Origin of the sequence: Porphyromonas sp. oral taxon 275, assembly GCF_018127745.1 — a bacterium.
GTDB lineage: Bacteria > Bacteroidota > Bacteroidia > Bacteroidales > Porphyromonadaceae > Porphyromonas.
In genome coordinates, this window is sequence record NZ_CP072333.1 from 288358 (window position 1) to 346028 (window position 57671).

General features: G+C 61.9%; 36 protein-coding genes, 2 tRNA genes and 1 pseudogene (2 of these 39 only partly in view). 17 read left to right on the forward strand and 22 right to left on the reverse strand.

The genetic code is table 11. The features are described from left to right. From J4862_RS01070 to J4862_RS01090, 5 genes are all read right to left on the reverse strand, one after another. Positions 1 to 928, reverse strand: partial view of a M28 family peptidase gene (locus J4862_RS01070; protein ID WP_211788905.1) — the 5' portion only. It extends 62 nt beyond the left edge of the window; 928 of the gene's 990 nt are visible here — the first part of the coding sequence; the start codon lies at positions 926 to 928; its stop codon lies off the left edge, out of view. 11 nt (positions 929 to 939) lie between these two features. Next, positions 940 to 1536 (reverse strand): nitroreductase family protein, encoded by a 597-nt coding sequence (locus J4862_RS01075; protein ID WP_211788906.1) that lies wholly within the window; start codon positions 1534 to 1536, stop codon positions 940 to 942. Positions 1537 to 1557: 21 nt separating this feature from the next. Next, a complete protein-coding gene (locus J4862_RS01080) occupies positions 1558 to 2331 on the reverse strand; it encodes a TatD family hydrolase (protein ID WP_211788907.1) in 774 nt (257 codons plus the stop codon). Positions 2332 to 2341: 10 nt separating this feature from the next. Further along, complete coding sequence (locus J4862_RS01085) at positions 2342 to 3358, reverse strand: polyprenyl synthetase family protein (protein ID WP_211788908.1); 1017 nt, start codon at positions 3356 to 3358, stop codon at positions 2342 to 2344. 185 nt (positions 3359 to 3543) lie between these two features. After that, positions 3544 to 3620 (reverse strand) — tRNA-Asp (locus J4862_RS01090). A gap of 749 nt (positions 3621 to 4369) precedes the next feature. Between J4862_RS01090 and J4862_RS01095 the strand changes: the two genes are divergently transcribed. Then, positions 4370 to 4443: transfer RNA gene (locus tag J4862_RS01095), tRNA-Asn, on the forward strand. Between the two features lie 220 nt (positions 4444 to 4663). On the opposite strand, the gene J4862_RS01100 is transcribed toward J4862_RS01095, so the two are convergent. The 6 genes from J4862_RS01100 to clpB form a co-directional block, all read right to left on the reverse strand. After that, a complete protein-coding gene (locus tag J4862_RS01100) occupies positions 4664 to 5725 on the reverse strand; it encodes a BACON domain-containing protein (protein WP_211788909.1) in 1062 nt (353 codons plus the stop codon). Positions 5726 to 5767: 42 nt separating this feature from the next. Then, a complete protein-coding gene (locus J4862_RS01105) occupies positions 5768 to 7057 on the reverse strand; it encodes a DUF4302 domain-containing protein (protein WP_211788910.1) in 1290 nt (429 codons plus the stop codon). Between the two features lie 2 nt (positions 7058 to 7059). Then, entirely contained in the window at positions 7060 to 7941 is an 882-nt protein-coding gene (locus J4862_RS01110; protein WP_211788911.1) for a putative zinc-binding metallopeptidase, read from the reverse strand. Positions 7942 to 7952: 11 nt separating this feature from the next. Then, a complete protein-coding gene (locus J4862_RS01115; protein ID WP_211788912.1) occupies positions 7953 to 9536 on the reverse strand; it encodes a RagB/SusD family nutrient uptake outer membrane protein in 1584 nt (527 codons plus the stop codon). A 14-nt stretch (positions 9537 to 9550) separates the two neighbouring features. Beyond that, entirely contained in the window at positions 9551 to 12862 is a 3312-nt protein-coding gene (locus tag J4862_RS01120) for a SusC/RagA family TonB-linked outer membrane protein (RefSeq protein ID WP_211788913.1), read from the reverse strand. Between the two features lie 794 nt (positions 12863 to 13656). Next, entirely contained in the window at positions 13657 to 16245 is a 2589-nt protein-coding gene (gene clpB / locus J4862_RS01125) for an ATP-dependent chaperone ClpB (RefSeq protein ID WP_211788914.1), read from the reverse strand. Between the two features lie 838 nt (positions 16246 to 17083). Between clpB and J4862_RS01130 the strand changes: the two are divergent. From J4862_RS01130 to J4862_RS01150, 5 genes and pseudogenes are all read left to right on the forward strand, one after another. Beyond that, positions 17084 to 20065: pseudogene (locus tag J4862_RS01130) on the forward strand (SusC/RagA family TonB-linked outer membrane protein). Positions 20066 to 20088: 23 nt separating this feature from the next. Continuing rightward, entirely contained in the window at positions 20089 to 21624 is a 1536-nt protein-coding gene (locus J4862_RS01135; RefSeq protein ID WP_211788915.1) for a SusD/RagB family nutrient-binding outer membrane lipoprotein, read from the forward strand. Positions 21625 to 21652: 28 nt separating this feature from the next. After that, entirely contained in the window at positions 21653 to 22807 is a 1155-nt protein-coding gene (locus tag J4862_RS01140; protein WP_211788916.1) for a glycoside hydrolase family 18, read from the forward strand. 15 nt (positions 22808 to 22822) lie between these two features. After that, complete coding sequence (locus J4862_RS01145; protein WP_211788917.1) at positions 22823 to 24016, forward strand: DUF1735 and LamG domain-containing protein; 1194 nt, start codon at positions 22823 to 22825, stop codon at positions 24014 to 24016. Between the two features lie 80 nt (positions 24017 to 24096). After that, complete coding sequence (locus J4862_RS01150; RefSeq protein ID WP_211788918.1) at positions 24097 to 25125, forward strand: discoidin domain-containing protein; 1029 nt, start codon at positions 24097 to 24099, stop codon at positions 25123 to 25125. Positions 25126 to 25469: 344 nt separating this feature from the next. Here the strand turns inward: J4862_RS01150 and J4862_RS01155 are convergent, their stop codons facing one another. The 4 genes from J4862_RS01155 to J4862_RS01170 all read right to left on the reverse strand — a co-directional run bounded on the left by J4862_RS01155 (position 25470) and on the right by J4862_RS01170 (position 29804). Continuing rightward, positions 25470 to 25946, reverse strand: a complete 477-nt coding sequence (locus J4862_RS01155) for a phosphohydrolase (protein ID WP_211788919.1) — start codon at positions 25944 to 25946, stop codon at positions 25470 to 25472. Positions 25947 to 26846: 900 nt separating this feature from the next. After that, positions 26847 to 27215, reverse strand: coding sequence for a DUF6122 family protein (locus tag J4862_RS01160; RefSeq protein WP_211788920.1), 369 nt, complete (start codon positions 27213 to 27215; stop codon positions 26847 to 26849). 628 nt (positions 27216 to 27843) lie between these two features. Beyond that, positions 27844 to 29481 carry a chaperonin GroEL gene (gene groL, locus J4862_RS01165; protein ID WP_211788921.1) on the reverse strand — a complete coding sequence of 546 codons (1638 nt, stop codon included), beginning with the start codon at positions 29479 to 29481 and terminating at the stop codon, positions 27844 to 27846. 53 nt (positions 29482 to 29534) lie between these two features. Next, positions 29535 to 29804 (reverse strand): co-chaperone GroES, encoded by a 270-nt coding sequence (locus tag J4862_RS01170; RefSeq protein WP_211788922.1) that lies wholly within the window; start codon positions 29802 to 29804, stop codon positions 29535 to 29537. Between the two features lie 585 nt (positions 29805 to 30389). Here J4862_RS01170 and J4862_RS01175 point away from each other — a divergent pair. The 11 genes from J4862_RS01175 to J4862_RS01225 all read left to right on the forward strand — a co-directional run bounded on the left by J4862_RS01175 (position 30390) and on the right by J4862_RS01225 (position 48606). Beyond that, complete coding sequence (locus J4862_RS01175; protein ID WP_211788923.1) at positions 30390 to 33011, forward strand: valine--tRNA ligase; 2622 nt, start codon at positions 30390 to 30392, stop codon at positions 33009 to 33011. Beyond that, positions 33011 to 33883 carry a 1-acyl-sn-glycerol-3-phosphate acyltransferase gene (locus J4862_RS01180; RefSeq protein ID WP_211788924.1) on the forward strand — a complete coding sequence of 291 codons (873 nt, stop codon included), beginning with the start codon at positions 33011 to 33013 and terminating at the stop codon, positions 33881 to 33883. Before J4862_RS01175 ends, J4862_RS01180 begins: the two co-directional genes overlap by 1 nt. Before the next feature lie 9 nt (positions 33884 to 33892). Continuing rightward, on the forward strand, positions 33893 to 34891 hold the full coding sequence (locus J4862_RS01185; RefSeq protein ID WP_211788925.1) for a GNAT family N-acetyltransferase: 999 nt from the start codon (positions 33893 to 33895) through the stop codon (positions 34889 to 34891). Further along, positions 34849 to 35259: a YraN family protein gene (locus tag J4862_RS01190; RefSeq protein ID WP_211788926.1), complete on the forward strand. Its 411-nt coding sequence runs from the start codon at positions 34849 to 34851 to the stop codon at positions 35257 to 35259. Before J4862_RS01185 ends, J4862_RS01190 begins: the two co-directional genes overlap by 43 nt. Continuing rightward, positions 35260 to 36228: a GSCFA domain-containing protein gene (locus J4862_RS01195; protein WP_211788927.1), complete on the forward strand. Its 969-nt coding sequence runs from the start codon at positions 35260 to 35262 to the stop codon at positions 36226 to 36228. Further along, a complete protein-coding gene (locus J4862_RS01200; protein WP_211788928.1) occupies positions 36225 to 38726 on the forward strand; it encodes a bifunctional UDP-N-acetylmuramoyl-tripeptide:D-alanyl-D-alanine ligase/alanine racemase in 2502 nt (833 codons plus the stop codon). The genes J4862_RS01195 and J4862_RS01200 overlap by 4 nt, the downstream gene beginning before the upstream one ends. Positions 38727 to 38814: 88 nt before the next feature. Next, on the forward strand, positions 38815 to 41052 hold the full coding sequence (locus J4862_RS01205) for a GH92 family glycosyl hydrolase (RefSeq protein ID WP_211788929.1): 2238 nt from the start codon (positions 38815 to 38817) through the stop codon (positions 41050 to 41052). A 483-nt stretch (positions 41053 to 41535) separates the two neighbouring features. After that, positions 41536 to 44436, forward strand: coding sequence for an excinuclease ABC subunit UvrA (gene uvrA, locus J4862_RS01210; protein WP_211788930.1), 2901 nt, complete (start codon positions 41536 to 41538; stop codon positions 44434 to 44436). Positions 44437 to 45140: 704 nt separating this feature from the next. After that, entirely contained in the window at positions 45141 to 45845 is a 705-nt protein-coding gene (locus tag J4862_RS01215; RefSeq protein ID WP_211788931.1) for a succinate dehydrogenase/fumarate reductase cytochrome b subunit, read from the forward strand. A 38-nt stretch (positions 45846 to 45883) separates the two neighbouring features. Continuing rightward, positions 45884 to 47827, forward strand: coding sequence for a fumarate reductase/succinate dehydrogenase flavoprotein subunit (locus J4862_RS01220; protein ID WP_211788932.1), 1944 nt, complete (start codon positions 45884 to 45886; stop codon positions 47825 to 47827). A gap of 23 nt (positions 47828 to 47850) precedes the next feature. Then, entirely contained in the window at positions 47851 to 48606 is a 756-nt protein-coding gene (locus tag J4862_RS01225; protein WP_211788933.1) for a succinate dehydrogenase/fumarate reductase iron-sulfur subunit, read from the forward strand. A 504-nt stretch (positions 48607 to 49110) separates the two neighbouring features. Here the strand turns inward: J4862_RS01225 and J4862_RS01230 are convergent. The 7 genes from J4862_RS01230 to yidC all read right to left on the reverse strand — a co-directional run. Then, a complete protein-coding gene (locus J4862_RS01230) occupies positions 49111 to 49995 on the reverse strand; it encodes a lamin tail domain-containing protein (RefSeq protein ID WP_211788934.1) in 885 nt (294 codons plus the stop codon). Between the two features lie 324 nt (positions 49996 to 50319). Then, a complete protein-coding gene (locus tag J4862_RS01235) occupies positions 50320 to 51267 on the reverse strand; it encodes a tyrosine-type recombinase/integrase (protein ID WP_211788935.1) in 948 nt (315 codons plus the stop codon). 83 nt (positions 51268 to 51350) lie between these two features. Then, positions 51351 to 52001, reverse strand: a complete 651-nt coding sequence (pdxH, locus tag J4862_RS01240) for a pyridoxamine 5'-phosphate oxidase (protein ID WP_211788936.1) — start codon at positions 51999 to 52001, stop codon at positions 51351 to 51353. Positions 52002 to 52087: 86 nt separating this feature from the next. After that, positions 52088 to 52720, reverse strand: a complete 633-nt coding sequence (locus tag J4862_RS01245) for an NAD(P)H-dependent oxidoreductase (protein WP_211788937.1) — start codon at positions 52718 to 52720, stop codon at positions 52088 to 52090. A gap of 28 nt (positions 52721 to 52748) precedes the next feature. Then, complete coding sequence (locus J4862_RS01250; RefSeq protein WP_211788938.1) at positions 52749 to 53927, reverse strand: glycosyltransferase family 4 protein; 1179 nt, start codon at positions 53925 to 53927, stop codon at positions 52749 to 52751. A gap of 77 nt (positions 53928 to 54004) precedes the next feature. Then, positions 54005 to 55894, reverse strand: coding sequence for an amidophosphoribosyltransferase (locus tag J4862_RS01255; RefSeq protein ID WP_211788939.1), 1890 nt, complete (start codon positions 55892 to 55894; stop codon positions 54005 to 54007). 146 nt (positions 55895 to 56040) lie between these two features. Then, a protein-coding gene (gene yidC, locus J4862_RS01260) for a membrane protein insertase YidC (RefSeq protein ID WP_211788940.1) crosses the window boundary here: on the reverse strand, positions 56041 to 57671 show its 3' portion. Its footprint extends 223 nt past the window's final position; 1631 of the gene's 1854 nt are visible here — the last part of the coding sequence; the start codon falls outside the window, past its right edge; its stop codon occupies positions 56041 to 56043.

A 57671-nucleotide genomic window follows, 5' to 3' on the forward strand; every position in this document is an offset into this window, starting at 1 on the left:
AGATGATGTTGAGGTCATCCTGCTGGGTGTGCCAGTGGCTGCCGAAGCCCGTGGGGCGCGTAGGGTCGTAGTTGATGATGTCCACCGATGGGATGCCGAGCTCGCGGATCACGGGGATGTGGTCGTCCGTCATCGCTGAGCCCTCGGCCTGGACGAAGTAGCTGCCCCAGCCGAGCTGTGCCGCCGTCTGCCAGAGGGCCGAGAGGAGCGGACGGGCGAACTGCTTGGAGGCCGTCTCCCAGTAGAAGCGCGCCCCCTGGGCCCCGACCATGTCGAGGAGGATGCCGTAGCGTGCCGTGTAGCCCGCGTGGTGGGGCTGCTTCGCCCAGTGCTGCGCGCCGAGGCACCAGCTGTCGTCATCCCCGCCGCGGCCGCCATCCTCGAGGTCGAAGAAGACGAAGTCCAGCGCCTTGCCCGAGGGCTGTAGCGCCTCCTGACGCGCGAGCTCCAGCAGCACAGCTACCCCGCTGGCGCCGTCGTCGGCACCGAGGATGGGCTGGCTCTGGGCGCTGCTGCTGGCGTCCTGATCGGCTACCTGGCGGGTATCCCAGTGCGCCATTAGCAGGAGGCGATCCTTAGCCTCGGGCTGCAGGGTGGCGATGATGTTGGTTCCCTCAGCGACCTTGCCGTAGTAGTCCTTTCCCTCGAAGCGCTGCAGAGTCACCGTGTAGCCCCAGCTGCGTAGCTTATCCTCGATCCAGCGGGCGCAGCGTGTGTGGGCCTCGCTCCCAGGGGTGCGGGGGCCCATCTGTACCTGCGCCACGACGTAGCTGTAGGCCGAGTCGGCCGAGAAGGGAGCGGCCTTGCGCTCGGGGCTAGGCTGGCTCTCGGTCTGCTCCTGGCTCTGTGCGCGGGAGCCGCCGCAGGCCCCGAGGCCGAGCAGGATGAGGGCGAGGCTGGAGCAGAGGAATGGCTTGAGTAGCTTCATAGTCAGGGGGGCTAGAATACGGAGGCCTTGTTGGGCTCGATGATGAGCTCCTCGAGGCCGCGCTTGGGTACGTGGTGGCGCCCCTCGGCGTCCCGCCAGTAGCGAGGCTCTTCGCCAGGACGTAGCTCCTCGAGGATGGGCTCCTCGGCGGGCTTGCCTAGGGCTACGATCGCGTTGATCGAGAGGTGCTGCGGCAGGTCGTACATGCGGGCGATGTCCCCACGACCATGCGGGGAGAAGATGCACATACCGTAGCCAGCCTCGGTAGCCAGCAGGCCGAGCGCCTCGAGCTGTATGCCCTCGTCGAAGCGCGCGGCGGGTGCTAGATGCGTGTCCACCAGCTGGATGAGGTAGGCCGTAGGGCGCTCGCCCACGGCGGGACCCTCCCAGTCGGGGAGCATGGCAGCCCAGCGCATCAGGCCTGTGAGCCAGTGGCACTGCTCGGGATCGGTGACGACGATGTACTTGAGGGGCTGGATGTTGCGCCCTGAGGCCGTATGACGGATGACGTTGATCCAGCGGATGAGCTGGAGGCGCTCGATGGGCTGCTGCTCGTCGAAGCGGCGGCAGGTGCGGTTGCGTCGGATGAGTGTCTCGATAGGGGACATAGCTATAGGGGTGTAGTGTGATTAGTGCTGAGGGAGGGCGAAGAGGCGGCGAGCATTGGCCGTCGTTGCCTCGACGAGGCGCTCCTCGGGGATGCCGTAGCAGTCTGCCAGGTAGCTGGCCGTGTAGGGGAGGTAGCTGGGCTCGTTGCGCCGTCCGCGCTTGGGCACGGGCGCCAGATAGGGGGCGTCGGTCTCGATGAGGAGGCGCTCCAGCGGGATGCGGGTGATGTAGTCGCGTAGGTCGCTATTCTTGAAGGTCACCACGCCATTGATCCCGACGTAGAAGCCCTCGAAGCTCAGCGCCTCCACGAGCTCCTCCTCCGTGCCCGTGAAGCTGTGGAAGACCCCGCGCAGCCCGGGTAGGGCGAGCTCGCGCAGTAGGGCGAAGGCGTCGGCGAAGGCCTCACGGATATGTAGGATCACGGGCAGTCCGCGCTGGTGCGCCCAGCGGAGCTGTGTGGCGAAGGCCTCCAGCTGCTGCTCCCTGTAGCTCGTGTCCCAGTGGTAGTCTAGCCCAATCTCCCCGAGGGCTACGATGGGGTAGCCGTCGAGGCGCTCCTCGACGTAGGCTAGCTCACGCAGGTAGTCCTCCCCCACAGAGGTGGGGTGCAGGCCTGCCGTAGGGTAGAGGAAGTCGGGGTAGCGCTGAGCGAGCGCCCAGAGACGCTCCCAGCTGGAGGAGTCCACGGCGGGCAGCACCATCTGCTCGATGCCAGCGGTGCGGGCACGCTCCAGCATGGCCTCTAGATCCTCGGCGAAGTCCTCCGAATAGACATGGGTATGGCTGTCGATCATAGGGGGTTGGCTAGTGCGTACGTCCCGAGAGGCTGTCGAAGAGCAAGCGTAGGGGACCGAAGTGCTCGGCCTCTAGCGTGGGGACGCTCGTGCTGAGCGCCTCGAGCTCGCTGTAGGCCGACTGGCTCAGACGCGCCACCTCGCCCTCGGCATAGGCGCGTACCCCTACGGCGTCGTAGAGGGCACGTACCTCGGCGATGCGTCCCTTGCGCTCCTCGGGGCTGAGGTCGAGCAGGCGCTGGAGCTCCTCGCGCTGGGCGCCCTGGAGTTGCTCCTGGGTGTAGAGCAGCAGGAGTGTCTTCTTGGCGTTGACGATGTCGCCGCCTATGGGCTTGCCGAAGGTCGCCTCATCGCCGTAGACGTCCAGTAGGTCATCCTGTATCTGGAAGGCCAGACCCAGCTCGACGCCGATGCGGTAGAGGCGCTCGGCGGCCTCGGTGCTGGCGCCGCCTAGGAGGGCGCCGATCTGGAGCGAGGCGCCCAGCAGGACGGAGGTTTTCAGACGGATCATCTCGAGGTACTCCGCCACGGTGACATCGCTACGGTGCTCGAAGTCCATGTCCAGCTGCTGCCCCACGCACACCTCGAGCGCCATGCGGCTGAAGAGGCCGAAGAGCTCGGGCTGCAGGGCCTTCGCCTCGAGCTCGCCGAGTGCGGCGTAGGCCTCGATGCACATCGCGTCGCCCGAGAGGATAGCGGTATTGTCATCCCACTTGCGGTAGACGGTCTCCTGACCGCGGCGCAGGGGCGAGCGGTCCATCAGGTCGTCGTGTAGGAGCGTGAAGTTGTGGAAGATCTCCAGCGCCGCCGCTGCAGGGAGCGCCTCGTGCCAGCGCTCGGGGGCGAAGGCATAGGCTGCTGCGAGGCAGAGCATGGGGCGGATGCGCTTGCCGCCGAGCTGGAGCGTGTATTCGATGGGGGCAAAGAGGCCCTGGGGCTGGCGCTCCGCGAAGCCTCGTGCCTTGAGGCTGGTGCGCACGGCTGCCTGGAGCTCCTGTAGTATCTTCTTGTCTTGGGCTGTAGCCATCGTGTGGGATGCTTAGGGGGCGTAGCCTCGGCAGCGCCTTCCTAAAGAAAAGGGGGGCGGAAGGGACTGCCTACGGCTACATCATATATAGTATAGACAAAGATACGATATCTAGGCAAGACGGCAGGGGGAGGAGCAAAGCAAGGAGCGCATCGTAGTGGGACTATGATGCGCTCCTCTAGGCTTGGCGGTATGGACGGGACTCGAACCCGCGACCCCCTGCGTGACAGGCAGGTATTCTAACCAGCTGAACTACCACACCAGCTCTGTTTGCTCTGCAAAGGTAGATAAAATAATGATACGCTCCAAATTCGCCCGAGGCCGCCGCTGTTAAGCGCTTCGCCCTCAGCCTTCGGGAGGCTGGACGGGCTGCTGAGGCTAGAGTGTGCATGCGGCTCCGTGCTTGGTCTCGCAGCGCTTTGCCTAGGCCTCAGACGAAGCGCTCTGTAGGCTGATAGGCGACGCGGCAGCGCTACCTCCGAGCTAGGATCGAAGGAGGACAGCGCTGCGTTCCAAGGGAGACGAGGAGCTCGACCCAAGGGGGACGACGCGCTCCCCTAAGGGGCGCCGAGTAAAGTAATATAAGAATGCGCGCTGACTGACGCCAGTCAGCGCGCTGAGGGATAAGGGGGAGGACGAAAAGTAATATAAGAAAACCCGCTACCCCCTGGCTCGGCCTCGGCTGCGAGCCTGCTCGGGTGCCCGGGAGGGGTCGCTTGGAGGCTTGGGCGGCTTCGCTCGGGGCTCCGTGGGGAGTGCCTTGGGACGCTCGCTTGATCTAGGGTGGGGCGTGCTGCGTCCTCGGGGAGCGAAGGTCGCGGCGCTGCGGGGCAGGGCGTGCGCCCTGGTCGCGGAGTGGGCTCTGTGGCGTGGGTGTGTGGTGGTTTATCTCCCTTGAGGAGAGGTGGCTAGCTGATGGGGAAGGCCGTCTAACTACGGCAATGCGCGCGGGGATTTGCGCATTTCGCAAGTTTGTATTACCTTTGCAGTGCAAACGAAAGGATGCAACACTCTTCCTTAGCTCAGTTGGTTAGAGCATCTGACTGTTAATCAGAGGGTCCTTGGTTCAAGCCCAAGAGGAAGAGCAAAGCCAGGCGCTCCGCAATCACCAGTGATTGCGGAGCGCTTCCTTTATATCCCTAGCCTAAGAGCCCGAGGCCTCTCCAGACGGCCTCCCCGCGGGCTAGGGAAAAAGCGATCGCCCCACAGCGAGCAGCCCAAGCTGGGTGCTGCGCTGTGGGGCGATCTTGCTAGGAAGGCTCTGGCGGGTAAGGCTAGCGAGCTCTGTCCCGCGAGGGATAGGGGCTAGGACTTCTTGCTGAGCTTGGGCTGGATGTACATCTGCTCGATGCCGAGGTAGGTACCCTGCGTCAGGCGGTTGGAGCTGGAGCGGACGAAGCCATAGGAGGCCCAGGTCTGCTCACTGGCGATCTTGAACTTCTCGGCGAAGACGAGCTTACCCTCACGCGTGATGGAGATGAGGACGGGCTCGCGGGTACCGAGTATCATGTTCTTGTGCTCGTTGGTGAAGTCATCAGCCGCGAGGACGGTGACGATGTACACGGGCTTGGCGCCTGTGGTGACCGTCTTGACGACCTTACCGTTCAGCAGCTCCAGTGCTCTGCCTGGGGTGAAGCTAGCCTCCCAGGTGTAGATGCCGTCGACGATGACGCTGGCCTGGGTCTTCGTCACCTCCTTGATCACGAGGGTAGAGGTGAAGGGTACCATAGCGCCAGACGCATCGAGGGTGAGCGCCGTCTGGGTGTAGGTACCGGTGATGTCGGCCAGCGAGGCCTGTGTGACCTCCAGCGAGTCGACGTGCCCTGCCCCCTTGGCGATGACCCAGCCCGTGCGGGGGGTCTTCGTCGTATTGGCCGCAGCCTCGATGTGCAGCTGCTTGCCGCTCGTCGAGACCTTGATCCAGTCGGCAGAGGCGGTATAGGAGACCTGGACGTTGGAGGCGACCTTGATGGTCTTGTCGATCGCTTCGTCACCGCCTACCATGGCCTGCTCCTTGGGCAGCCCGAAGATGATGCCCTCCTGCATGATGTTCAGGGCGATGGAGTCCCCCTTGCTATCCTTGACGACGAGCTGCGTATTGCGCGACTCGAGCTGATCATTGCTCGTGGTGCTGAGGGTGATGGTCGAGCCCTGTACGGCGACCTTGAGCCAGGAGTCACGGCTGTAGACCGTGGCGGGAGCCTGATCCAGGCGCACCGTCGAGCTACCTGCCTCCACGGGGAGGTAGGTCTTAGCCTCGAGGATGCTGAAGGGGGCCTCGGTCGTGGAGGGAGCAGGCTCGTCGCTCTTGCAGGCCGCTAGCAGTGCGGCCAGCCCGAGGAAGGGGATGAGGCGTGTCTTATTCATATACTTCTTAGTTCTAACCATGAGATGAATGTAGGGCAGCCTTTAGTTGCTCTTCTTGAGGAACTGGATATTCTCCATCGCGATGGGGAAGACGTAGTGACCATTCTTGTCCACCACGGGCTTGAGGTCCTCACCGTAGGCGACGCCGAAGAAGGAGTCTACCTTGCCATCGGCCATCTCACTGCCCTCGGCGATGGCCTGCTGCTGGTCTTCGTCCCAGGTGAAGGTGATGCTGTGGTCGGTGGAGAGGAGCTTGCGCCCATCGGCTAGCGAGATGGGGATGAGGACGACACCACCAGCGTACTTATTCGTCGGGTCGTGTAGCGGCTGACCGACGAAGGTGATCGTACCCGTAGCGGGATCGTAGGGGAGGATGAGCTTGTAGTCGACGCCACGGAAGTTGAGCGTACCCTTGAGCGTATTGGCCTTGTCGCCCGCCTCGAGGGTGAGGGTGGTGGGCTTACGCCAGCCGCGGATCGGATTGTGACGCATCGTCCAGGTACCGTACCAGAAGTCGATCGGCTTGTGGCTCTTGGGGATAAAGAGCTGGATCGTCAGTCCGCCCGAGGTGAAGCGCTTCTTCTCGCTGTCCCAGGCGAAGCTCTGGTAGCTCTTGCCCCCGAGGACGAGGGGACGCTGGAGCGTGATGCCCTTCTCGTGGAAGGTGTAGGCGATGTCATGGTTCTTACCCTCCAGCGTCGCCGTGAGGTGACGGCTGGTGGTATTGATCTCGCCCTTTGCTAGAGGCTTACCGTCGAGGATGAAGTCATAGGTATTGGCTGTCATCTCCTCACGGACGGAGAGCATCCCGAGGAGGAGCTCCTCGAAGCTGCTCTTCTCCGGCAGGCGCGTCAGCAGCATCTCATTGCCCCACTTCTTCCCCACCAGGCGTATGCTGTCGGTGGAGGTAGAGAGGATGGCGAACTCATAGTCGCCCTGTATCCCCTCGGGGTGCCCGAGCGAGGCCGAGGCCAGCGGATGGAGCACGGCGTTGAAGGTGGGGAAGGTGAGCACAGGGCCCTGGTCCTTGACGATGGCGTACTCCGTCGTGGAGGCCAGCTCGGGGTCGCCATTGTCACCCATGATGGTCACGTGCCCGCCAGCGAACTTCATCAGGAGCGTGAAGCCCGGTCCCGAGTAGTCGCGCCCAGCATAGTACTGCAGGCGCCAGCCCCCAGGGGCGGACTCCAGTAGCTCGCGGTCCTTGGCGACGAGCTCGTCAATGCGGGCGGCAGCAGAGCGGTCGAAGATCTCCTTGCTGTCCTTGAGACAGGAGGGCAGCAGCAGGAGTGCCAGCAGCCCGAGGAGCGTATAGAGAGATTTCTTGTGCATAGCTAGTTCAGTTTGTTGAGCTCAAGGGAGGAGATTTGGCTACCTCGGCGCAGGACGACATCGCGCAGCTCGTCGAGGTCGAGGCCCCAGCTGCTGAGGGTGTAGTCCTTCACCAGGGCGAGCTTCTGCGTGATGAGTGCTGCCCCGTGCGTCCCTGCATCCGAGAGAGCCTTGGCCCAGCGCTGCGGTGTGTAGGTGACGTAGTTGGAGAGCATCTCGGCGAAGTCCTCAGCCGGATCCTGCATGGCGTAGGGGGTGATGAAGCCCGCACGCAGGGCGTTGCGGTCCGTCGTGTTGATCCAGTCGCCACTGACGTAGCCGGACTTGGTGACCTGCTCGAAGGAGGTGTTGTAGGGCTTCTTCTGATTGAGGATGTGGGTGAACTCGTGGTGCATCGTGTGGAAGTAGTAGAGTGTCATCTCCTCATAGTCGCTGAGCGTCTCATTGCTCAGGGAGTTGACCTTCCCCAGGATGACCTTGTAGCCCCCGTCGGCGCTCCCGATGATCTCGGTGCGCTGGCGCGTGTAGCCCGGCGTACCGATGGCCACCAGCAGGCGAGGCGCATTGCGCTGCATGAACTCAGGGCCGAGGACCTCGGCGTAGGCATCGAACCACAGGTACTTGGTGATGATGGCGAGCTTCGCCGTCTTGGCCGAGTCTGCGGGGATGAAGTGGTAGCTGAGGTCGGTCTCAGCATCCTCTAGCTTGTACTTGAAGCGTATGTTGTAGGGGACACGATAGTTCTTCTCCAGCCACTGCTCGAAGGCGTTCTTGGCCTCGGGCTGTATGGGGAAGATCGTAGGATCGTTGGGCTTGTCCTCCGAGCAGGCAGCTACACCGAGCAGCAGACCTAGAGCGAGGAGTCCTTGATATAGATACTTCATAGGGCAGTAGCTTAATTGGTTTTAGCGCCGTTGCGTGGGTTGGGCTCGAGCTGAGCCGAGATCACATCCTGCGGGATCTGGATCGCCAGACGTGGGTCGCGTGCCTCCATCTTGTCCGTCACGGCCTCGACGGCATTGCTGACGTTGACGCGGCGGCGGTAGATGGTGATGCCGTAGCGCTTGATGTCCTGCATGCGCAGCCCCTCGTGGATGGTGAGGATGCGGCGCAGCTGAAGGATGGCCTGCAGCAGAGGCTCCTGCGTGGTGGCCTCGAGGGCGGGCGTCACGTGCAGCTCCTTGCGGGGCGTGGGATGCTCGGGGGTGTAGTACTTCACGCCCTTGTAGAAGTCCTGGATGCCCTGTAGGGTGAGCTTGACGCCCTTCTTGGAGAAGACGCTGAGCTCGAGGTTGAGGTCAGCCAGTGCCTCCTCGTAGCGACCCAACAGCGCCTTGGCCTCGGCACGTACCATGAGGGTCTCGTCCGTGGTGAAGATCGTGTAGGTCGAGTAGGGGATCCCGATACCGGCTACACGGTCGACGTACTTGGCGGTGTAGGGCTGCTTGCGGATGGCGTACTTGGACACGCCGTTGTTGTTCACGACGGTGTAGTTCAGCACGTCGCCGCTTGCCCCCCAGGGGCCGTCGGTCTGCAGGGTCTCCGTGGTGGAGATGAGGGCACCGTGGGCGTACTTGCTCCCGCGGAGGATGGGGATGCTGAGGCCGCCCCACTCGGTAGCCACTGCCTGCAGGAGAATGTTGGCCTTGACGGAGGACTGTACGAAGGCATTGGGCTGCACGTTGCCCGAGAGCCCAGTCTTACTCCACGCAGCCCAGTCACGTAGGTTGGTCGCGGGGTTGGAGCCGAGGGTGGCATCGGCGTGCTCGATGGCCTTGGCGTACTGACGCGCATAGAGGTAGAAGCGTGCCGCGAAGGCATGCGCCGCCTGTGCCGTGAAGTGGTACTTAGGCTGGCTGTACTGGGCATTGGCTAGTCCAGCGAGGCCCTCGGTGAGGTCCTGCTCGATGCGCTTGTAGAGCTGCTCCAGCGTGCCGCGCTTGTAGAGGACACGGCCTGGGTGTACCTCGGGCTCCTCGGGATAGGGGAGGCCGAGGTCCTTGGCAGCCGTCTTGGGGGAGTAGGCCTGGCAGAAGACATTAGCCAGCTGGAACATGGCGTAGGCGCGGCAGAGCTTAGCCTCTGCTACCTGCGCGCTGTACTCATCTTTGTTCTTGGCCTCGCTGATGTGCTTGAGCACCTCGTTGCAGACGGTGACGGCCGTGTAGTGGGCGTCCCAGAGCTGCTGGGGCGTCTCCTGCTCACGGATCTCGGTGATGTCCGCCCAGCGGTAGGCCTGCTCCTGGAAGGGGCTATTGGCACTCCAGTTTGTGTAGTCCTGCTCGTCCGTGTTGTCCGAGTACATCTCCAGCAGATAGGCGGGGTGCCCCTCGGGGTAGGCCGAGATGAGGAACTTGGCCGCGTCGCTAGGGCTATGCAGCTCCATGCGGTTGTCGGGGTACTTGTCGAGGTACTGGCCGCAGCTGGCCAGCCCGAGCCCTAGGGCGAGCGAAGCTATGATGATGCTACTTCTATTCATTGTAGGGTATGTCATTAGAGTCCGACCTTGAGCGTGAGGGTGAACTGGCGTGGCGTAGGCGAGGCCACCCCACCGGTGTTGAAGAACTCAGGATCCTGTCCGTTGAGCTTCTTGTCGGCGTAGAGCAGGAGCAGGTTCGTCGCCTGCAGCTTGACCGAGGCGCTACGCAGGGGCGTGGTCTTGAGCATGCGGCTGGGCAGATCGTAGCTGAGCGAGATCTCCTTCAGACGGATGAAGTCACCCTTAGCGATGCGCGCCGTGGAGTAGTTGTAGCCGTTGTAGGCGTAGCGCAGGTTGTTGTTGCTGGCGTACTGACGGCGGCTCAGGATGGCGGGGACGTCGGTCTTCTGCTCATTGCCCGCAGCCTGCCAGCGGTTGACGAAGTCATGCGTCATCGAGGCCATGTCGCCGTAGTAGGCACGGAACTTGGGGTCGAGGCGCACGACGTTGCCGAAGGCATAGGTGAGGAAGATGTTTAGGTTGAAGCCCTTGTAGGAGAAGACATTGCCCAGAGATCCCGTGTGCGTGGGGTCGGTCGGGCCTTCGTACTTGAGGAAGTCGGTCTTGTTGCGCTCCTGGAAGTTGATGTTGTCTGTGGTGACCTGACCCTTCTCATTGATCAGCTGAGGGATCCCCTTGTTGTTGAGCCCAGCGAAGGGGATGGAGAAAAGGGCACGTGCGGGGTAGCCCTTCTTGGCGAAGCCATTCCCGCTGACGAGCTCGATGACCTGACCCTGGTTGTAGAGCTTGGTGATCTCGGAGTGGGTGTAGGAGTAGATGAAGCTGGTCGTCCAGTTGAAGTCCTTCGTCTTGATGTTGCTCGAGGTGATGCTCAGCTCAAGACCGCTGGAGTTCATCTCCGCGACGTTGGCAGGACGGATGACCGTACCGCCGATACCCTGCGTGATCATAGGGCCCATCTCGTCGAAGTTGCGGCGTGTGTAGGCGTCGAAGGAGAGGCTGAGGCGATCCTGCCAGAGCCCAGCATCGAAGCCCACGTTCAGCTCGTTCTTCTTCTCGTAGGTCAGGTCAGCGTTCCCCAGCTGCTCGATGCCGATCCCTGGCTCCTGGTCTTCGGCGAAGAGGCGGAAGGGGGTGTAGGACTTGAGGATGGTTGTAGAGCTGCTGTAGCTGGGGTCGGGAGGCGTCCCCGTGAGGCTATAGGAGAGGCGCAGCGTCAGGTGCGACAGCGGGTCGAGGTGACGGAAGAAGGACTCCTCGTGCACGTTCCACGCTCCGGAGACGTTCCATGTGGACATCCAGCGCGCGTTGCTGCTACGTCCCAGCTGGTTGGATCCCTCGTAGCGGTAGGTACCGTTGAGGACGTAGCGACCGCGCCAGGAGTAGGTAGCGTTGCTGTAGAAGGCTACTGTGCGGTAGTTGGTGTTGGTGAGGCTGTAGTAGTTGTTGCCATCCTCTACCTGCTTCTTGAAGTACTGGTAGGGGTAGAAGGGCGTCTCCCCTGCGGAGTACTGGAGCCCCCAGCCAGTGAAGGCCGTGCGGTGACGCTGGATGTTGGTCGTCTCCATCCCGCCGAAGAGGTTCAGCGTGTGGGCGTCGAAGGTGCGGTTGTAGTTGGCCGTAGCGCGGAAGTCGTAGTTGCTCATGCGGTTCTCGCCCTTGTGCATGAAGCCACCGTTGGGCAGTACCGTGCTGGGCAGGTCGTAGGGGCGGTCTGGATCGCGGTAGAGGTACTTATTGCCCTCGCGGATCACGCTATTGGGCATGGCGCGGTAGGCCATGGCCTGATTGGACTTGTCGCGGACGTTGTGCTGCTGCGAGGCGGCCGTGTGCTTGAAGGCACCGAGCAGCGTGAGCTCGAGGCCGCGCAGGGGCTTGAAGCGGAGCTCGGCCTGGAACTTGGCATCCAGCACGTCCAGGTCGATGTAGTTATTCTCCAACTCGTTGAAGATGTTGAAGGGAGCGTAGTTCGCGGTGTAGTATTCGCGGGGGTCAAGGACACGCGAGGTATTGGTGGCGTAGGAGTAGGGGTTGATGTCGAAGTCGCGCTTGACCTCACCGCCTACAACGTCTACATCCTGCCCGAGGGTCCCTGGGGCACGCTGATTACGATAGGAGGCACCGCCGATGATGTTCAGCGAAAGGCTCTTCAGCAGGTGCTGCGTGACGTTGACGTTCGCCGTGTAGCGCTTGACCTGGCTCTGCTTGTACCACCCTGGATCGATGAGGGCGGAGGCGGAGGCGTAGTAGTTACTCTTGGCCGTACCGCCGCTCATGCTCACCGAGTGGGTCTGCATGATGGCTGGGGTGAAGAGCTCCTGGAACCAGTTGGTATTGCGGCGCTCGGCACGCTGCAGGTAGGCGTTCTCCGCCTCCGTGGTGTTGTCAAGCATGAAGCTGCGGGTCTTGGGATTGTAGGTGTTGATCAGCTCATACATCTTCCCGTAGACGCCGTAGTCGCTGCCGTTGAGGACCTCGGCGAAGTTCAGCCAGCCCTTCTCACGCAGCTCGCGGTAGATACCCATCTGCTGCTGCGAGTTGAGGATGTCGAAGTTGCGGTAGCTGGGGATGAGGCGGCTGGTGTACTCACCCGTGTAGTTGAAGTGGGCCTGGCCCTGCTTCCCCTTCTTGGTGGTCACGACGATGACGCCGGCCATGGCGCGTGCCCCGTAGATGGAGGTCGCGGAGCCGTCCTTCAGTACCTGGAAGCTCTCGATGTCATCGGCGTTGAGCCCAGCGATGGCGGAGCTGATCAGCGTCTCGGGATTCCCTGACGCCAGGTCATCGGCACCGACGTTGGAGACGTCCTCCATGATGACGCCGTCGACGACCCAGAGGGGCTTGGAGCTCCCGTAGATCGAGGTGGCACCACGGACGCGGATCTTGGGCGCTGTCCCGAAGGTCCCTGAGACGTTCTGCACGGAGACCCCTGCGGCACGCCCTTCGAGGGCGCGGGCGGCGTCGGGTACCCCGTCGAGCTTCGCCTGGTCGCCGCCGAGCTTGGCGGAGGCTCCGGTGAAGAGGCGCTTATCGACCTTCGTCAGCCCGGTGACGACGACCTTGTCGAGGGTTTTGTCGGCGGGCTCGAGGACGATCTTCATCTTGTCCTTGATGTGTACCTCCTGGGTGAGGTAGCCGATGTAGGAGATGCGCAGGGTCTTGGAGCCTGCGGGGACGGTGAGCTTGAAGCTCCCGTCGAGTCCTACGGTGATCCCTACCTTGCTGTGCTCCTTGACGACGACGGAGGCGCCGACGGCAGCCTCGTTGTCGGGCGCGGTCACGACAGTCCCAGTCACGGTCTGCTGTGCCAGTGCAGGCAGCAGCCCGAGGAGCAAGGTGAGAAAGAAGAGGGTAAGTTTCTTCATTCGTGCGTTGGTCTGAGATTAATGTATACTGCTAATTAAAGGTGATGAGCGACCGCCCCCTCTCTCGAGTGGTGATCGCTCATCGCTATATCTATGCTTAGGGCTAGGTCTCAGTGTGTCTAGGGCGCTCCCGAGGGGGCGTGTCAAGACCTATCCGGGAGGGTGCAGGGATAATGGGGAGGAGCTATCACCCGAGTCGGGCAATAGCCTACGCATTCGTCCATGCAGGTGTGTGCTTAGTTCCTTCAACATTGCTTGATTCTGTGCCCCTAATCGGGCAGGTGGTGGCCCTTTATTTGGGCTTCACGCTACAAAACTACACAAAACTACCGAATAATAGGTACACCCAAGTCTTCACGCCGCGCTTAGCTCAATTGCTCTAAGTGGCCCGCTTGCCTAGGGCTTAGCCTCCGCCTTATGCCTCTAGGGCGGAGGCCTTTTTTGCTCCCCCCGCGAGCCCCTATGGGATCGGGTTGAGGAAGCTGCCGAGCGGCGAGCTGCTAAGGCTAAGAATGCTGCGGCTAGATCTCCTCGCTCCCACGCAAAGCGTGCTCGCTCCCTTCTGGGCTCCTGCGCCTACTCCTTCGCAAAGCTCTAGGGGAGCAGGGCGAAGTGCTCCAGGAGACTGCTCGAAGGGGGATGCCCGCCTTGCTCAGAGGCTGCCCCCCTGCGCTGGTCAGCGTGGGGGAGCAAACAAGGAACCCCGCTCTGCTAGCCTCGAGGCTAGACGGAGCGGGGTTCCCCACAACAACTAACTAACTATATAAATAGGATTCCCGCGCGCGGGAGCGGCCTTAGCGGAAGACCAGCTTGCCCTCGGCTGCGTCCAGTGTGATGACGCTGGCGCGGTCGACAGCCCCCGAGAGGATGCTCTTGGAGAGCTCGTTGAGCACCGTGTGCTGGATGACACGGCGTACGGGGCGCGCACCGAATTCAGGGTCGTAGCCCTCGGTAGCGATCCACTCGACGGCTGCGGGCGTGTAGTGCAGCTCGATGCCGTTGGTGGCCAGCAGGCGTGCCGTGCTGTCGAGCTGCAGGCGTACGATCTGGTCGATCTCGCGACGGCGCAGCGGGGTGAAGACGATGGTCTCGTCGATACGGTTGAGGAACTCAGGGCGTATCGTGCGCTTGAGCATGTCGAGGACGAGGTCACGTGTCTGGTCGATGGCCTCCTGCTCCTTGCCCTCCTCGAGGTGGCTGAGGCGCTCGCGGATGAGGTCGGAGCCCATATTGCTGGTCATGATGATGATGGTGTTCTTGAAGTTCACCAAGCGACCCTTATTGTCGGTCAGTCGACCATCATCGAGGACCTGCAGCAGGACGTTGAAGACATCGGGGTGCGCCTTCTCGATCTCGTCGAAGAGGACGACGGAGTAAGGCTTGCGGCGTATGGCCTCGGTCAGCTGACCGCCTTCGTCATAGCCTACATAGCCCGGAGGTGCACCGATGAGGCGGGTGGCGGAGAACTTCTCCTGGTACTCGCTCATGTCAATACGCGTCAGCATCGTCTCGTCATCGAAGAGTACCTCCGCCAGAGCCTTCGCCAGCTCCGTCTTACCGACCCCCGTCGTGCCGAGGAAGATAAAGGAGCCGATCGGGCGCTTGGGGTCCTGCAGCCCTGCACGGCTGCGGCGTACGGCGTCGGCTACGGCGGCGATGGCCTGCTCCTGCCCGATGACGCGCTTGTGCAGCTCGTCCTCTAGGTGCAGCAGCTTCTCACGCTCGCTCTGCAGCATCTTCCCTACGGGGATCCCCGTCCAGCGGGAGACGATGTCGGCGATGTCCTCGGCGCCTACCTCCTCGCGGATGAGGGCGCCCTCGCCCTGTGCCTGGCGCAGCTCGTCCTGCACCTGGGCGATCTCACGCTCCTTGTCCTTGAGTAGGCCGTAGCGGATCTCGGCTACGCGGCCGTAGTCGCCGGACTGCTCGGCCTTGTCGGCCTCGTAGCGCAGCTGCTCGATGTCGATCTTGGCCTGCTGGATGCGGTTGATGAGCTCCTGCTCGTGCATCCACTTAGCCTTGTCGCCTGCCTCCTGCTCCTTGAGCTCGGCGATCTCCTTGTTGAGCTGACTGAGCTTCTCCTCGTCCTGCTCGCGGCGTATGGCCTCGCGCTCGATCTCGAGCTGGGTGATGCGTCGCCCGATCTCGTCGAGCCCCTCGGGGAGGGAGTCGATCTGCATACGTAGGCGGGCGGCAGCCTCGTCCATGAGGTCAATGGCCTTGTCGGGCAGGAAGCGGTCGGTGATGTAGCGGTCGGAGAGGCGGACGGCAGCGATGATCGCATCGTCCTTGATACGCACCTTGTGGTGGTTCTCATACTTCTCCTTCAGCCCACGGAGGATGGAGATGGAGCTGGCCTCGTCGGGCTCATTGACCATGACCATCTGGAAGCGGCGCTCCAGGGCCTTGTCCTTCTCGAAGTACTTCTGGTACTCATCGAGGGTCGTGGCCCCGATGCTGCGGAGCTCGCCACGGGCTAGGGCAGGCTTGAGGATATTGGCGGCGTCCATAGCCCCCTCACCCTTACCAGCCCCCACGAGGGTGTGGATCTCGTCGATGAAGAGGATGATCTCGCCCTCGCTCTTGGTGACCTCGGTGACGACGGCCTTGAGACGCTCCTCGAACTCACCCTTGTACTTCGCCCCAGCGATCAGCGCGCCCATGTCGAGCGAGTAGACCTGCTTGCTGCGGAGGTTCTCGGGGACGTCGCCACGTACGATACGATAGGCGAGGCCTTCGGCGATGGCGGTCTTACCGACACCAGGTTCCCCGATGAGGATAGGATTGTTCTTGGTGCGGCGCGAGAGGATCTGCAGCACGCGGCGTATCTCGTCGTCGCGGCCGATGACGGGGTCTAGCTTGCCCTCACGTGCCCGCTGGCAGAGGTTGATGGCGTACTTGCTGAGGGAGTTGTACTGCTCCTCGGCGTGCTGGCTGGTGACGCGTCCGCCCTTGCGGAGCTCCTCGATTGCTAGGCGCAGCTCCTTGGTCTGTACACCGAGGTCGCTCTTGAGGAGGCGGGCCACGGGGCTATCCACCTCGACGAGTGCGAGGAAGAGGTGCTCGAGGGCGACGTACTCGTCCTTCATCTGGGAGGCGATATCCTCGGCCTTGTCCAGTACCTTGTTGGTCTCGCTGGAGAGGTAGGGGTCGCCCCCCGATACCTTGGGCAGGGCGGCGATGAGCTTGTCGGTAGCCTCCTCGAGGCGAGGACGGCTGACGCTGAGCTTAGCCAGGAGGAAGTCCACGAGGCTATCGCCTAGCTCAAGCAGGCTCTTCAGAAGGTGGGCAGGCTCGAGAGCCTGCTGGCCCTGGCGGCGAGCCAGCTCGAGGGCTGACTGCAGGGCTTCTTGGCTCTTGATCGTATACTTGTTGATATTCATATTCGCTGTCTGTTTGCTTGTTTTATGCTCTTGTTCGTACTGCTCGTACACCAGGACTAGGGCAAGCTGTGTGCCGTATCTTGATGTGGTGACATAATGGCTTGTTTTGGCGGATATTCTGCTGGTTCAGGCTTTTGTTTATGACATAATGGCTGTTTTGTGTCGCTTGGGAGGCTTTGTGCACCTCATCGCAGCGCTGCTGAGGGGACGAAGTGAGGGCGGTGACTGCGTTGTGGGGCAAGCGCTTGGTGCGGAAGGCGGTCGGGGCTTGGGCTAAGGGGCGTGCGGGGTGAGGCTCTAGCGGGAGAGGCTGAGGGAGGGGACTGATGCTGGCGCTAGTTGGCTGGGCCTGCGGTGAGGGATATCCCTCGGCGGGCTGACTGATGTCCCTCAGTCGCCTGATGGGCGTCCCTCAGAGGACTGATGGATATCCCTCAGCTGGGGCGTCCCTTCGCTCTTGACCAGGGCCTACGCTTGTCTGCCTAGGGTGGGCTCTGTGGATGGAGGAAGGGTGGGGGAGGAAGGGCCTCGGATGAGGCGCGTCGTGTAGTGCATCGCCCAGAAGAGGCTGGCTGTGCTGCCCCTCTGGGCGGCAAGAAGTGCTGTGTATGCTGCTGTAAAGATATACATAAATAGGTTACGCGCGCGAGGGTGGTGCGCTGGGAGGCTCGGAGTAAGGGGTGGGGAGATTTGTCAAACTATGTAAAGGTTTGGTCACGAACCTTATTCCTCGTATCTTTGGGCTCGGCGTCTCCTCCCTACACTAGGGGGCGTCCCTAAGGTGGAGTCAGCTTACGTATCTCAGTTTTATCATATGAAGAAAGTATTACTATTCCTCATGAGCCTCCTGCTCTGCGTGGCCTCGGCTACGGCACAGGGTAGGGCGGTGAGCGGTATCGTCAAGGATGCTGCCGATCATGAGCCCCTGATCGGAGCCTCGGTGAAGGTCAAGGGAGCAACAGGACAGGGTGCTGTGACCGATATCAATGGTCGCTTTGCCCTCAAGGGCGTCCGCTCGGGCGCTACGCTCGTAGTGACCTACATCGGCTATACCACCAAGGAAGTCGTCGTGGGCAACCAGGCTGAGCTCGTCATCGAGCTGAGCAGTGCGGACAAGATGACGGAGGCCGTCGTCGTGACCGCCCTCGGGATCAAGCGCTCGCAGAAGGCGCTTAGCTACAACGTCCAGGAGGTCAAGAGCGACGCTCTGACGACCGTCAAGGACGCTAACTTCATGAACAGCCTCAACGGTAAGGTGGCTGGGGTCAGCATCAACGCCTCCTCCTCGGGGCTCGGTGGTGCTACGCGTGTCGTCATGCGTGGGCCTAAGTCCATCTTCTCCGGCAATAGCGCCCTCTATGTGGTAGACGGTATCCCCATCATCAACACCAACGGTGGTGCTACCGAAGGCCGCTTCGGCGCACAGCCCAAGGGGGAAGGCATCTCGGACATCAACCCTGATGACATCGAGTCCATCAGCGTCCTCTCCGGTCCTGCCGCTGCTGCCCTCTACGGTGCGAGCGCTGCCCAGGGGGTCATCATGGTGACCACCAAGAAGGGTAAGGATGGCCGCGTGTCGGTGATGCTGTCCAATAGCAGCAGCTTCTCCCGCCCCTTCGTGATGCCTCGCTTCCAGAATCAGTACATCAACTCTCCAGGCGATAACAAGAGCTGGGGCGATGAGGCTGCTTCTCCCTATGGCACCTTCAACCCCGCTGACTTCTTCAATACCGGGTCCAACATTCAGAACACTGCTTCGCTGACCATCGGTAATGCCAAGAACTAGACCTATCTCTCCCTTGGGACGACCAATGCCGCTGGGATCATCCCCAACAATAAGTACGATCGCTACAACTTCAGCTTCCGCAATACGACCAAGTTCCTGGACGATAAGCTGACGCTTGACTTTGGCTTCAACTACATCAAGCAGGGCGACCAGAACCTCACGGCTCAGGGTGAGTATGACAACCCCATCGTACCCCTCTACCTCTTCCCTCGCGGGGAGAACTTCGACGGCGTACGCACCTTCGAGGTCTATGACCCCACGCGTAAGATCTACGTCCAGAACTGGAACTACGGGGATGCCTACTCCATGCAGAACCCCTACTGGATGACGCGCCGCATGCTGACGACCAATAGCAAGAACCGCTACATGGTCAACGCCTCGGCCAAGTGGCAGATCGCCGACTGGATCGACCTGACGGGTCGTGCCCGCGCCGACGTCGCCAACAGCTTCGACCAGGTCAAGCGCTACGCCTCGACCTCTACGCTGCGCGCAGTATCGCCCTACGGCTTCTACTCCTATAATAAGAACAACAACACGGCGCTCTACGGAGACCTGATGGCCAACATCAACAAGAAGTTCGATGACATCAGCCTCTCGGCCAACGTCGGTATCTCTACCAACCGCAGCTACTACGATGCCCACGGCTTCCAGGGTGGTCTGCGCTCCATCTCCAACGTCTTCGACCCCAACCAGATCGCCTATGAGCAGGGCGGGAAGCAGGCGCCTATCTACGGCGAGACCTCGCACGTGACCAACTCGGCCTTCGCAAGTGTCGAGACGGGCTGGCGCAACATGCTCTTCCTCACCCTCACGGGTCGTAGCGACTGGGACTCCGCCCTCGCGTTCACGACGGGGAACCCCTTCTTCTACCCCTCGGTAGGTCTCTCGGGCGTCATCTCGCAGATGGTCAAGCTGCCCGACTGGGTCAACTACCTCAAGACGCGCGTATCGTGGGCTAAGGTGGGTTCGCCTATCCCCGCACAGCTCTCCTCGCCTTTCCGCTACGAGTTCGACTCCTCGACGCAGAGCTACAAGACGGTGACCTATAAGTTCCCCGAGGACTTCAAGCCTGAGCTGACCTACTCCTGGGAAGCTGGGGTGACGGGTAAGTTCTTCCACAACAAGCTGAGCGTAGAGGCTACGGTCTACCAGTCCAACACGAAGAACCAGACCTTCCTGCGTCCGCTCTCTGCTGCTGGTGCTGGCTACGATAGCGAGTACATCCAGGCCGGGGACGTCCGCAACCGCGGGATCGAGCTCTCCATCGGCTGGACGAGCCAGCTTGGCAAGGTCGAGTGGTCTACCACGGGTACCTTCAGCGCGAACCAGAACCGCATCGTCTCCCTCCTGCCCGATCCTAAGGCTACCATCGAGAAGGGTGGTCTCTCGGGTGCTGGCATCTACCTCCGTCAGGGTGGTACGATGGGTGACGTCTACACCAATACCGACATCCTGCGTACCCCCGAGGGGCTGCCTGATGTCAGCTCGGGCAACATCAAGCCTACGACGCTCTCCACGCCCGTCTACAAGGGCTCAGTACTGCCTGATGCCAACCTCGGCTGGGTCAACGACTTCACCTGGCGCGGCCTCAACGTCGGCTTCATGATCACGGCACGTCTGGGCGGTATCGTCCTCTCGCAGACGCAGGCCATCCTCGACGAGTACGGCGTATCCGAGCACTCTGCTAAGGTGCGTCAGGCTGGTGGGGTAGCCGTCGGCAACGGTAAGATCTCGGCGCGCGACTACTTCTCCGTAGTCGGTGGCTCCTCGCCTCTGTGGTCGGAGTACATCTACGACGCGACCAACGTACGCCTGCAGGAGGCTCATCTCGGCTATACGATGCCCAAGAAGCTCCTCGGCGATAAGGTCCGCCTGACGCTGGGTCTGACGGCGCGCAACCTGCTGATGATCTACAACAAGGCTCCCTTCGACCCCGAGCTCACGGCCTCGACGGGTACCTACTACCAGGGCTTCGACTACTTCATGCTGCCTAGCCTGCGTAACCTCGGCTTCAGCGTTAAGCTCCAGTTCTAAGCTCCTCTAACAACATGTATCTTATGAAGATCAATCATATCAAGGGGCTCGCCTGCATGAGCCTGGCGCTCGCCCTGGCCTCCTGTACGTCAGGCTTCGAGGACATCAACCGTCCTGGGGGGAAGCTCGACAAGGAGTCGCTTGGCCGCGAGAACTACAATATCTCCTCCTTCCTCATCCAGCTGGAGAACGTCTCCTTCCCTGAGCAGGAGAATGACTACCAGATGAACTTCGACCTCATCGGGAACTACCTCGGCCGCTTCTTCACCTACGCCAACGACGGCTTCACCTCGAAGAACTACGCGCGCCTCAATGCTAAGGCGGGGTGGATCAGTGCTGCCTTTGGCCCTCTGACGAAGGCCAAGAGTGCCTTCGCTGAGATCGAGGGCCTAGCCAAGCCCGAGGAGCTCAACTATAACTGGGCGCTTATCCTGCGTGCGCATGCCTTCCTGATGCTGACGGATAAGTTCGGCCCGATGCCCTTCGGGCTCGACCCAAAGAATCCCTCGGCCTACAACAGCCAGGAGCAGATCTACAAGCAGCTCATCGCTGACCTCACGGTCGCTGCTCGCAACCTCAAGGCCTTCGCCCTGGCGAATCCCTCGGCGCGCGTCAATGAGGCGGCTGATAAGATCTACGGTGGGGACTTCTCCAAGTGGTATCGTCTGGCCAATTCGCTCAAGCTGCGTATGGCCGTGCGTATGCGCTACGCTGCTCCTACGCTGGCTAAGCAGTACGCCGAGGAGGCTGTCGCTGATGGTGTCATCGAGAGCGCTGCCGACAACCTCTACATGAGCTACACCCCTCGTGGGCTGTACAAGACCTCTGTAGAGTGGGGCGATAGCCGTGCTGCTGCCGACATCGACTCCTACATGAATGGCTACAACGATCCTCGTATCAGCAAGTACTTCGCGGCTCCTGCCGAGGGGGCTAAGCGCACCCTTCAGGGCTGTCTCGCAGCTGCTGAGATCACGTCCAAGAATAAAGCGGATGCGATCTACTCCGCAGCCGTCGCTTCGCCCAACTCCCGTGACCCCTGGCTCACGGCTGCCGAGATGTGGTTCTGCCGTGCAGAGGGTGCTCTGGCTGGCTGGACGGGCATGGGCGCTACGGTACAGGAGGCCTATGAACGCGGCGTCAAGGAGTCCTTCGCTCAGTGGGGTGTGGATGGCGCAGTCTCCTACCTGCAGAGCGAGCGACAGCCTGCTGCCTACACGGATGCTGTCGGTGGCTTCGGTCGCGACATGTCCGCAGTGAGCACCATCACGCCCAAGTGGGACAGCAGTGCCAGCACTGAGGAGCAGCTCGAGCGTATCATCACGCAGAAGTGGATCGCCCTCTACCCCAACGGGCAGGAGGCTTGGTCTGAGATCCGCCGCACGGGCTATCCCAAGGTCTTCGACCTGCCCGTCGATACGGGTACGGGCCTGCAGGTGCCGAACCGCATCCCTTACGATCCCAACGAGCAGACGCGTAATGCCGCTGCCTACCGTGCAGGGGTAGCCCTCCTCGGTGGTCCCGACGACTACACGACGCGCCTCTGGTGGCAGAAGAAGTAACCTCTCCCAAGCACAACGATTAAGAATAATGAAGACTAAGAATATCCTAACGCTTGCGCTTGGGCTGCTCTCGCTGGCCTCTTGCAGCAAGTGGACCGACATGGAGATTCAGCACCCGACGAACCTCACCGAGTCCAACCACTCGGAGGAGTACTATCAGCAGCTGCGCAAGTACAAGGAGAGCGATCACCAGATCGCCTTCTCCTACTACAGCGCCTGGACTGGTGTCGGGGTGAACATGCAGAGCTCCCTTATGGGGCTCCCCGACTCCGTCGACCTCGTCTCCCTCTGGGGAGGCTGGCGCAATCCAACTGAGGCGCAGCTGGCTGACCTCCGCGCCGCACAGTCCAAGAAGGGCCTCAAGGCCATGATCTGCTTCCTCGTCCTCGATATGGGTGCTGGCATCACGCCCGACCCCACCGCCGAGGAGAAGAAGGCGCTGGCGAAGGATGAGTCCTGGACGCATAAGTACTGGGGCTGGTCCACGGCCTCGACCGACGCAGGCAAGGCGGCTCGCCGTGCTGCTGTCGTCAAGTACGCCAATGCGATCTGCGACCTCATCGAGAAGTACGGCTACGATGGCTTCGACATCGACGCCGAGCCCAACTATTCGCACCCCTTCGGCACGAACTACGAGCTCTGGCGTACCGACGTAGAGAAGGGCGTACCTACGCTGATGACGCTCTTCGTCGAGACCCTCGGGAAGCGTATGGGCCCTCTGGCGGAGACCGAGGCTGGACGTAAGCGCATCCTCGCCATCGACGGTGAGCCCGACGCGCTGCCCGCCACGCACGCCAAGTACTTCAACTACTTCATCATCCAGGCCTACAACAACTACCAGTCCACGAGTAACCCGCACTTCCGCAACGCCCTCACCAAGTTCAAGGACGTCATGAGTGCCGAGGAGATCTGCAAGAAGAGCATCTTCGTCGTGAACTTCGAGTCGGGTGCTACCAAGGGTGGTGAAGTCGGCGAAGGGCAGATCCTAGCCTTCGCCCTGCAGAACCCCGTCGTCGATGGCGTCACCTATCGCAAGGGCGGTGTCGGTGCCTTCCGCGTCGACCTCGAGTACGGCATCAAGACCCCCGACGTCGTCAATGGTATCGACATGTCGCCCGTCAAGGGGCTTTCCTACCCCTGGTGGCGTCGTGCTATCCAGCTGATGAACCCTATTATTAAGTAGCCAAGCACAGCAAGTATGAAGATCAAGTATACGCTGCTGGCCCTTGCAGCTAGCACGGCGCTCCTCGCCTCCTGTCAGGATGCGAAGCTGAGCAGTCAGTCCGATAGAGCCTACATCGCCCAGACGGCGACGCAGGCGGGACGCATCGGCTCGATCACCCTCGGTGAGGATGGCGCGAGCATCGACCTCAACGTACGTCTCTCCGACGTGCAGACGGGCGACCAGAGCTACACGCTCGAGCTGAGCCAGGAGGCCCTGGATCAGTACAACAAGCGCAATAAGACCAGCTACACGCTGCTGCCCGCAGCACAGGTGACGATCCCCGGCTCGGAGGTCGTCATCAAGGCGGGCTCCGTCTTCTCGGATCCTCTGACGGTCAAGCTCAAGCCTCTGACCACGGAGCAGAGCAAGAGCGGGAAGAAGTACGCTGTAGCCTTCCGCCTCACGCCTAAGGGGGGCTCGCTCCCCGTCGTCGAGGGTGCTGATACCTATGTCTATGGGCTCAAGACGGTGACCGTCACCACGGCTCCTATCCTCGGTACCTACAAGGGTCAGTATTACAAGGCTAAGGCTGTGGGCCTGCCTGTCGTCGAGCTCCCTCGCTTCACCATCGAGATGCGCGTCAATATGAATGGCTTCAGACGCAACAACCAGGCGCTCTTCGGCTCCTTCCACTCCGGCAGCGAGATCTATATGCGCTTCGGGGATGCCAACCCGCCCTACAACTACCTCAACATCAAGTTCGGGGCAGGGGGACAGATCGACCGGACCTTCGATGGCGCACAGCCCAACACCTGGTACCACATCGCCCTCGTCTACGATGGTGCTCAGGCTAGACTCTACGTCAACGGTGCTCTGATCACCACGACGGATAAGCCCGCAGGTCGTGTCTTCACCCTGGCTGAGACGCTGCACATCGCTGGCTCGGGTATGACCTGGTTCGTCAATAGCTGTATGTTCAGCGAGCTGCGCATCTGGAACGTCGTCCGTACGCCCGAGCAGCTCAAGGACAATGAGTACGTCGTCGATCCTTCGACCCCAGGCCTGCTCCACTACTGGCGCATGGACGAAGGTCAGGGCCGCGAGTTCGCCAACTCGGTTAAGGGCATGCCTTCCCTCAAGGTCATGGACGGCTACGACAAGGATCAGACGCCCGTCTGGGTCAGCAACGTCCGCTCCGACGGTCAGGGCACGACGCGTGTCCCCTAGTTTTTTCTTCGCCTAGAGTCCCTCGGCTGGGCTCGATGAGTTCCCAGCCGAGGCTCTAGACGCTATTAGGTATTGTTACAATGAAGCAAAGCATCATCTATACGCTGGCGCTGATCACCCTCGGGCTGGGTAGCTGCCAGAAGCCCTTCGAGCTGGACTCGCCACTGACGCCCAGCACCGAGCAGTCGAGCTCTAGCTCTTCGCTCGCCTACCTCAAGGCTGCGGACCTGGACTATAGCTCTAAGCGCGAGGTGATCTCCGTAGCACAGCACGGCGATGACCTCTCCGTCTTCGGGGATCAGCAGGTCTATGTCTATCTCTCCAAGCCCGCTACCGAGGACGTCCGCGTCTCGCTGGCTCTGGACCGCTCGGAGGCTGCACTCGAGGCCTTCACCAAGGGCCTCACTGAGAACCCCGGCTACAAGATCGCCGAGGAAGGCTACGCCAAGCTCGAGAACGCCGAGGTCGTCATCCCTAAGGGGCAGCTCAAGAGCTCCAAGCCCGTCCTCGTCAAGGCGGGGGCTAAGTACGCCGAGCTCTCCAAGGCTACGGCTGGCTCTGAGTACCGCCTCATCGCCCTGCGCCTGGATAAGGTCGCCGAGGGTGTGGCTGCCCCCAGCAAGGAGCGCGCCCGCCTCTTCCTCCCCGTCGAGAAGGAATACACCAATATCCTGATGGACCAGGAGGCTCCTAAGGGCTCGAAGGTAGATGTCAATCTCCTCGACTACGAAGTCTCTAGTGCCTACACGGGCTACGGCAAGGAAGCGCTCTACGATGGTACGGGTGACTTCTGGTACGCTGCCTTTGGCGACCAGGCTCCTTGGTTCTCCGCTACGCTGCAGAGCGGCACGCGCAAGTTCACTGGCGTACGAGTTAGCGTACTCGTGAGCTACTTCGCCATCGCTCGCGAATGGACGATCTACACGACTACCGACGGTGAGACGTGGAATGCTCAGGGCGTAGTCCAGGGCTACGAGATCAACCAGAAGGGCGATGTCACCATCCACTTCGTATCGCCCATCGTGGCTAAGGGCATCAAGCTCGCAGCTACGCGCCGCGGTCTGAGTGGTTGTGCCGTCAAGGAATTCGAGCTCTACGCCCAGGACTAATCCTCCTGCCTAAGAGCTAAGCAATAAGGAGCGCCCCCTCGCTGCACTACCGCAGTGAGGGGGCGCTTCCCTTTTTCCCTTTCCTCCTTCTCTATTTCTCCCTTCCCTCTCCACTCACCCTTCGTTCTCCTCGCTACAGCGAGCTCTCCTCTCGCTATCTAAGTCCTTACCCCTTGGCTCTCCCTTACGAGGTGCAGTACTCCTTGTTCGCCCTTCGCCTTCCCATCAGTGTGCTCGGCGGAGGCACGGGCGGCGAGATCAGCAGCGTCGTCGTCCTCCACCACATCTTCGCCCATTGCTGCATCGGTAAGTTTAGGGCAGCCGTTCAGCGGCGACGAGACGTGCTAGCGAGAGGAGTGAGAGGATAGATAATCGTACTCACGCTCATAACGCTCGCGTCTGGTGAGGTCCTTTGGTGAGGGGGAGGACAAGCGCGAAAGGTCCATGTTGTGACGGAGGTCATGCAGCTTAACCGCTCTCGCTAGAGGATGCTCCCCTATGGCCCGAATATACGAGCCCCTATCGGGGGAATTGTGATGATTGAGTAGCTGTAGTGCTGTGGCCAATTCCTCCCTGTCTTCTTTTCCTAAGCTTTGTTGTGCCTCTTTTTCCAGTAAAGCAAGGGTCTCCTCTACTGTGTGAGGAGTATCCTCACTGGCGTCATGGAGATAACCCACGACTTGCTCTTGCCACCTTCGCCCCATAGCGGCAACCGTAGAGAGATGCCCCTCGAAGTAGTCCAGCCCAGCCTTATCGACCTGCCCCTTATGCAAGCGCCTAGCTAGCGCTGCTGCTGATGTTATCCAAATGTTCTTCTCCATAGATCAACTTTTCTTAGGAAGCACTGCGATGAATGATGAGCGTAAGGCCTTAGGGACGACACCCAAGGCCATTGTTTTTATAGCGACAAAGGGTATCCCACTCGTGTTGCAGGGCACCGAGTGCTTCCGAGTAAAGCCCAGTATCTCCTGCTCGAGCTCGCTCAGAGGGCACTATTGGGATCAGTTCCCTATTCCGTGGGAATGTCCTAAGCCTAATGTGTGATGCTTATTCGTGGAGTCGCAGGGGAATTAACTCATCCGCTTGTCAGTGCTAGCAAATATAGGAATAGAAATCTATTACCTCCCCCGAGAAGGGATGTAGCTCCCAATCTACACCAGCGTTACACCCGAATAGACAAACTTCTGGTCTTTACCTTGTATTATGCTCATCGACCAGTAGGAGCCAGCTAACAAGTAGCAGCGAAAAGGGGAAGACGCTCACCGCGACCACCTTCCCCTTTTCTTGGAGCCTTCTTCCTTAGCTGCATAAATGCCACCTATCCTAAGGGCTAGGCTCGTTAATACTGCATCTCTACTACCCCTCTGAATACCTACACACCAAAACTAGGATACGTACACGTCGAAGCGAAGCTAGCAAGGCAGCGCGAGATAAGTCCTGCGCCAATGAGCCCCGCACAGCAAGAGAAGGCCTCCGAGGGGTATCAGTCAGCGCGCTGAGGTACGTCAGTCAGAGGGCTGAGCGATAGCAGTCAGCTCCGTGAGGGATATCCCTCGCGGAGCTGGAGCAAGGCAGTCAGTTTGCGGCAGCAGGCTTGTCGCCTTGGGGTAGGGCTGCCTGTCATTGGCTGTAGGCCTGTTCGTCTTTTGTAGAGGGGCTGGGGGAGCTTGGGGAGAGGCTGGAGGGGCAGGCCATCGAGGCGGGCTGGCGGGGTGGGGCGGCTAGAGGGAGAGGCGGCCGTCGAGGAGGCGCCAGAGGACGAAGTCCTGCCAGTCGGTCAAGATATGGAAGCAGAGGCCTACGCCCAGCACCCGCAGCCACCACGGCCATCCGAGGCGCTCGTAGGGCAGCACACAGAGCAGCGCGTATAGCAGCACAAAGGGCCAGGAGTGCAGCAGGTGGAAGCCCACACTACAGCGCTCAGGGTCGAAGATTGGCCGCACCAGCAGATGATCGAGGTCGATCGCCATCGTCGCGAGCAGCAGCAGATATACACGGAGGCGTGAGCGCTGGGGCCACAGCGCGGCTAGGAAGTAAGGCGCGACGAGGTGCAGCCCGTAGTGGGCGAGGAGCTTGAGTAGTGGGAGCATAGAGTGTGGCTATTGCTTAGGCTTCATGCCAAAGATACGTAAGATGCACCATAGCGCTGAGCGGGCGACGCTCTTTGCCTAATGCTTAGGACTCGGAGGACGGTGCGTAAGATCTGCCACAGCGCCGAGTCGGGAGCACTGAGGGAGCTTGAGAGACACGCCTTCTCACCCTTTTTCGTACGCTACTAAGCCCCTTGCGCGTCCTAGAGAAGTAAGCCGTCTAGCGCCTCGGGATAGGGCGGGCTGTAGGGGGCTTGCCTCGGAGTATGGCGCTGGGAGGTGAAAAGGAAGAGCTTAGCTAGCTTGTGGAAGCGTGCCTCGGGATAGGGCGGGCTGCAGGGGCCGGCCTTGGAGTGTAGCGCTGGGAGGTGAAGAGGGAGAGCTTAGCTAGCTTGTGGAAGCGCGTCTTGGGATAGGGTAGGCTGCAGGGGGGCTTGCCTCGGGGGGAGGGACTTGGGGTAGATGCGGGAGGGGCTTGCTCTGTCTGTTGGCTTCCTTTATCAGCCGTGTAGCAGCCCTTACCTTATTATAGGGATAGGAAGAAAGCAGCGCCGCGGGCGCTCGCAGAGGCCTCGGGAGAGGACTAGGCGAGCGCCCGCGGCGCTTAACAGTTAGGGGTGGGGAGGGACTACATCATGCCGCCCATACCCCCCATAGCGGGGTTCATGGCTGGCATAGCAGGGCCTTCCTCCTTCTTGTCGGCGATGACGCACTCGGTCGTGAGGAACATGCCCGCGATGGAGGCGGCGTTCTCCAGAGCGACGCGCGTGACCTTAGCAGGGTCGATGACACCTGAGGTGTAGAGGTTCTCGAACTTGTCCTGACGCGCGTTGTAGCCGAAGTCACCTTCGCCATCCTTGACGCGCTGTACGATGACAGCCCCTTCCTTACCCGCGTTGGCCACGATCTGGCGCAGGGGCTCCTCGATGGCGCGGCGGATGATCTCGATACCCGTCGTCTCGTCGTCGTTCTCTCCGACGAGGCCTTCGAGGGCACGGACAGCGCGCAGGTAGGCCGTACCGCCCCCAGGGACGGTGCCCTCCTCGACGGCAGCACGCGTAGCGCTGAGCGCGTCATCGACACGGTCCTTCTTCTCCTTCATCTCGACTTCGCTGGGCGCACCTACGTAGAGGACAGCTACGCCACCAGAGAGCTTCGCGAGGCGCTCCTGGAGCTTCTCGCGGTCGTAGTCGGAGCTGGTGTTAGCAATCTGAGCCTTGATCTGAGCTGCGCGCTCGCGGATAGCCTCCTTGTCACCTGCGCCGTTGACGATGGTCGTATTGTCCTTGTCCACGCTGACCTTCTCGGCCTTGCCAAGCATCTCGAGGGTCACAGCGTCGATCTTCAGGCCCGTCTCCTCGCTGATGACTACGCCGCCCGTGAGGATGGCGATGTCCTGAAGCATGGCCTTGCGGCGGTCGCCGAAGCCAGGAGCCTTGACGGCGCAGACCTTGAGGCCGCCACGCAGGCGGTTCACGACGAGCGTAGCCAGCGCCTCGCTATCGATGTCCTCGGCGATGATCAGTAGGGGACGACCCGTCTGGACGGTCTGCTCGAGGATGGGAAGGATCTCCTTGAGCGTAGAGATCTTCTTGTCGTAGATGAGCAGGTAGGGGTTCTCCAGCTGCGCCTCCATCTTCTCGGAGTTCGTCACGAAGTAAGGGGAGATGTAGCCGCGATCGAACTGCATGCCCTCGACTACCTCTACGGTCGTCTCGATGCCCTTAGCCTCCTCGACGGTGATGACGCCCTCCTTGCTGACCTTGCGCATCGCCTCGGCGATGAGCTGGCCGATCTGTTCGTCACCGTTGGCCGAGATCTTAGCCACGTGCTCGATCTTCTCGAAGTCGTCGCCGACCTCCTGTGCCATGGAGCGGATCTCGCTGACGATCTTGGCCACGGCCTTGTCGATACCGCGCTTGAGGTCCATGGGGTTGGCCCCTGCGGTGACGTTCTTGAGCCCGACGCCGATGATGCTCTGGGCGAGGATGGTGGCGGTCGTCGTGCCGTCACCTGCATCGTCGTTGGTCTTCGAGGCTACTTCCTTGACGAGCTGAGCACCCATGTTCTCGAAGGGATCCTCTAGCTCTACCTCCTTGGCCACGGACACGCCGTCCTTGGTGATGTGGGGTGCGCCGTAGGTCTTAGAGAGGATGACGTTGCGCCCCTTGGGGCCGAGGGTTACCTTGACGGCGTTAGCCAGGGCGTCTACGCCACGCTTGAGGCTCTCGCGAGCCTCTATGTCGAATTTAATTTCCTTTGCCATGATCTTGTATGCTTGGATAGCTGTGTACTTCTATGTGTCTGCTGTGCTGGGGGCTAGAGCGTAGCGAGGACGTCGGACTGACGCATGATGAGATACTTCTCACCCTCGTGCTCGATCTCGGTGCCCGCGTACTTGCCGTAGAGGACGGTGTCGCCTGCCTTGAGGACCATTTCCTCGTCCTTGGTGCCGCCGCCGACGGCTACGACTTCGCCCTTGAGGGGCTTTTCCTTGGCGGAGTCGGGGATGATGATCCCGCTGGTGGTCTTCTCTTCCTGTGCAGCAGGGCGTACGAGGACGCGATCTGCCAGTGGCTTGATGCTCATAGTCTGTATTCTATTAGATGTTATTTGTCACTTGTGTCGGTGGGCGCGGCCTTGGGGGCGGGCGCTCGACCATGGAGGGCGTGGGCAAAGGCTATGCCAAAGGAGCGAAGCTCCGCTGTGGGCTGCCAAGATGGCAGAGTATCTGCAAAGCACTTGTCTTCCCTGGGTCAGCAGGGCGGTACGGACTGCCTTCGCCGCTGAGGAGCCTTGTACTCTAGGCGTGCTCTGAGCGAGGTCTGCCGCGGCTCGGGCTTAGGGAGGGGCACCCTTTAAGGATATCCCTCAGGGTGCTGAGGGGTATCAGTGGGCGCCCTGAGGGACGTCCGTCAGGAGGCTGAGGGATATCAGTCAGCGAGGGGAGGTAAGGGGTGGGGGAGAAGCGCTGCCGTGAGGGGAGTGGGGCGAAGGAAGGGACGGAGCTGCCCCAGGAGGCGGAGCGGCCGCGCGCGTGACGCGTCCCTGCTCTACGTAGAAATGCGTAAATTTGTACCCTCTAGCGTGCTGGGGCTAGGGCCTCCCGCCCTGACCCTAGCGCGTCTGACATGCGTATACATATATAATATAGATAGACCTCACGAAGCCATTATGGACTTAGCTACGAAGTACAGCCCCGAGGCTGTGGAGAGCCGCTGGTATCAATACTGGATGGAGCACAAGCTCTTCCACTCGAGCCCCGATGCTCGTCCTGCCTATACCATCGTCATCCCTCCGCCCAATGTGACGGGGGTGCTGCACATGGGGCACATGCTCAATAACAGCATCCAGGACATCCTGGTACGCCGTGCGCGTATGCGTGGCTTCAACGCCTGCTGGGTCCCCGGCACCGACCACGCCTCCATCGCTACGGAGGCCAAGGTCGTCGGGCGTCTGGCCGCTCAGGGCATACAGAAGACCGACCTGACGCGTGAGGCCTTCCTCGAGCACGCCTGGGACTGGACGCGTGAGCATGGGGGCATCATCCTCGAGCAGCTCAAGCGCCTCGGTGCCTCCTGCGACTGGGAGCGCACGGCCTTCACCATGGACGAGGAGCGCTCGCAGAGCGTCATCGACGTCTTCGTAGACCTCTACCGCAAGGGACTCATCTACCGCGGCGTTCGCGTCGTCAACTGGGACCCCAAGGCGCAGACGGCACTCAGCGACGAGGAGGTCATCTATCAGGAGCAGCAGGGCAAGCTCTACTACCTCCGCTACTTCGTCGAGGGCGAGGATCGCTACGTGGTCGTAGCTACGACCCGCCCCGAGACGATCATGGGCGACACCGCGGTGTGTATCAACCCCAATGATGAGCGCTACCGCGACCTCAAGGGCAAGCGCCTCATCGTACCCCTCGTAGGTCGCTCGGTGCCCATCATCGAGGACGAATATGTAGACATAGAGTTCGGTACGGGTTGCCTCAAGGTGACGCCGGCCCACGACATCAATGACTACGTGCTCGGGCAGAAGCATCAGCTCGAGACGATCGATATCTTCAATAATGACGGGAGTCTCAATCAGCACGGCGGCGCCTATGCTGGGATGGATCGCTTCGATGTGCGCAAGCAGATCGAGCTCGACCTCCAGGCAGCTGGCCTGATGGAGAAGGTCGAGGCCTATACGAATAAGGTAGGGCACTCCGAGCGTACCTTCGTCCCCATCGAGCCCAAGCTGTCGATGCAGTGGTTCCTCAAGATGGAGACCCTCGCCAAGCCTGCTCTCGATGCGGTGATGCAGGACGAGGTCAAGCTCCATCCTGCGAAGTTCAAGAACACCTACCGCTACTGGATGGAGAACATCAAGGACTGGTGCATCAGCCGCCAGCTCTGGTGGGGGCATCGCATCCCAGCCTATTACCTCCCCAGTGGGGGCTTCGTCGTCGCTGCCAGCGATGAGGAGGCGCTGCGTCTGGCACAGGAGCAGGATCCCAGCCTCACGGCGGCAGACCTTGTCCGCGAGAGTGACTGCCTGGATACCTGGTTCTCCTCTTGGCTGTGGCCGATCACGGTCTTCGCCCCTGCGCTGAGCGAGGGGAACAAGGAGCTCGACTACTACTACCCGACCTCCGACCTCGTGACGGGTCCCGATATCCTCTTCTTCTGGGTGGCACGTATGATCATGGCGGGCTACGAGTTCCAGGGCAAGAAGCCCTTCGAGAACGTCTATCTGACGGGGATCGTGCGCGACAATCAGGGCCGCAAGATGTCCAAGACATTGGGCAACTCCCCCGACCCGCTCGACCTGATCGACAAGTACGGCGCCGACGGCGTGCGTATGGGGCTCATCATGAGCGCGCCAGCGGGGAATGATATCCTCTTCGACGAGAGCCTCTGCGAGCAGGGGCGCAACTTCTGCAACAAGCTCTGGAACGCCTTCCGCCTCGTCAAGGGCTGGACGGCAGACGCCGTCGTAGCTCCGCAGCCCGAGGCCTCGCGCCTGGCGAGCTACTGGATGCGCCAGGTGCTCAACGAGGCGGCCACCGAGCTGGAAGACCTCTTCGCCAAGTACCGCATCAGCGAGGCGCTGACGCTCGTCTACAAGCTCATCCGTGACGACTTCAGCTCCTACTACCTCGAGCTGATCAAGCCCGCCTACGGCACGCCCATCGACCAGCAGACCTGCCAGGAGGCGCTGGACTTTTTCGACGAGGTACTGCGCATCCTGCATCCCTTCATGCCCTTCATCACCGAGGAGCTATGGCAGAGCCTCAGCCCCCGTGCCGAGGGCGAGAGCATCATGTACGCCCAGCAGCGTGCCGCCGAGGCTGTCGACACGGCCTTCCTCAGCCGCTTCGCTGCCGTACAGGAGGTCATCACCGCCGTGCGTAGCCTGCGCACCAGCAAGAACCTCTCCCCCCGCGAGGAGCTGACCCTCGAGGTCTCCCCCAGCTACAGCACGGAGCTGGACGAGGTGCTGACCAAGATGGCAGGCCTAGCGACCATCGACCGCTCGGGGCAGCGTAGCGAGGGCGCAGTGAGCTTCATGGTCGGGACGGACGAATTCGCCGTACCCATGGCTGCCTACATCAATGTAGAGGAGGAGCTGGCCAAGCTGCGTGCCGACCTCGAGTACCAGCAGAAGTTCCTCGCTGGGGTGACGAAGAAGCTGAGCAACGAGAGCTTCGTGGCGAAGGCGCCCGAGGCCGTCATCGCCCTCGAGCGTAAGAAGCAGGCCGACTGCGAGAGCCGTATCGCCACCATCGAGCAGAGCATCCGCCAGCTGGAGGGCAAGTAATGCAGACCCCACTCACCGAGCATCCCGACTACACGTCCCAGCACCACCCCTTGGCTATCCATATAGGGGAGGTGCTGGAGGCGAAGGTCGGCAAGCGCCTGCCACGCCCTATCCTCCGCACGCTGGAGCGTATCATCCACCAGCGGGAGATCAATGATGTCCTCTACCGCTACGGGCATCTCGAGGGTCGGGACTTCCTGGCGGGGCTGATGCAGGAGTTCCGCCTGACGACCGAGTGGGTACACCCCGAGCGCCTGCCCGAGAATGGGCGCTGCATCTTCGTCTGCAATCATCCCCTCGGTGGCATGGACGGCATCACCCTCTGCCACATGCTCGGGGAGCGCTACGGCGCCGTGCGCTACATGGTCTCGGATCTCCTCTACTACCTCAAGCCCCTACAGCCTGTCTTCCTCCCCGTCAATAATCGGCAGGGCGCGCAGGCTCGCGGCGCTATCCAGCTGATGCAGGAGGCGCTGGAGGGCGATGCGCCTATCGGCAGCTTCCCCGCAGGCTCCTGCTCTCGTATCTTCGATGGGCAGCTGCAGGACAGACCTTGGCACAAGACTTTCGTCAGCCAGGCGATCAACTACCAGCGCGACGTCGTGCCGCTGCACTTCGTCGGGCGCAACTCCCGCCACTTCTACTGGGTGTGGCACCTCAAGAACGCCTTGCGCATGAAGTTCGACCCAGGACAGGCCTTGCTGCCTGATGAGCTCTTCCGCGCTCGGGGCAGCCACTACACCGTCCTCGTCGGGGAGCCCATCTCCTGGCAGAGCCTCAGAGACAGCACGCTGACGCCGCTCGAGGAGGCGCAGCGCATCCGCGCCCTGAGCTACCAGCTCCGCGAGGAATACGACCGCACGCACCGCTAAGTGCATACTATGTACACCACACCGATCATCGCACCCATAGATAAGGCGCTGATACGTGCCGAGCTGACGCCCGACAAGCTCCTGCGCCAGACCAACAAAGGGGGCAACGAGCTCTACGTCTTCCACGCCCTGAGCGCTCCGCATACCATGCGTGAGATCGGGCGCCTACGTGAGGAGGCCTTCCGCTACTACGGCGGCGGCACGGGTAAGGATTGTGATATTGATAGCTTTGACTTAGATCCCGAGGGCTATCGACAGCTCATCGTATGGGATCCCGCAGAGGAGGCCATCCTCGGCGGTTACCGCTTCGTCTTCGGCGACGAAGTGGGCTATGATGCCGCCACGGGCAAGCCACGGCTCGCGACGGCAGAGATGTTCGACTTCAGTCCGCGCTTCCTCAGCGACTACCTACCTTATACTATAGAGCTGGGCCGCTCCTTTGTCTCGCTGCCCTACCAGTCTACGCGTATGGGGGCCAAGAGCCTCTTCGCCCTCGACAACCTCTGGGACGGGCTGGGCGCACTGACGGTGCTCAACCCCGAGATGCGCTACTTCTACGGCAAGGTGACGATGTATAAGGACTACGATCGGCACGTGCGCAACCTCATCCTCTACTTCCTCTCGCAGCACTTCCCCGACCCTGAGCAGCTCGTCACGCCGACTGAGCCGCTGCCGATAGAGGTCGATGAGGCGGAGGTGCGGGAGCTCTTCCAGCTCGAGGACTTCGCCTCGGACTACCGCTCCCTCAACCGTGCGGTGCGTGCCCTAGGGCTCAACATCCCGCCGCTCGTCAGTGCCTACATGGCGCTCTCCCCCGAGATGCGCGTCTTCGGCACGGCGATCAACCATGAGTTCGGCCTTGTCGAGGAGACGGGTATACTCATAGCCATCGACACCATCATCCCCTCCAAGCGGAGCCGACACATAGAGACCTTCGAGCCCGCGGAGGCACAGAGTGACCTGCTATGGACGAACATCTCAAGACGGGTGCGCTTGGTGAAGAGCTAGCCTGCCGCTACCTCGAGGCCAAGGGCTACAGCATCCTGGAGCGCAACTGGCGCTCGGGGCATCGCGAGCTGGACCTCATCGCTCAGCGTGGCCCGACGCTGGCCATCGTCGAGGTCAAGACCCGCAGCGCGGGCAGCCTCCTCAGGGCTCGCGACAGCGTCAGTCAGCGTAAGCAGTCCCTCCTCATCCAGGCTGCCGACCACTACGTACGTACCCGAGGCCTCGAGCTGGACGTACGCTACGACATCATCGCCATAGATATCGCCAGCGACCGCAGCTACACGCTGGAGCACATCGAGGCTGCCTTCTACCCGCGTCTAGGCAGTCACCGCCGCTCACGCCGCTCCGCGACTAAGCCCCACAAGTAGATGATCGCGCTCTCGACTCCCGTCGGCCTCCCGCCCGCGCCGCCTAGACTCAGCTATGGTCAGGCTGTGATGAGCCTCGGCTCCTGCTTCAGCCAGAGCATCGCCACACGCCTCAGAGCTGGCGCGCTGGACGTCCTGGTCAATCCCTTCGGCATTCAGTACAACCCACTCTCCATCGCCGCTGCGCTGGAGCGTATCCTTGAAGACCGTCCCTTCGAGGCGGACGAACTCGTGAAGACCAGCGGCGGCTACGCCTCGCTCCTGCATCACGGCAGCTTCACCCGCCGCCGACGGGAGGATGCGCTGGAGCTGATGAACTCCCGCCTCGAGCGTGCCGCGGCTCAGCTCCAGCGCCTGGACTTCCTCCTCCTTACCTGGGGCACGAGCTACGTCTACCGCTGGGGCGAGACGGGCCGTGTGGTGAGCAATTGCCACAAGCTCCCCGAGCGGCTCTTCCACCGCCAGCGCGTGAGCCTCGACGAGCTCGCGGCGTGCTGGCTGCCGCTGCTGGAGTGCCTCTTCGCCCTACGTCCCGAGCTCCAGATCATCACCACGGTCAGCCCTGTGCGCCACCTGCGCGATGGAGCGGTGGGCAATGCGCGAAGCAAGGCCACGCTCCTGCTGCTCTCCGAGCTCCTCGCGGAGCGCTACCCCGAGCAGCTGCACTACTTCCCCTCCTATGAGCTGATGATGGATGAGCTGCGGGACTACCGCTACTACGCCGAGGACATGACGCACCCCTCAGAGCTGGGCGAGCGCCTTATCGCCGAGCGCCTCACCCAGTGGTGGCTCAGCCCCGAGGCGCAGCGAGGCATCACTGAGGCGGAGCGCCTCCTCAGTGAGCTGCGCCACCGTCCTCTCTCCAGCGAGCCCGAGGCGCACCGTGAGCGGCTGGAGCGCCTGGAGGCTAAGCTCGCCGCCTTCTACCGCAAATATCCCTCCGCCCTAGACCTAGCAGCACTCGTATGAACTCCTCCCTAGCTCCCAGCCTTAGCCCCCAGCAGATTGTCCAGCTCCTCGGCGCCAGGACCGAAGCCCTGCCCTACGCACGTCCTGTGCAGTGGCTGCTCACCGATAGCCGCTCGCTGACCTCGCCCCGCGATAGCCTCTTCGTCGCGCTGCGTACGGAGTCGGGCGACGGGCAGCGCTATGTCGCGGAGCTCTATGAGGCGGGCGTCCGCCACTTCCTCCTGCATGAAGGGAGCCTCCAGGCAAGTGCCTATCCCGAGGCCAACTGCTACTTCGTCCCCGACACGCTGGCGGCGCTGCAGCTTTTGGCGGCCGCGCATCGTGCCTCCCTCCCCGCGCTGCAGCTCGTGGCTATCACGGGCAGCTACGGCAAGACCATCGTCAAGGAGCTCCTCTATCAGCTCCTCTCGCCGCGCTACAGCTGCTACCGCAGTCCACGCAGCTACAATTCACAGCTCGGCGTGGCACTCTCGCTGCTGGGGCTGAGAGCCGAGCACGAGCTGGCCTTCATCGAGGCGGGCATCTCGCAGCCTGGGGAGATGGCAGCGCTTGCGGCGATGATCCAGCCCGAGGTCGGTGTCTTCACAGGGCTGGGCAGTGCCCATCAGGAGCACTTCGCCTCCATGGAGCAGAAGCTCGAGGAGAAGCTCCAGCTCTTCGCCTCCGCGCGCTGCATCATCTACCCCAAGGATAAGGGCTGGATCAGCGCGCGTATCGAGGAGCGCTACCCCGCGGAGCGCCTCCGCAGCTGGAGCTACCAGGATCCCAAGGCCACACTCTATATCCCCCATAGCCTCACCCATGCCGATCGCTGCGAGCTGACCTGCATCTACAGGCAGCAGGCCTACGAGCTGGTGCTGCCCTTCACGGACGCTGCCTATATCGAGGACGCGCTGACGGCGCTCTGTCTCGTGGCGGAGCTTGCCCCTGAGCTCCTCGGCGAAGCGAGCCTCTGCAGTAGGCTGCGCCCCGTGAGCATGCGCCTCGAGGTCAAGGAGGGCGCGCGGGGCTGCACGCTGATCAATGACTACTACAGCTGCGACCTGCAGAGCCTGCCGATAGCGCTGGATTTCCTGCGTCGCCGTGCCGATAGCTCGGGGATGCGCCGCGTGCTCGTCCTCTCCGATATAGAGGGCAGTGGGCTGAGCGATGAGGAGCTCTATGGCGAGGTCGCCCGCTACCTCAGGGACTACGAGGTCCAGGAGCTCTATCTCGTCGGGCCGCGTAGTAGCGGGGAGGCGAAGCGCTTCGACTTTATCCCCTGCTCCTGCTATCCCGATACGGAGACGCTCCTGGGCTCGCGCGTGCTGGAGCAGCTCTCGGGCGTCTGCCTGCTACTCAAGGGGGCGCGGCGCTTTGCCTTCGAGCGCCTCTACCGCAGCCTCTCGGCGCACGTGCACCAGACGGTGCTGGATGTCGACCTCAGCGCCGTCGTCTCCAACCTCAATCACTACCGCAGCCTCCTGCCCCCAGGACATCCCCTGATCTGCATGATCAAGGCCGATGGCTATGGCGTCGGGGCGGTCGAGCTGGCGCGTACGCTGCAGGAGCACCGCGTGGACTACCTCGCTGTGGCCGTAGCTGATGAGGGGCGCGAGCTCCGCGAGGGGGGCATCAGCACGCATATCATGGTGATGAACCCCGAGCTCAGCACGGCCGATACGCTCTTCGAGCAGCGCCTCGAGCCCGAGGTCTATAGCTTCGCCCTTCTGGAGGGGCTGGCGCGCGCTGCCGAGGCGCACGGGCTCAGCGACTACCCGATACATATCAAGGTGGATAGCGGCATGCACCGCCTCGGCTTCTCGGCCGAAGATATCCCCGAGCTGGCCGCGCAGCTGGCGCAGCTCCCTGCGCTGAGAGTCAGCAGCATCTTCTCCCACTTCGCTGCCTCCGACGAGGGCGAGGCGAAGCGCTCCTTCACCGAGGGGCAGTACCGCTACCTGCTGGGGGCGGCCGAGGAGCTTAGCCAGCGGCTGGGCTACCGCCCGCGCTACCATATCCTCAATACGGCGGGCATAGAGCGCTACCCCGAGTACGCGCTGGATATGGCGCGCCTCGGCCTCGGCCTCTACGGCATCAGCCCCACGCAGCTGCCCGGCACGACGCCTATAGCGCGCCTCTCGACCGTCATCCTGCAGCTGCGCGAGCTCCCTGCGGGCGAATGTGTCGGCTACGGCTGCCGTGGGCTGACGCAGCGCCCCGCACGCATCGCCGTCATCCCGATAGGCTATGCCGATGGTTTCAGCCGTAGGCTCAGCAATGGCGCCTATGCGGTCTCCGTGCACGGCGTCCTCTGCCCGACCATAGGCAACGTGTGTATGGATGCCTGTATGATCGACGTCACCGAGGTGCCCGAGGTCGCCGAGGGGGACGAAGTGCTCATCTTCGGCGAAGAGCCTCGCCCCATTCAAGCCCTCAGCGCGGCCCTCGACACCATCCCCTACGAGGTGCTGACGACACTCTCCCCCCGCATCCAGCGCCGCTACTGGCGTGAGTAGGCTAGGGCTCTGACGCTGCTCCTCGGCACGGCGCTGCCCCTCGTCCTCCCTTCCTCCCGCTTTGCTCACTACATATATATACTATACGATGCAGCTCCCGAGTCTCCTTCGCCGCCTAGGCCTCGCCCTTGCTGTCCTAGGTCTCGCCCTCGAGGTGCAGGCTCAGACGCCCGCAGCAGTGCGCCCCTCCTATGCCGAGCTCGTGGATCCCCTTACGGGGACGCTGAGCAGCTACGAGCTCAGTGCGGGCAATACCTACCCCGTCATCTCCCGCCCCTGGGGGATGAATAGCTGGACGCCCCAGACGGGGAAGATGGGCGACGGCTGGCAGTACACCTACACGGCTCAGAAGCTCTGCGGCATCAAGCAGACGCACCAGCCCAGCCCCTGGATCGGGGACTACGGACAGTTCGCCTTCCTCCCTATGGTCGGTGCCTCCCCGCGCTTCGGCGATGAGGAGCGCGCCTCGCACTTCAGCCACAGGGCCGAGCGGGCACACCCCTACAGCTATGAGGTCTATCTGGCGGACTACGATACCCAGCTGCGCCTAGCGCCTACCGAGCGCGCTGCCGTCTGCGAGATCACCTACCCGAGCTATAGCAAGCCCGAGGAGCGCTGGCTCGTCATCGACGCCTACGATGGGGGCAGCGAGCTGAGGCAGACCTCACCGCGGACGCTCGTGGGCGTCAGTCGGCGCAATAGCGGGGGCGTGCCCGCGGGCTTCGGCTGCTACTTCATCTTCACCTTCGAGGAGCCCATCAGCCTTGTCCAGTTCAAGGAGATCAAGGGTGAGGGGGGCACGCGGGCGCTCGCTGCCGTACGGCTCTCCTCCACCAAGCCCCAGCAGCGCCTCTGGGTCGCCTCCTCCTTCATCAGCCCCGAGCAGGCGGAGCTCAACCTCCAGGAGACCGCGGGGCGCGACTTCGCCACCATCGCCCGTGAGGGCAAGGCCGTGTGGAATGAGCTGCTGGGACGCCTCGCCGTAGAGGACGAGCACCCCGAGCGGATGCGCACCTTCTACAGCATGCTCTACCGCTGCCTGCTCTTCCCGCGCCGCTTTTGGGAGCGCAACGCGGCGGGCGAGATCATCCACTACAGCCCCTACAATGGTCAGGTACTGCCCGGCTACATGTACACCGATACGGGCTACTGGGATACCTTCCGCGCGCTGATGCCCCTGATCAATCTCGTCTACCCCGACGAGGCAGGGCCTATGGCCGAGGGGCTGATGAACGCCTATCGCGAGAGTGGCTTCCTGCCCGAGTGGGCGAGCCCAGGGCACAGAGACTGCATGGTGGGGAATAACTCCGCCTCCGTCCTCGCTGACGCCTATCTCAAGGGGCTGGGGCGCCTTGAGGCCAAGGAAGTCGTCGCGGCGCTACTGCATGGGGCGAGTGCCGAGCATCCCACGATCGGCTCCACGGGGCGCAAGGGCTATCAGTACTACAATAAGCTCGGCTACATCCCCAGCGATGTCGGAATCAAGGAGCACGCTGCCCGCAGCCTCGAGTATGCCTACGCCGACTGGTGCATCGCCGAGGTGCTGCGACGCACGGGGGCGCCGAAGAAGCTGGAGGCCCTCTACCGCGCACGCAGCCAGAACTATCGCAAGCTCTACAACCCAGCCCTGGGGTGGATGCAGGGACGCAAGGCCGACGGCAGCTGGCAGCAGCCCTTCTCGGTCTACAAGTGGGGCGATGCCTTCACCGAGGGCAACGCGCTACACTACACCTGGTCGGTCTTCCACGACGTCCCAGGGCTCATGCGGCTGATGGGCGGTGCTGCGGGCTTCACGGCGCGCCTGGATAGTATCTTCTCCCTGCCGCCCCTCTTCGACGAGAGCTACTACGGCTTCGTCATCCACGAGATCCGTGAGATGCAGCTGATGAATATGGGCAACTACGCCCACGGTAATCAGCCCATACAGCACATGATCTACCTCTACGACTATGCGGGCAGGCCGCAGCGCACGCAGTGGTGGGTGCGTGAGGTCATGGAGCGCCTCTATAGCGCACGTCCCGATGGCTACTGCGGCGATGAGGACAACGGCCAGACCTCGGCCTGGTACGTCTTCTCGGCCCTGGGCTTCTACCCCGTCAATCCCGTCTCGGGCGAATATGCGCTGGGGATACCCTACTTCCGCCGCGTACGTCTGCAGCGCCCTGGGGCTAAGTCCTTCGTCATCACGGCCGACCGCCCCGAGGGGCGCTACGTGCGGCGGACGCTCCTCGGGGAGCAGCCGCTAGCGAAGCCCTTCCTCAGCTATCAGAGCATCCTCGAGGGTGGGCACCTGCACTTCGAACTCACGCCCCAGGCCGAGCCTTAGCAGGCCTCCCGCCTCGCGCAGCTCGTCCCGATCTTGAAGGGTACGGCCTTATCCCTCTAGCTCCCGAAGCCCGCGACTGGACGCCTCCAGCCGCGGGCTTCCTTCGTTTACGCGCGGGCTAGCCTTGAGGGGAGCAAGCCCGCTGCCCGTGCCCGTGGCGGACTGCGGCTAGCGGGGGAGGCCTCGTGAGGGATATCCGTCAGTCCTTTGAGGGACGCCAGTCGCGGGCGTGGGGGATATCCATCAGTGAGCTGAGGGATATCCCTCATGGGCGCTGGGGCTGGGGGGCACCTCGCGTGGAAGCCTTTGGCGCGGGTGCAGCCCCTTGGTGAGGCCTGTGGGAGCGGCCTTGGCGGCCAAGCTGGGGGGCGGGATGAGGCTCGAGAGTCAGCCGAGGGAAGGTGCAGTGGGGGACTTTTCGTATTTTTGCCCCATGCGCCAGATTGCTTGAATCCTCCCTAGCGCAGCACGATAGACGACCCAATGGCAAAGACTACCCCCAGCAGCAAGCAGGCTGCCCTGAGCGGCGACCGCCAGGATACGAGCACCAGCATCCTCCTTCACCACGTACGTGTCAATAACCTCAAGAACATAGACCTCGAGATCCCCCGCGGCAAGCTCGTCGTCGTCACCGGGGTCAGCGGCTCGGGCAAGAGTTCGCTGGCCTTCGACACGCTCTATGCCGAGGGGCAGCGCCGCTATGTGGAGAGCCTCTCGAGCTACGCCCGCCAGTTCGTCGGCCGCATGGCCAAGCCCGAGGCCGACTGGATCCGTGGGCTGCCGCCCGCCATCGCCATCGAGCAGCGCGTCGTCAGCCGCAATCCCCGCTCCACCGTAGCGACCTCGACCGAGATCTACGAGTATATGCGCCTCCTATGGGCGCGTGTCGGGAAGACCATCTCCCCCAGCTCGGGACAGGAGGTGCGCAAGCATACCGTCCCCGACGTGCTGGGCTATATCCGTCAGCTGCCCGTGGGGAGCCGTGTCTACCTCATCACGCCGCTCATCCTCCCGAAGGGGCGCAAGCTCGCCGCGCACCTAGAGATCCAGCTGCAGCAGGGCTACAGCCGTCTGTGGCGCAGCGATCAGGGCGTCGTGCCCATCGACGAGGCGCTCGTATGGCCCGACAAGGAGGCCAAGCACTGCTGGCTGCTCATTGACCGTCTGGCCGTGGGGGATGACCTCAGCGCGGTGGATCGCCTCGGGGAGTCGGTAGAGACGGCCTTCTTCGAGGGACGCGGCAGCTGCAGCCTCGCCGTCGAGCGCATGGAGGGTGGCGAGCGCCAGGAGGCGGTGCTGGTGCCCTTTAGCAATGTCTTCGAGGCCGACGGACGCGTCTTCCAGGAGCCGAGCCCTGAGATGTTCAGCTTCAATAATCCCATAGGTGCCTGCCCCGAGTGTGAGGGCTTCGGTATGGTCGTCGGCATCGATGAGCGCCTAGTGATCCCCGACCCCACGCTCTCGGTCTACGAGGATGCTGTAGCCTGCTGGCGGGGCATGGTCTCCTCGGAGTGGAAGAACTTCTTCATCGGTCTCTCGGATCAGGAGGGCTTCCCCATCCACAAGCCCTACAAGGACCTCACGGCTCGGCAGCGCGAGCAGCTGTGGGAGGGACTGCCGAGCAAGCAGTACGGCCCCGTAGGGATCAACCCTTACTTCGCCTCGCTGCGTAGCCAGCTGCACAAGATCCAGAACCGCGTCCGCATCGCCCACTTCACGGGCAAGACGGTATGCCCGAGCTGCCATGGCGGACGCCTCAAGCCCGATGCCCTCTGCGTGCAGGTGGGCGGGAAGAACATCGCCGAGGTCGTCAGCCTGACCCTCTGGGAGGCACGGCGCTTCTTCGATGAGCTTGAGCTAAGTCCCGCAGATCAGCTCATCGCCAAGCGCCTCCTACACGAGATACGCTCCCGCCTCGGCTTCCTTGACGAGGTAGGCCTAGGCTACCTCACCCTAGACCGCCTCTCCAATAGCCTCTCGGGCGGGGAGAGCCAGCGTGTGACGCTCGCCACTCAGCTCGGCAGTAGCCTCGTCGGCTCGCTCTACGTGCTCGACGAGCCCAGCATAGGCCTGCACCAGCGCGACACCGAGCGGTTGATACGCGTCGTCAAGCGTCTGCGTGACCTGGGGAATACGGTGGTCGTCGTCGAGCACGATGAGGAGATGATGCGCGCCGCCGACTACATCGTGGACATAGGCCCCGATGCAGGTATCCACGGCGGCCAGGTCGTCTACGCAGGTGATGCCTCGGCCATCACGTGCGAGACGCCCGGCTACACGGCCGCCTACCTCACGGGACGTGAGCAGATCCCCCTGCCCAGCGTGCGCCGCGGCTGGACGAGCTTCCTCGAGGTCAAGGGCGCCCGTCGGCACAACCTCAAGGAGGTGGATGTGCGCTTCCCCCTGCACACGCTCACCGTCGTCAGTGGCGTCAGCGGCTCGGGCAAGAGTACGCTGGTGCGTGACCTCTTCTACGAGGGTGTCAGCCGCAAGCTAGGGCGCGAACCCATGACGGAGCTCGAGCTCACGTCCATCACGGGCGACTGGCGCGAGATCGAGCAGGTGGAGTATGTAGACCAGAACAACATCGGCCGCAGCTCCCGCTCCAATCCTGTGACCTACGTCGGTGCCTTCGATACCATCCGTGACCTCTACGCAGGCCTCCCCCTGTCGAAGCAGATGGGCTACAAGCCCTATTACTTCAGCTTCAATAAGGAGGGCGGACGCTGCGAGACCTGTCAGGGCGCTGGTGAGATCACCATCGAGATGCAGTTCATGGCCGATATCCACCTCACCTGCGAGGCCTGCGGCGGCAAGCGCTTCCGCAAGGAGCTCCTCGAGGTCGAGTACTGCGGAACGAATATCTCCCAGCTGCTGGAGCTGAGCGTGGACGAGGCCGTGGACTTCTTCGCCGAGCACCGCGAGCAGTCCCCCCTCTCGGATCGCATTATCAATCAGCTCCGTCCGCTGCAGCGCGTAGGCCTCGGGTACATCAAGCTCGGACAGTCGGGCTCGACGCTCTCGGGCGGGGAGAACCAGCGTGTCAAGCTCGCCTACTACCTAGGTAAGGGAAGGAAGCTGCCGACGCTCTTCATCTTCGACGAGCCGACCACGGGCCTGCACTTCCACGATATACGCACGCTGCTGGGCTCTCTGGAGGCGCTGGTCGACCAGGGGCACTCGGTGATCGTGGTTGAGCATAACCTTGAGGTCATCAAGGCCGCGGACTGGGTCATTGACCTCGGCCCCGAGGGGGGTAAGGGTGGTGGCTACATCGTGGCCGAGGGGACGCCCGAGGAGCTGGCCGCGCATCCCGACTCGGCTACGGGGCGCTACCTGCGTCCGCTGCTGGAGGCGGCAGGCAGAGCGCCGAAGCCCCGATAAGGCTGCTCCGCCTCGTCCTCGGGCGAGGCCCACAAGACACTAAGCCCTATAGGGGCGTTCCGAGCTGAGGCTTAGCCTGTGGGACGCCCCTATAGGGCTTAGCTGTCTTCTAGCGATAGGCCGGGGGAGTATTCTTATAATATATTCCCCCGAATCTTATATTAGTTTTCGCTAGATCTTATATCATTTTCCGTGACTTCTTATATCACTTTCTCCCACTTCTTATATCACTTGGCTCCCGCTCCCTAGGCTCGGAGCGCGCCGCGCCTTAGCTCGGGGCAGCCTCCCCCTTGTCCCTCGGTCGCCTCCCTCCGCACGCTTGGCAGCCTTCCTCCCTTATCCCTCGGTAGGCTCCGCGAGGCAGGTGCCCTTGCTCCGCCTTATCCTTGCTCGGCCCGCCGAGCCTCCCCGGAGCGCGCTGCTACACCTATGTAGCTAGCTATATATAGGTAGGCAGAAGGGTCCTTTTCCTTTGACTTGACTATTCTGTACCTATTTGTGGGGAGAGGTGTTGGGACGATTACGCCTTTTTTTCGCCAATAATGGTGCTTCATATACCTAATTGAGTTATCTTTGTGGAGGCAAGGCACGGCCTGGCGCCTAGGCTCTGCTTCGGGGATACCACGGAGCCTACTGCACCTCGGCTCTATAGCGCCTGCCGACAAGGGCATAAACTAAGTAGAATCAAACTAATAATAAACTCTATGTCGTGGTTAATCAAATCCTCGATCGGCCGTAAGCTCGTGATGAGTATCTCAGGACTTGCGCTGATCCTGTTCCTGACCTTCCACATGTCGATGAACCTCGTAGCTCTCTTCAGCGAGGAGGGCTATAACGCGGTATGTGAATTCCTCGGAGCTAACTGGTACGCGCTGGTAGCCTCAATGGGGCTGGCCGTACTCTTCGTCGTGCACATCGTCTATGCCTTCATCCTGACGCTGCAGAACCTCAAGGCACGCGGCAACGACCGCTACGCCGTCATCGACAAGCCTAAGGGCGTCGAGTGGGCCTCGCAGAACATGATGGTACTGGGTGTCGTCGTCGTCCTCGGGCTCCTGCTGCACCTCTTCAACTTCTGGGCGAAGATGCAGCTGGCAGAGCTCCTCGGGCAGCATGACCTCGGGATCGCGGGTGTGAGCGGGCCTACCGACGGTGCTGGTCTCATCCGCTATACCTTCTCCAACCCCATCTTCGTAGTCCTCTACCTCGTATGGCTGGGTGCTCTGTGGTTCCACCTCTCGCATGGCTTCTGGAGCTCGCTGCACACCATCGGCTTCGATAACAAGATCTGGTTCGAGCGCCTGCGTTGCATCTCCAATGTCTACACGACGATCATCGTCCTCGGCTTCGCAGTCGTGGTCGTATGGTACTACCTGCAGAGTCTCTGCGGTGGGGTCTGCCCCTTCTAATGCCTGTAGTTATCCACTCCAGTACCTATATATAGCATATGTCTAAGATAGATTCCAAGATCCCTGCCGGCCCATTAGCTGACAAGTGGACTAATTATAAAGACCATCAGAAGCTCGTCAACCCCGCCAACAAGCGCCGCCTCGACATCATCGTCGTCGGTACCGGGCTCGCTGGGGCATCGGCTGCCGCATCGCTGGCAGAGATGGGCTTCAACGTGCTGAACTTCTGCATCCAGGACTCGCCCCGTCGTGCGCACTCCATCGCTGCCCAGGGGGGGATCAACGCTGCTAAGAACTATCAGAATGACGGGGACTCGGTCTACCGCCTCTTCTACGATACGATCAAGGGGGGGGACTACCGTGCTCGTGAGGCCAACGTCTACCGCCTGGCAGAGGTCGCCAACAGTATCATAGACCAGTGCGTAGCACAGGGTGTACCCTTCGCTCGTGAGTACAGCGGTCTTCTGGACAACCGTTCCTTCGGGGGCGCTCAGGTATCACGTACCTTCTATGCTCGTGGTCAGACGGGGCAGCAGCTGCTGCTTGGCGCTTACTCCGCCCTGAGTCGCCAGGTCGGTAAGGGCTCGGTCAAGCTCTACACGCGCCACGAGATGCTCGACGTCGTCATCATTGACGGACGTGCCCGAGGGATCATCGCCCGCAACCTCGTGACGGGTAAGATCGAGCGCTTCGCTGCTCACGCTGTCGTCATCGGTACGGGCGGCTACGGCAATGCCTTCTTCCTCTCCACGAACGCTATGGCCTCCAACGGCTCGGCTGCCTGGCAGTGCTACAAGAAGGGCGCCTACTTCGCGAACCCCTGTATGGCGCAGATCCACCCGACCTGTATCCCCGTACATGGCGAGTTCCAGTCCAAGCTGACGCTGATGTCCGAGTCGCTGCGTAACGACGGTCGCATCTGGGTACCCAAGAACATCGAGGATGCCAAGAAGCTGCAGGCTGGTACGCTCCGCCCCACTCAGATCAAGGAAGAGGATCGTGACTACTACCTCGAGCGCCGCTACCCCGCCTTCGGGAACCTCGTGCCTCGTGACGTAGCGAGCCGCGCAGCCAAGGAGCGCTGCGACGCTGGCTATGGGGTGAACAACACCGGCCTAGCCGTCTTCCTCGACTTCTCCTCCGCCATCCAGCGTCTGGGTAAGGACGTCGTAGAGGCCCGCTATGGTAACCTCTTCCAGATGTACGAGAAGATCACCAACGACAATCCCTACGAGACGCCGATGATGATCTACCCTGCCATCCACTACACCATGGGCGGTATCTGGGTCGACTACGAGCTGATGACCTCCGTGCCCGGGCTCTTCGCTATCGGGGAGGCCAACTTCTCTGACCACGGTGCCAACCGCCTCGGGGCTTCGGCGCTGATGCAGGGTCTGGCCGACGGCTACTTCGTCCTGCCGTACACGATCCAGAACTATCTGGCCGACCAGATCCAGGTTCCCCGCTTCAGCACGGACCGTCCAGAGTTCGACGAGGCAGAGAAGGGCATCCAGGATCGCATCGCTCGCCTGATGAGCATCAAGGGCTCGCAGTCTGTCGACAGCCTGCACAAGAAGCTCGGCCACATCATGTGGGACTTCGTCGGCATGGGCCGTGAGCGTGAAGGCCTAGAGAAGGCGATCGTAGCGCTCAAGGAGCTGAAGAAGGAGTTCTGGAGCGATGTGCGCATCCCCGGTAAGGCCGATGACCTCAACGTCGAGCTGGAGAAGGCACTGCGACTGGCTGACTTCATCGAGATCGGCGAACTGATGGCCCGCGACGCTCACGACCGAGAGGAGAGCTGCGGTGGTCACTTCCGCCTCGAGCATCAGACGCCTGAGGGCGAGGCACTGCGTCACGACGACCAGTTCGCCTACGTCTCCTGCTGGGAATACCAGGGCGAGGATCAGGATCCCGTCCTGCTCAAGGAGTCTCTGGACTACGAGTTCGTCGTCCGTCAGCAGCGTAACTACAAGAACTAACCCCAAGCCACTCTATCGGTACAATGGATAAGAATATCAATATCAAGGTAAAGGTCTGGCGCCAGCGCGGTCCCGAGGCAAAGGGTGCGTTCGAGATGTATGACCTCAAGAATATATCCCAGGGCAGCTCGTTCCTAGAGATGCTCGACATCCTCAACGAGCAGCTGGTACGCGAGGGCAAGGAGCCCGTCGTCTTCGACCACGACTGCCGTGAAGGGATCTGCGGTATGTGCTCGCTCTACATCAATGGGCATCCTCACGGACCCGATGACAGCATCACGACCTGTCAGCTGCATATGCGTCGCTTCGACGAAGGCGACACGATCACCATCGAGCCTTGGCGCTCGGCGGGCTTCCCCATCATCCGCGACCTTATGGTAGACCGCTCGGCCTACGACAAGATCATCCAGGCGGGGGGCTTCGTATCGGTCAATACGGGTGGTGTGCCTGACGCCAACGCGATCGCCATCCCCAAGGCGGACGCTGATATGGCTATGGACGCTGCTGCCTGCATCGGCTGTGGTGCCTGTGCTGCGGCATGTAAGAACGGCTCGGCTATGCTCTTCGTCTCGGCGAAGGTCAGCCAGCTTGCGCTCCTGCCTCAGGGGCGTGTCGAGGCTGCTCGCCGTGCTAAGGCGATGGTCGCGAAGATGGACGAACTGGGCTTCGGGAACTGTACCAACACGCGTGCCTGCGAGGTAGAGTGCCCCAAGAACATCTCTATCTCGAACATCGCACGCCTCAACCGCGAGTTCCTCTCCGCTAAGTTCAAGGACTAGTCCCGCGCAGCACGTGCCGCCTGTGCGGCTAGTGCTGCCTCCCAATACCAGCCGCGCCTGCGACCATCTCCCGATGGCTGCAGGCGCGGTTCTCTTTTATTCCAGGAGGAGGGAGCTCCCTCCTCCTGGGGCTCTGTTGTAGCTTAGAGGAGGAGTGGAGAATGGGAGGAGGTGAGCTCGGGGGATAAGGCGCGATGCTCGCTGCCCTTAGCTTGAAGGGGCTTGGGCGCTAAGGCACGGCACTCCTTCTAATAGGAAGGGTTGGGGCTAGGGCAGGGAGAAGCCTTGGGATGGAGGAGGGGGAATGGCGCGCTGGGCTAGCTGAGTGAGGCTGGATAGGGTGGTAGAGTGAGGCTTTAGCTTGGGTGATAGAGATCGTAGAGCTTAGCAGAGTGAGACGGCTAAGTGGGGAGAGTGACGGGCGGGCTTAGGTGTGATCGGGTGCAGGGCTCTAGGGGGTGATCGTTGCTGTGGGGGATAGAGGGAGCTGAAGGAGGAGGGCCGCTAGGGGCGGGAGATGAGGAAGGCATAGGCGAGGTGCTCCGCGCCCGACTCTTCGCAGCGGATGGAGAGGAGGTAGGAGCTGCCTGCGGGGAGGCCGAGGCGGTCGAAGAAGCTCCGCGGATCGGTGCAGAGGACCTCCAGCCAAGCATGGCTGCCGCTGCTCTCCCCTTGATGGATGCTTTGCCCCGTGAGGTCGTAGACGATCCAGCTACAGAGGGCTGTGGGGTGCTCCGCCAGCCAGCTGCGCAGAGCTCGTGGGCTACGTTCGTCCGTCTCCGAGCTACCTTCGTCCCCGCCTCCCGCGCTGGGGGGCTTGGGCTGCTGCTGACGCTGGAGGCTGACGCTATTGGGCTGCCCTGGGCTGGCATAGCCTGCAGCTGCGAGCGCGGGGAGCCACTGCGCCGACTCCCAGGGGGCGCTGAGGTCGACGCGCTCCCAGGCGACATCCTTCTTCGTCTTCAGCCCTCGCGGGAGGCTGCTGCTGTCGTAGACGAACTTATCCACCACGAGCTCCTCGCCCTCCTTGATCAGCGCTACGACGCCCCGACTATTGACGAGGCGCGGTAGGCCGAGGCGAAGGACTAGGTCTCTCGCGAGGCGGGGATAGCGCTCGGTGAGGCGCTGGGGCTCGGAGCAGAGCACGATGTAGCTGTGCGGCGGGAGCTCGACGTCGGGGAGACGGACGCCCTGGACGCGCGTTTCCTCCTTGCCGACGGCCAGCAAGTAGTCCCCGAGCGTGCAGGGCTGATCGCTCGGGTTGTAGAGCTCGACGTACTCGGCGCTCGAGGGGCTGGGTGCAGCCATCACTTCGCTGAGTAGGGGATGCGCTAGGGCGAGTTGGGGGAGGGTGAGCCCAAGGACTAGGAGGAGCTTGCGGGGGTGCATGGTAGTGTGCTGTAGAAGTAAGGCAAAGAAGTTGGTCGGGAGTAATGCGGGCTAAGGCCCGCGCCTAGGGGCCGCTCTGTGAGGGATATCCCTCAGCGGATTGACTGATAGCCCTCAGGTGTGTGAGGGACGTCCCTCAGCCTCGTGACTGATAGCCCTCGGAGGCGCTCCCCTTATGCTTGTGTCTTGCTGGGAAGAGGGACTCCCTTCACCTACATCAAGGTGAGGGAGGGGAAGAGGAGGGTATTAGGACTTGGCTTAGAGTTGGCTGCGAGGGGCAGGCCGAGCTTCGGAAGGAGGTGCGAGGGTAGGGCTGGTGCCGCCTTAGTCCTCCGTGGTCGGGTCGTCCTCGGGTGCGGCATCCTTAGGCGGGCTTGCGGCTCGGGGGTGGGCGGCGTAGAGCTTGCGCAGCTGCTCGAAGGAGGTATGCGTGTAGCGCACGGTCGTGGAGACGGAGTTGTGCCCCATCAGTTCGCGCAGCAGCATGAGGTCGCCTCCAGCGTTGAGCATGTCGGTGGCGAAGGAGTGGCGCAGGGCATGGGCTCCGCGACGGGTGAGCTTCGGCACGTCGCGTAGAGCGGCGTGCACCACGCGGTAGATAGCGCTGTCGGAGAGCGGCTTGCCTCGCGAGGAGAGGAGGAAGTGCGGGCTGTCGCCGAAGATCTGGGTACGCTCGCCTCGCCAGCGCTCGATGGCCTCCGCGAGCTGCTCGCCGAAGGGGACGATACGCTCCTTGCGCCCCTTACCCAGCACCTTGAGCTGACGCTGTCGGGTGTCGACATCGCCGTCGGCGAGCCCTGCCAGTTCGCTGCGTCGCAGCCCGCACTCGTAGAGCATCGCCAGGATCAGGCGGTCGCGTACGGCCTGCCAGTCTTCGCCGGGCTCCTGCGGCTCGTCGATGAGGCGGTTCAGTTCCTCGGTGGGGACGTAGACGGGCAGAGGCTTGTCGGCCTTCGGGGGGCGCAGCTGCTGGATGGGGCTTCGGCGGAGCAGGCCGAGCTTGATGAGGTAGCGGTAGAAGCTCTTCACCGAGGAGAGGTACTTGCCCACGGAGGAGGCTTTGACCCCTGCATCGAGGCTGGAGGAGAGCCAGCCGCGCACCAGATCGAGGTCGCCCTCGCTCGGGGTGAAGGGCTCGGCGAGGCGCTCCTCGGCATAGCGGCGGTAGCGCTCCAGGTCACGGCTGTAGCTGGACACCGTCCTGGGGGAGGCGTCCAGCTCGTAGCGCAGGTAGTCCTCGAAGCGCTGGAAGAGGTCGGGCTCGGTACTCATCGGAGAGGTCGGGACAAAGGGTAGGAGGGGGACGAAGGGCTGTAAGGCAGGATACCTTCGTCCTCGTCCAAGAGCTGGCGAAGCTAGGGGGCGACGCGGGTGAGGCTCCAGCTGCCGTCCTCCTGCAGCTCGTAGACGAAGCGGTCGTGTAGGCGGCTGTCGCGTCCCTGCCACAGCTCGATGCGGTGCGGCGTCACGGCATAGCCGCCCCAGCTGTCGGGGCGGGGCACTTCGCGGCCGACGAACTTGAGGCTCTCGGCGGCAAAGCGCATCATGATCCACTCGCGCGAGGGGATGGGCTGGCTCTGCGGGGAGATGCGCGCGCCGATGCGGCTCTTGTAGGGGCGCATGGCGAAGTAGGCGTCACTCTCTGCGGCGGGGAGCCGCTCGATCGTGCCCTCGACGTGGATCTGACGCTCTAGCTCGTGCCAGAGGAAGGTTAGCGCTACGCGTGGGTTGGCGGCGATCTGTCGCCCCTTGCGACTCTCGTAGCCGGTGTAGAAGACGAAGCGCCCGCCGAGGACTTCCTTCAGCAGGACGGTGCGTATACTGGGCTGGCCCTCGGGGCTCGCCGTGCCCACGAGCATCGCCGTAGGCTCGTAGACGCGGCTCTCTATGGCCTCGCGGAGCCAGCGCTCGACCATGGGGAGGGGCTCGGCGGGGAGCTCGCTGCGGCTGAGGCTGCGGCTGGAGTACTCGCGTCGGATATGCTCGAGGTGAAGATCTTCATTCATGTCTGTCCTTGGTCTAGGTAGGGGGCAAAGCAAGCAGGGGATAGCACCGAGTGCTCGGTGCTATCCCCTGCCTATGCTGGTTGCTATTAGATGAAGGTGGCGAACTCCTCCATTGAGTTGCGCACCTTCTTCATCTGGCCCATCCAGTCGCGCTCGGGATCAGCGTAGCCGAGGTAGAGGAGGCAGACGCTACGTAGGCCCTTGGAGGGCAGGTCGAGCAGCTCGTCGACGAGCTTGGGGTCGAAGCCGCCGATGGGCGTGCTGTCGATGCGGAGCTCTGCAGCCTGTGCCAGCGCCATCCCCAGGGCGATGTAGGCCTGGTTCGCAGCGTGCTGGTACTGCTCCTCCTTATCCATCTCGCCGAACTTCTCCTTGAGCATGTCGGTGTAGCGCTTGAAGCGTCCGCGCACCAGCCCGCGCTCGTCGGTCGTGAGGTCATAGATGGCGTCGATGCGCTCGGGCGTGTATTCGTCCCAGGCGGCGAAGACGATGACGTGGGAGCACTCACGCATGCAGTCGGGGTTGAGGGCCCCTGCGACCATCTTCTCCTTGAGGTCCTGGTCGCCGACGACGATGAGGCGGAACTGCTGCAGCCCCGAGGAGGTGGGGGCGAGGCGGGCAGCCTCGACGATCTTCATCAGATCCTCCTGGGAGAGCTTCTTCGTGGGGTCGTATGCCTTGACGGCGTGCCGCCAGTGTAGGTCTTCGATAAGTGACATAGTCTGCTGTATTTAATGATGGATGATGTTATTGTTTAGGGCGTAGTTCTTTGAAGAGCTGCTCCCATTGCTTCATAATTACATCTAGGGCAAAGCGCTCCGAATTGGCTCGTGCTGCTCGCCCCATCGCTTGACGGAGTTCATCGCTTTCGATGAGTTGTCGCAGATGTTGAGCAAAGGCCTTTTTATCCCCGGGGTTAACGAGGAAGCCATCTTCTCCGTGACGAATAATATCTCTAGGGCCGCAAGGGCAGGCATAAGAGACAACGGGTAAGCCACAAGTCTCGGCCTCTACCAAGACCAAGCCAAAGCCTTCGTATGTAGATGGCATTGCGAAGATAGATGCACTGAGGTAGTGCTCCTGGATATTATTACTGAAGGGTAGGAGCTCGACCTGATCTTCTATGCCAACACTGCGTATGGCCTCCTTAATCTCTTCCTTTGACTCTCCGTCACCTACTATGTGGAGCTTCCAGTCAGGGTATTCCTTGGCAATCATCCCCCAAATGTGGACTAACTCAGTGAAGTTCTTCTGTCCAGTGAGGCGCCCAGTGGCTAGGATGACCTTATTGGTTAGGGGAGATACTACATCGGACTCTATGGTCCGGGGGTTGTAGATGACACTAGCATTAGGACAGTGACTACAGAGTGCTTTGTCTTCCTCGGTGAGGACGACTAATCTGTCGTATCGCTGGTCATGATACCGCTGTTGGCGTACCGCCTGTAGGCTCCACTGAGTACGAAGCCAGTACTTGAGTCTGGAAAGAAGAGGGAGCTTGTTATTCTTATCATAGAAGGTGGGGAAACGGGCGATAGGAGCATACAAGAAGTTGTGATGCTCCACGATCTTGGCGCTACCATCCTCGATCCTATGTAAGAAGCCAGCTTCATGCCACCCTGCTGCGATTGTGATGTCTGGTCTAAGCTTGAGGAGTAATTCGCGTAGCCTTTGCTCATGAAGCTTGGGCTTGGATCTGTTCCCCCTATACTGAGTGATAAAGGAGGCCCCAGGCATTATGTAGTTTATGTCAAGGTCAATATGCTTGATGTTTGGCTCCAGGCTATAGTAGGAAGGACGTCCATTGTGGCCAGTCGTGATCAGATACACATCGTGTCCGTGCTGAGCTAGCCAATTGGCCTTGACCGTTGTCGTTCGTTCGATCCCGCCTACGGTATAGGTGCCGAAAAGACAATACGCGATTTTCATACTGAGATAGTTTAAACTGGTGATTCCCGTCTTCTGAGACTACTTCTGGAGGCTCGGGGCTTGTTGCTGAGGGCGGGCTAGGGATGCTGGGGGTGGTCCTGCTCGACGTAGTCGATGAAGGCCTTGTTCACCAGGTGGGAGCCGCCGGGGGTGGGGTAGTCGCCGCTGAAGTACCAGTCGCCGTGGTGGTGGGGGATGGCCTCATGCAGCCCCTCGAGGCTCTGGAAGACCAGCTCGACCTCGGCGCGGGTATCCTCGGGGCGCAAGAGCTCGACCATCTTGGCCGAGATCTCCTCGGGGCTGAAGGGGGCGTAGATCGCCTTGACGACGTTCTCTACCTCCTCCGTCTCGGGGCGCTGGCGTAGCTCGAGGGCGCGCTGGTACTGCTGCTCGATGAGGGTCTCCATACCGCGCTCCTTGATCAGGGCGATGGCGGCACGGAAGGCAATGAACTCCTTCATCTTGCTCATGTCGATGCCGTAGTAGTCGGGGTAGCGTACCTGTGGGCAGCTGGAGACGATGACGATCTTGCGCGGGGAGAGGCGGTCGAGGATGCCGATGATACTTTGGCGCAGGGTCGTCCCACGCACGATGCTGTCGTCGATGACCACGAGGCTATCGAGGCCAGGGCGTACCGTGCCGTAGGTGATGTCGTAGACGTGGGCGGCGAGCTCATTACGGCTCTTGCCCTCGGAGATGAAGGTGCGGAGCTTGATGTCCTTGATGGCGACCTTCTCGCTGCGGATGCTCAAGGCGAGGATCTGGCGTAGCTCCTCGGTGCTCAGCTGACGCCCTGACTGCAGCAGGCGTAGCTTCTCCTCGTTGAGGTGCTCGTTGAGTCCCTCCAGCATGCCGTAGTAGGCGACCTCGGCGGTGTTGGGGATGAAGGAGAAGACGGCGTGCTCGAGGTCACCTCCCAGAGCGCGTAGGATGGCGGGCGTGAGCAGGCGGCCGAGGGCCTTACGCTCCTGGTAGATGTCCTTGTCACTGCCCCGGGAGAAGTAGATGCGCTCGAAGGAGCAGGCCTGCTGCTGCCGTGGGTCGACGATCTGCTCGAGGCGTACCTCGGCCTGGCGGTTCACCAGCAGCGCCTGCCCGGGCAGCAGCTCCTGAACCTGCTCGCTGGCGATATTCATCACCGTCTGGATGACGGGGCGCTCGGACGCTAGGACGACGATCTCCTCATCTACATAGTAGAAGGCGGGACGTATGCCCCAGGGGTCGCGCATGGCATAGCTCTCGCCGCTGCCCGTCTGGCCGCACATGACGAAGCCGCCATCCCATAGCGGGGCGCACTGGCGCAGGACGTTGGCCAGGTCGATACGCTCCTCGATGTAGTGGGTGATGTCCATGCCCTCGAGCCCAAAGGTACGGCTCTGGACGAAGAGACGCTCTACCTCGCGGTCGAGGCGGTGCCCGATTTGCTCCAGCAGGATGTGCATGTCGGAGACGTGACGCGGGTGCTGGCCTACGGAGGTGATGGCGTCGAAGATCTGTGAGACGTTGGTGAGGTTGAAGTTACCGCAGATCGTCAAGCACTTGGCTCGCCAGTTATTGCGGCGGATCATGGGGTGGACGAAGGTCAGTCCGCTCTTGCCCGTGGTGCTGTAGCGTAGGTGACCCATCATGCAGTTGCCCGCATAGGGGAGGTGCTCCTCGGCGTAGATGGGGTCGGCGAGCTGCTCGCGGGGGACCGCTCCGAGGGCGCTGTGCACGGTGTCGAAGATCTCCTGGATGGCTCCTGTGCCCTCGGCGCGCTCACGGAAGAGGTACTCCTCGCCAGGCTGGGTGCCGAGCTTGACCACGGCGAGGCCTGCACCCTCCTGCCCTCGATTGTGCTGCTTCTCCATCAGGAGATACAGCTTGTTGAGTCCATACATCCACGTGCCGTACTTCTCCTGGTAGTAGGAGAGGGGCTTGCGAAGGCGTATCATGGCTACGCCACATTCATGCTTGAGCGGTTCCATCGTCGGTCTGTCCTTTGGCTCTTGTCTCTTAGTGTTTAGGTCAGCAAGCGACAGCTGCTCGCCCTCGGTAGGGCTGGAGTAGCGTGCCGCTTGCTGTCGTTGGGCTTATCTAGGGATTGAGGTGTCAGCCTGGTCCTTGGGGAGGGCTAGCGCTTGCGCTGGGCCTTGCGCTGCTGCTCCTGCTGTAGGCGCTGTGCCTCCTCGAGGCGCTGCATCCACTTGCTCTTCTTGCGGGGCTTCTTCTTGTTCTCCTCCAGCTGCGCCAGGAGCTTGTCCTCGTTGAGCGTCCAGCGGAAGGCGAAGTACTGCGCGATGGTGATGAGCGTGGAGACGAAGTAGTAGTAGCTCAGCGCCGAGGCGTTCTGGTTGAACATGAAGAAGAACATGATGCTCATGATGTAGGGCATCATCTGCATCCCGGCCATACCCTCGCCCGAGGTCGGCGTCTGCGTCATCGTATAGCGGGTATAGACGACGTTGGTCACGGTCATCAGCAGACAGAAGAGGCTGAGGTGGTTGCCGAGGAAGGAGGAGATGATGGGGATGTTGGCATTCCAGGATACGATGGCGTCGTAGGTGGAGAGGTCATCGGCCCAGAGGAAGCCCTCGCCGCGCAGTAGGATCGATGTAGGGAAGTACATGTAGAGCGCGATGAGGAAGGGCATCTGCAGCAGCATCGGCAGGCAGCCACTCATGGGGCTGGCTCCAGCCGAGCGGTAGAGGTTCATCGTCTCGGTCTGGCGCTTCATCATCGCCTCCTGCTCCTTGCCGGGGTACTTGGCATTGATGGCCTCGATCTGTGGGCGTAGGACGCGCATCTTGGCCTGCGAGAGGTAGCTCTTGTTGGTGAAGGGCCAGAGGAGTAGCTTGATGGCGAGCGTCATCAGGAAGATGATGAGTCCCCAGTTCGACAGGTAGCGGGAGAGGAAGGTCACCAGCGGGATGATCATGTACTGATTGATCCAGCGGAAGAGGCTTATCCCGAGGTAGACGAGGTGATCCAGCTGGAGCTCCTCACCCTCGACAGCCCCTGCGTCGTAGCCCTTGAGGAGCTCGTAGTCGTTGGGGCCGAAGAAGAAGGTAAGGGGAGCGGTAGGCTCAGCGCTGCGGAGGCTGAAGGGGATGGAGCTCTGGAGCTGTGCGCGGCGCACGTAGCCCGAGCCCTCAGCCTCAGCCTGTAGCGTCAGCTGGTTGCCCTCGAGGCCGCCCTGCTGCTGGATGAGCACGCTGCTGAAGTACTTGTCCTTGAAGGCCACCCACTGCAGGCGCTGCTGTACCTCCTGCTGCTCCTCGCTGCTGGTCTCCAGACGCTCTACGTCTCCCTTAGGGAAGTGATAGTAGATACCGCTGTACTGACCCTCGAACTTCCACGACTGCTCCTGCTGGGGCATGCGCTGCGACCACTCGAGCTCCTGCATCGTCATGTTGGCAGGCAGGAGGTGATGGAGGTCCTTGCCCGCTAGGCGTAGCGAGAGGCGGTAGTCGTCCTTAGCTAGCGTATAGATGTAGTCAAGGTAGGCGGCCGAGTCGATGCGCATACGCAGCACGGCGCTGCTGTCGCTGTGGCTGACGAGCTCGAAGGAAGCGTCGGCCGTGTTGACGATCGTATTTGACAGCGTGCGCAGGGGGAGGTTGAGGCGCGCGTCGCCCTTACGGAAGAGCTGCACGGGCTTCTTGGCCTGGTCCTGATACTTGGCGAGCGTAGCCTCTACGGGGGCGGCTCCCTTGGTGGAGAGCTTGACCGAGAGCAGCGCATTGCGTAGCTCTACGACCTGCT

Excerpts from the sequence above, each read along its gene's own strand:
- J4862_RS01145 (WP_211788917.1), top strand. The coding sequence starts at position 22,823 with ATGAAGATCAAGTATACGCTGCTGGCCCTTGCAGCTAGCACGGCGCTC.
- J4862_RS01185 (WP_211788925.1), top strand. The coding sequence starts at position 33,893 with ATGTACACCACACCGATCATCGCACCCATAGATAAGGCGCTGATACGT.
- J4862_RS01245 (WP_211788937.1), bottom strand. The coding sequence starts at position 52,720 with ATGTCACTTATCGAAGACCTACACTGGCGGCACGCCGTCAAGGCATAC.
- J4862_RS01190 (WP_211788926.1), top strand. The coding sequence starts at position 34,849 with ATGGACGAACATCTCAAGACGGGTGCGCTTGGTGAAGAGCTAGCCTGC.
- J4862_RS01220 (WP_211788932.1), top strand. The coding sequence starts at position 45,884 with ATGTCTAAGATAGATTCCAAGATCCCTGCCGGCCCATTAGCTGACAAG.
- J4862_RS01225 (WP_211788933.1), top strand. The coding sequence starts at position 47,851 with ATGGATAAGAATATCAATATCAAGGTAAAGGTCTGGCGCCAGCGCGGT.
- J4862_RS01075 (WP_211788906.1), bottom strand. The coding sequence starts at position 1,536 with ATGTCCCCTATCGAGACACTCATCCGACGCAACCGCACCTGCCGCCGC.
- J4862_RS01120 (WP_211788913.1), bottom strand. The coding sequence starts at position 12,862 with ATGAAGAAACTTACCCTCTTCTTTCTCACCTTGCTCCTCGGGCTGCTG.
- J4862_RS01135 (WP_211788915.1), top strand. The coding sequence starts at position 20,089 with ATGAAGATCAATCATATCAAGGGGCTCGCCTGCATGAGCCTGGCGCTC.
- J4862_RS01255 (WP_211788939.1), bottom strand. The coding sequence starts at position 55,894 with ATGGAACCGCTCAAGCATGAATGTGGCGTAGCCATGATACGCCTTCGC.
- groL (WP_211788921.1), bottom strand. The coding sequence starts at position 29,481 with ATGGCAAAGGAAATTAAATTCGACATAGAGGCTCGCGAGAGCCTCAAG.
- J4862_RS01080 (WP_211788907.1), bottom strand. The coding sequence starts at position 2,331 with ATGATCGACAGCCATACCCATGTCTATTCGGAGGACTTCGCCGAGGAT.
- J4862_RS01150 (WP_211788918.1), top strand. The coding sequence starts at position 24,097 with ATGAAGCAAAGCATCATCTATACGCTGGCGCTGATCACCCTCGGGCTG.
- J4862_RS01230 (WP_211788934.1), bottom strand. The coding sequence starts at position 49,995 with ATGCACCCCCGCAAGCTCCTCCTAGTCCTTGGGCTCACCCTCCCCCAA.
- J4862_RS01110 (WP_211788911.1), bottom strand. The coding sequence starts at position 7,941 with ATGAAGTATCTATATCAAGGACTCCTCGCTCTAGGTCTGCTGCTCGGT.
- J4862_RS01175 (WP_211788923.1), top strand. The coding sequence starts at position 30,390 with ATGGACTTAGCTACGAAGTACAGCCCCGAGGCTGTGGAGAGCCGCTGG.
- J4862_RS01170 (WP_211788922.1), bottom strand. The coding sequence starts at position 29,804 with ATGAGCATCAAGCCACTGGCAGATCGCGTCCTCGTACGCCCTGCTGCA.
- J4862_RS01235 (WP_211788935.1), bottom strand. The coding sequence starts at position 51,267 with ATGAGTACCGAGCCCGACCTCTTCCAGCGCTTCGAGGACTACCTGCGC.
- pdxH (WP_211788936.1), bottom strand. The coding sequence starts at position 52,001 with ATGAATGAAGATCTTCACCTCGAGCATATCCGACGCGAGTACTCCAGC.
- J4862_RS01085 (WP_211788908.1), bottom strand. The coding sequence starts at position 3,358 with ATGGCTACAGCCCAAGACAAGAAGATACTACAGGAGCTCCAGGCAGCC.
- J4862_RS01200 (WP_211788928.1), top strand. The coding sequence starts at position 36,225 with ATGAACTCCTCCCTAGCTCCCAGCCTTAGCCCCCAGCAGATTGTCCAG.
- J4862_RS01160 (WP_211788920.1), bottom strand. The coding sequence starts at position 27,215 with ATGCTCCCACTACTCAAGCTCCTCGCCCACTACGGGCTGCACCTCGTC.
- J4862_RS01100 (WP_211788909.1), bottom strand. The coding sequence starts at position 5,725 with ATGAATAAGACACGCCTCATCCCCTTCCTCGGGCTGGCCGCACTGCTA.
- J4862_RS01115 (WP_211788912.1), bottom strand. The coding sequence starts at position 9,536 with ATGAATAGAAGTAGCATCATCATAGCTTCGCTCGCCCTAGGGCTCGGG.
- J4862_RS01195 (WP_211788927.1), top strand. The coding sequence starts at position 35,260 with ATGATCGCGCTCTCGACTCCCGTCGGCCTCCCGCCCGCGCCGCCTAGA.
- uvrA (WP_211788930.1), top strand. The coding sequence starts at position 41,536 with ATGGCAAAGACTACCCCCAGCAGCAAGCAGGCTGCCCTGAGCGGCGAC.
- clpB (WP_211788914.1), bottom strand. The coding sequence starts at position 16,245 with ATGAATATCAACAAGTATACGATCAAGAGCCAAGAAGCCCTGCAGTCA.
- J4862_RS01180 (WP_211788924.1), top strand. The coding sequence starts at position 33,011 with ATGCAGACCCCACTCACCGAGCATCCCGACTACACGTCCCAGCACCAC.
- J4862_RS01140 (WP_211788916.1), top strand. The coding sequence starts at position 21,653 with ATGAAGACTAAGAATATCCTAACGCTTGCGCTTGGGCTGCTCTCGCTG.
- J4862_RS01205 (WP_211788929.1), top strand. The coding sequence starts at position 38,815 with ATGCAGCTCCCGAGTCTCCTTCGCCGCCTAGGCCTCGCCCTTGCTGTC.
- J4862_RS01215 (WP_211788931.1), top strand. The coding sequence starts at position 45,141 with ATGTCGTGGTTAATCAAATCCTCGATCGGCCGTAAGCTCGTGATGAGT.
- J4862_RS01155 (WP_211788919.1), bottom strand. The coding sequence starts at position 25,946 with ATGGAGAAGAACATTTGGATAACATCAGCAGCAGCGCTAGCTAGGCGC.
- J4862_RS01105 (WP_211788910.1), bottom strand. The coding sequence starts at position 7,057 with ATGCACAAGAAATCTCTCTATACGCTCCTCGGGCTGCTGGCACTCCTG.
- J4862_RS01250 (WP_211788938.1), bottom strand. The coding sequence starts at position 53,927 with ATGAAAATCGCGTATTGTCTTTTCGGCACCTATACCGTAGGCGGGATC.